The sequence below is a fragment of the Pseudomonas sp. O230 genome, from assembly GCF_045447035.1.
Classification (GTDB): Bacteria; Pseudomonadota; Gammaproteobacteria; order Pseudomonadales; family Pseudomonadaceae; genus Aquipseudomonas.
Genome location: NZ_JBJGXN010000016.1, coordinates 1 through 56,361 on the forward strand (window position 1 = coordinate 1; position 56,361 = coordinate 56,361).

The 56,361-nt window shown below is 60.1% G+C and carries 56 protein-coding genes and 2 pseudogenes (1 of these 58 only partly in view); 38 read left to right on the forward strand and 20 right to left on the reverse strand.

What is annotated here, in order from left to right:
• The 9 genes from ACI77H_RS28460 to ACI77H_RS28500 form a co-directional block, all read left to right on the forward strand.
• The coding region (locus ACI77H_RS28460) for a DUF1330 domain-containing protein (protein ID WP_407015125.1) at positions 1-247 on the forward strand (247 nt) is incomplete at its 5' end.
• Between the two features lie 88 nt (positions 248-335).
• On the forward strand, positions 336-881 hold the full coding sequence (locus ACI77H_RS28465; protein WP_407015127.1) for a DUF2867 domain-containing protein: 546 nt from the start codon (positions 336-338) through the stop codon (positions 879-881).
• A gap of 152 nt (positions 882-1,033) precedes the next feature.
• Entirely contained in the window at positions 1,034-1,396 is a 363-nt protein-coding gene (locus tag ACI77H_RS28470; protein WP_407015129.1) for a DUF6463 family protein, read from the forward strand.
• A 102-nt stretch (positions 1,397-1,498) separates the two neighbouring features.
• A complete protein-coding gene (locus tag ACI77H_RS28475; RefSeq protein ID WP_407015131.1) occupies positions 1,499-1,813 on the forward strand; it encodes a hypothetical protein in 315 nt (104 codons plus the stop codon).
• 80 nt (positions 1,814-1,893) lie between these two features.
• Positions 1,894-2,169 (forward strand): metal/formaldehyde-sensitive transcriptional repressor, encoded by a 276-nt coding sequence (locus tag ACI77H_RS28480; protein WP_407015133.1) that lies wholly within the window; start codon positions 1,894-1,896, stop codon positions 2,167-2,169.
• A 20-nt stretch (positions 2,170-2,189) separates the two neighbouring features.
• Positions 2,190-3,119, forward strand: coding sequence for a CDF family Co(II)/Ni(II) efflux transporter DmeF (gene dmeF / locus ACI77H_RS28485; protein ID WP_407015134.1), 930 nt, complete (start codon positions 2,190-2,192; stop codon positions 3,117-3,119).
• A gap of 39 nt (positions 3,120-3,158) precedes the next feature.
• Entirely contained in the window at positions 3,159-3,530 is a 372-nt protein-coding gene (locus ACI77H_RS28490) for a hypothetical protein (protein ID WP_407015135.1), read from the forward strand.
• Positions 3,531-3,532: 2 nt separating this feature from the next.
• The gene (locus ACI77H_RS28495) at positions 3,533-3,715 is read left to right on the forward strand and encodes a DUF1289 domain-containing protein (protein ID WP_150634677.1); all 183 of its coding nucleotides are present in this window, start codon (positions 3,533-3,535) and stop codon (positions 3,713-3,715) included.
• 505 nt (positions 3,716-4,220) lie between these two features.
• Entirely contained in the window at positions 4,221-5,273 is a 1,053-nt protein-coding gene (locus tag ACI77H_RS28500) for an alpha/beta hydrolase family protein (protein WP_407015242.1), read from the forward strand.
• Positions 5,274-5,339: 66 nt separating this feature from the next.
• Here ACI77H_RS28500 and ACI77H_RS28505 read toward each other — a convergent pair whose 3' ends face one another.
• The 4 genes and pseudogenes from ACI77H_RS28505 to ACI77H_RS28520 all read right to left on the reverse strand — a co-directional run bounded on the left by ACI77H_RS28505 (position 5,340) and on the right by ACI77H_RS28520 (position 8,390).
• The gene (locus ACI77H_RS28505; protein ID WP_407015137.1) at positions 5,340-5,819 is read right to left on the reverse strand and encodes a phage infection protein; all 480 of its coding nucleotides are present in this window, start codon (positions 5,817-5,819) and stop codon (positions 5,340-5,342) included.
• Positions 5,820-6,225: 406 nt separating this feature from the next.
• Positions 6,226-7,027, reverse strand: a pseudogene (locus tag ACI77H_RS28510) (LysR family transcriptional regulator); the annotation flags it as partial.
• A 26-nt stretch (positions 7,028-7,053) separates the two neighbouring features.
• Positions 7,054-7,803 carry a substrate-binding periplasmic protein gene (locus tag ACI77H_RS28515; RefSeq protein ID WP_407015139.1) on the reverse strand — a complete coding sequence of 250 codons (750 nt, stop codon included), beginning with the start codon at positions 7,801-7,803 and terminating at the stop codon, positions 7,054-7,056.
• A gap of 313 nt (positions 7,804-8,116) precedes the next feature.
• Positions 8,117-8,390, reverse strand: a pseudogene (locus ACI77H_RS28520) (hypothetical protein).
• Between the two features lie 299 nt (positions 8,391-8,689).
• On the opposite strand from ACI77H_RS28520, the gene ACI77H_RS28525 reads away from it, so the two are divergent.
• The 3 genes from ACI77H_RS28525 to ACI77H_RS28535 all read left to right on the forward strand — a co-directional run bounded on the left by ACI77H_RS28525 (position 8,690) and on the right by ACI77H_RS28535 (position 12,149).
• Complete coding sequence (locus tag ACI77H_RS28525; protein ID WP_407015141.1) at positions 8,690-10,048, forward strand: MATE family efflux transporter; 1,359 nt, start codon at positions 8,690-8,692, stop codon at positions 10,046-10,048.
• 550 nt (positions 10,049-10,598) lie between these two features.
• Positions 10,599-11,246: a hypothetical protein gene (locus ACI77H_RS28530; protein WP_407015143.1), complete on the forward strand. Its 648-nt coding sequence runs from the start codon at positions 10,599-10,601 to the stop codon at positions 11,244-11,246.
• Positions 11,247-11,453: 207 nt separating this feature from the next.
• Positions 11,454-12,149 (forward strand): phosphoribosyltransferase, encoded by a 696-nt coding sequence (locus tag ACI77H_RS28535; RefSeq protein WP_407015145.1) that lies wholly within the window; start codon positions 11,454-11,456, stop codon positions 12,147-12,149.
• 29 nt (positions 12,150-12,178) lie between these two features.
• Here the strand turns inward: ACI77H_RS28535 and phnE are convergent, their stop codons facing one another.
• Genes phnE through ACI77H_RS28555 form a run of 4 tightly spaced genes read right to left on the reverse strand, consistent with a single transcriptional unit; the run spans position 12,179 to position 15,409 of the window.
• Positions 12,179-12,946, reverse strand: coding sequence for a phosphonate ABC transporter, permease protein PhnE (gene phnE / locus ACI77H_RS28540; RefSeq protein WP_407015146.1), 768 nt, complete (start codon positions 12,944-12,946; stop codon positions 12,179-12,181).
• The gene (locus tag ACI77H_RS28545) at positions 12,943-13,770 is read right to left on the reverse strand and encodes a PhnE/PtxC family ABC transporter permease (protein ID WP_407015147.1); all 828 of its coding nucleotides are present in this window, start codon (positions 13,768-13,770) and stop codon (positions 12,943-12,945) included. Before ACI77H_RS28545 ends, phnE begins: the two co-directional genes overlap by 4 nt.
• Entirely contained in the window at positions 13,764-14,561 is a 798-nt protein-coding gene (locus ACI77H_RS28550; RefSeq protein ID WP_407015148.1) for a phosphonate ABC transporter ATP-binding protein, read from the reverse strand. Before ACI77H_RS28550 ends, ACI77H_RS28545 begins: the two co-directional genes overlap by 7 nt.
• Positions 14,558-15,409 carry a putative selenate ABC transporter substrate-binding protein gene (locus ACI77H_RS28555; RefSeq protein WP_407015149.1) on the reverse strand — a complete coding sequence of 284 codons (852 nt, stop codon included), beginning with the start codon at positions 15,407-15,409 and terminating at the stop codon, positions 14,558-14,560. Before ACI77H_RS28555 ends, ACI77H_RS28550 begins: the two co-directional genes overlap by 4 nt.
• A 295-nt stretch (positions 15,410-15,704) precedes the next feature.
• On the opposite strand from ACI77H_RS28555, the gene ACI77H_RS28560 reads away from it, so the two are divergent.
• From ACI77H_RS28560 to ACI77H_RS28605, 10 genes are all read left to right on the forward strand, one after another.
• A complete protein-coding gene (locus ACI77H_RS28560; RefSeq protein ID WP_407015150.1) occupies positions 15,705-16,145 on the forward strand; it encodes an Ohr family peroxiredoxin in 441 nt (146 codons plus the stop codon).
• 69 nt (positions 16,146-16,214) lie between these two features.
• Entirely contained in the window at positions 16,215-16,667 is a 453-nt protein-coding gene (locus ACI77H_RS28565) for an Ohr family peroxiredoxin (protein ID WP_407015152.1), read from the forward strand.
• 338 nt (positions 16,668-17,005) lie between these two features.
• Entirely contained in the window at positions 17,006-17,575 is a 570-nt protein-coding gene (locus tag ACI77H_RS28570; RefSeq protein ID WP_407015153.1) for a YceI family protein, read from the forward strand.
• Positions 17,576-17,695: 120 nt separating this feature from the next.
• Complete coding sequence (locus tag ACI77H_RS28575) at positions 17,696-18,241, forward strand: sigma-70 family RNA polymerase sigma factor (RefSeq protein WP_407015154.1); 546 nt, start codon at positions 17,696-17,698, stop codon at positions 18,239-18,241.
• 26 nt (positions 18,242-18,267) lie between these two features.
• Positions 18,268-19,197 (forward strand): FecR family protein, encoded by a 930-nt coding sequence (locus ACI77H_RS28580; protein WP_407015243.1) that lies wholly within the window; start codon positions 18,268-18,270, stop codon positions 19,195-19,197.
• 225 nt (positions 19,198-19,422) lie between these two features.
• Positions 19,423-21,918, forward strand: a complete 2,496-nt coding sequence (locus ACI77H_RS28585) for a TonB-dependent siderophore receptor (protein WP_407015156.1) — start codon at positions 19,423-19,425, stop codon at positions 21,916-21,918.
• A gap of 159 nt (positions 21,919-22,077) precedes the next feature.
• On the forward strand, positions 22,078-22,587 hold the full coding sequence (locus ACI77H_RS28590; RefSeq protein ID WP_407015157.1) for a sigma-70 family RNA polymerase sigma factor: 510 nt from the start codon (positions 22,078-22,080) through the stop codon (positions 22,585-22,587).
• A 6-nt stretch (positions 22,588-22,593) separates the two neighbouring features.
• Entirely contained in the window at positions 22,594-23,547 is a 954-nt protein-coding gene (locus ACI77H_RS28595; RefSeq protein WP_407015159.1) for a FecR domain-containing protein, read from the forward strand.
• Positions 23,548-23,661: 114 nt separating this feature from the next.
• Positions 23,662-26,148: a TonB-dependent siderophore receptor gene (locus tag ACI77H_RS28600; protein ID WP_407015161.1), complete on the forward strand. Its 2,487-nt coding sequence runs from the start codon at positions 23,662-23,664 to the stop codon at positions 26,146-26,148.
• Between the two features lie 247 nt (positions 26,149-26,395).
• A complete protein-coding gene (locus ACI77H_RS28605) occupies positions 26,396-27,088 on the forward strand; it encodes a GNAT family N-acetyltransferase (RefSeq protein WP_407015163.1) in 693 nt (230 codons plus the stop codon).
• Between the two features lie 128 nt (positions 27,089-27,216).
• Here ACI77H_RS28605 and ACI77H_RS28610 read toward each other — a convergent pair whose 3' ends face one another.
• Positions 27,217-28,152, reverse strand: coding sequence for a class I SAM-dependent methyltransferase (locus ACI77H_RS28610; RefSeq protein ID WP_407015165.1), 936 nt, complete (start codon positions 28,150-28,152; stop codon positions 27,217-27,219).
• Positions 28,153-28,394: 242 nt separating this feature from the next.
• Here ACI77H_RS28610 and ACI77H_RS28615 point away from each other — a divergent pair, with 242 nt between their 5' ends.
• The 6 genes from ACI77H_RS28615 (at position 28,395) to ACI77H_RS28640 (ending at position 33,435) form a co-directional block, all read left to right on the forward strand.
• On the forward strand, positions 28,395-29,003 hold the full coding sequence (locus ACI77H_RS28615; protein ID WP_407015167.1) for a cytochrome b/b6 domain-containing protein: 609 nt from the start codon (positions 28,395-28,397) through the stop codon (positions 29,001-29,003).
• On the forward strand, positions 29,000-29,779 hold the full coding sequence (locus ACI77H_RS28620) for a molybdopterin-dependent oxidoreductase (protein ID WP_407015169.1): 780 nt from the start codon (positions 29,000-29,002) through the stop codon (positions 29,777-29,779). Before ACI77H_RS28615 ends, ACI77H_RS28620 begins: the two co-directional genes overlap by 4 nt.
• A 63-nt stretch (positions 29,780-29,842) precedes the next feature.
• A complete protein-coding gene (locus ACI77H_RS28625; protein ID WP_407015171.1) occupies positions 29,843-30,154 on the forward strand; it encodes a pentapeptide MXKDX repeat protein in 312 nt (103 codons plus the stop codon).
• Between the two features lie 293 nt (positions 30,155-30,447).
• Complete coding sequence (gene fae, locus ACI77H_RS28630) at positions 30,448-30,960, forward strand: formaldehyde-activating enzyme (protein ID WP_054615233.1); 513 nt, start codon at positions 30,448-30,450, stop codon at positions 30,958-30,960.
• A 10-nt stretch (positions 30,961-30,970) separates the two neighbouring features.
• Positions 30,971-32,005: an aldo/keto reductase gene (locus tag ACI77H_RS28635; protein ID WP_407015173.1), complete on the forward strand. Its 1,035-nt coding sequence runs from the start codon at positions 30,971-30,973 to the stop codon at positions 32,003-32,005.
• Positions 32,002-33,435 carry an NAD-dependent succinate-semialdehyde dehydrogenase gene (locus ACI77H_RS28640; protein ID WP_407015174.1) on the forward strand — a complete coding sequence of 478 codons (1,434 nt, stop codon included), beginning with the start codon at positions 32,002-32,004 and terminating at the stop codon, positions 33,433-33,435. Before ACI77H_RS28635 ends, ACI77H_RS28640 begins: the two co-directional genes overlap by 4 nt.
• A gap of 121 nt (positions 33,436-33,556) precedes the next feature.
• Here ACI77H_RS28640 and ACI77H_RS28645 read toward each other — a convergent pair whose 3' ends face one another.
• The 6 genes from ACI77H_RS28645 to ACI77H_RS28670 all read right to left on the reverse strand — a co-directional run bounded on the left by ACI77H_RS28645 (position 33,557) and on the right by ACI77H_RS28670 (position 41,102).
• Positions 33,557-34,432: a LysR substrate-binding domain-containing protein gene (locus tag ACI77H_RS28645; RefSeq protein ID WP_407015176.1), complete on the reverse strand. Its 876-nt coding sequence runs from the start codon at positions 34,430-34,432 to the stop codon at positions 33,557-33,559.
• A 246-nt stretch (positions 34,433-34,678) separates the two neighbouring features.
• Positions 34,679-35,860, reverse strand: a complete 1,182-nt coding sequence (locus ACI77H_RS28650; protein WP_407015178.1) for a hypothetical protein — start codon at positions 35,858-35,860, stop codon at positions 34,679-34,681.
• Positions 35,861-35,955: 95 nt separating this feature from the next.
• Complete coding sequence (locus ACI77H_RS28655; protein WP_407015179.1) at positions 35,956-37,602, reverse strand: dipeptide ABC transporter ATP-binding protein; 1,647 nt, start codon at positions 37,600-37,602, stop codon at positions 35,956-35,958.
• Between the two features lie 2 nt (positions 37,603-37,604).
• Positions 37,605-38,441, reverse strand: coding sequence for an ABC transporter permease (locus ACI77H_RS28660; protein WP_407015181.1), 837 nt, complete (start codon positions 38,439-38,441; stop codon positions 37,605-37,607).
• A complete protein-coding gene (locus ACI77H_RS28665) occupies positions 38,438-39,391 on the reverse strand; it encodes an ABC transporter permease (RefSeq protein ID WP_407015182.1) in 954 nt (317 codons plus the stop codon). Before ACI77H_RS28665 ends, ACI77H_RS28660 begins: the two co-directional genes overlap by 4 nt.
• A gap of 76 nt (positions 39,392-39,467) precedes the next feature.
• Positions 39,468-41,102, reverse strand: a complete 1,635-nt coding sequence (locus tag ACI77H_RS28670) for an ABC transporter substrate-binding protein (RefSeq protein WP_407015183.1) — start codon at positions 41,100-41,102, stop codon at positions 39,468-39,470.
• Between the two features lie 537 nt (positions 41,103-41,639).
• Here ACI77H_RS28670 and ACI77H_RS28675 point away from each other — a divergent pair.
• From ACI77H_RS28675 to ACI77H_RS28705, 7 genes are all read left to right on the forward strand, one after another.
• Positions 41,640-42,572, forward strand: a complete 933-nt coding sequence (locus ACI77H_RS28675; RefSeq protein WP_407015185.1) for a LysR substrate-binding domain-containing protein — start codon at positions 41,640-41,642, stop codon at positions 42,570-42,572.
• Positions 42,573-42,795: 223 nt separating this feature from the next.
• Positions 42,796-44,220: an aldehyde dehydrogenase gene (gene aldA / locus ACI77H_RS28680; protein WP_407015245.1), complete on the forward strand. Its 1,425-nt coding sequence runs from the start codon at positions 42,796-42,798 to the stop codon at positions 44,218-44,220.
• 84 nt (positions 44,221-44,304) lie between these two features.
• On the forward strand, positions 44,305-45,624 hold the full coding sequence (locus tag ACI77H_RS28685) for a nitrate/nitrite transporter (protein WP_407015186.1): 1,320 nt from the start codon (positions 44,305-44,307) through the stop codon (positions 45,622-45,624).
• Position 45,625: 1 nt separating this feature from the next.
• Positions 45,626-46,843 (forward strand): mandelate racemase/muconate lactonizing enzyme family protein, encoded by a 1,218-nt coding sequence (locus ACI77H_RS28690; RefSeq protein WP_282482612.1) that lies wholly within the window; start codon positions 45,626-45,628, stop codon positions 46,841-46,843.
• A 189-nt stretch (positions 46,844-47,032) separates the two neighbouring features.
• Entirely contained in the window at positions 47,033-48,640 is a 1,608-nt protein-coding gene (locus ACI77H_RS28695; protein WP_407015187.1) for a GMC family oxidoreductase, read from the forward strand.
• Positions 48,641-48,751: 111 nt separating this feature from the next.
• Positions 48,752-49,159, forward strand: a complete 408-nt coding sequence (locus ACI77H_RS28700; RefSeq protein ID WP_407015189.1) for a response regulator — start codon at positions 48,752-48,754, stop codon at positions 49,157-49,159.
• Positions 49,160-49,248: 89 nt separating this feature from the next.
• Positions 49,249-49,917 carry an HAD-IA family hydrolase gene (locus tag ACI77H_RS28705; RefSeq protein ID WP_407015191.1) on the forward strand — a complete coding sequence of 223 codons (669 nt, stop codon included), beginning with the start codon at positions 49,249-49,251 and terminating at the stop codon, positions 49,915-49,917.
• A gap of 123 nt (positions 49,918-50,040) precedes the next feature.
• On the opposite strand, the gene ACI77H_RS28710 is transcribed toward ACI77H_RS28705, so the two are convergent.
• Positions 50,041-50,700 carry a methyltransferase family protein gene (locus tag ACI77H_RS28710; protein WP_407015192.1) on the reverse strand — a complete coding sequence of 220 codons (660 nt, stop codon included), beginning with the start codon at positions 50,698-50,700 and terminating at the stop codon, positions 50,041-50,043.
• Positions 50,701-50,991: 291 nt separating this feature from the next.
• Positions 50,992-51,936, reverse strand: coding sequence for a GlxA family transcriptional regulator (locus ACI77H_RS28715; RefSeq protein ID WP_407015193.1), 945 nt, complete (start codon positions 51,934-51,936; stop codon positions 50,992-50,994).
• Between the two features lie 124 nt (positions 51,937-52,060).
• Here ACI77H_RS28715 and ACI77H_RS28720 point away from each other — a divergent pair, with 124 nt between their 5' ends.
• A complete protein-coding gene (locus tag ACI77H_RS28720; protein ID WP_407015194.1) occupies positions 52,061-52,852 on the forward strand; it encodes an SDR family NAD(P)-dependent oxidoreductase in 792 nt (263 codons plus the stop codon).
• Between the two features lie 140 nt (positions 52,853-52,992).
• On the opposite strand, the gene ACI77H_RS28725 is transcribed toward ACI77H_RS28720, so the two are convergent.
• Complete coding sequence (locus ACI77H_RS28725; RefSeq protein WP_407015195.1) at positions 52,993-53,298, reverse strand: DUF2388 domain-containing protein; 306 nt, start codon at positions 53,296-53,298, stop codon at positions 52,993-52,995.
• 422 nt (positions 53,299-53,720) lie between these two features.
• On the opposite strand from ACI77H_RS28725, the gene ACI77H_RS28730 reads away from it, so the two are divergent.
• A complete protein-coding gene (locus tag ACI77H_RS28730; protein WP_407015197.1) occupies positions 53,721-54,314 on the forward strand; it encodes a DinB family protein in 594 nt (197 codons plus the stop codon).
• Here ACI77H_RS28730 and ACI77H_RS28735 read toward each other — a convergent pair.
• Entirely contained in the window at positions 54,235-55,155 is a 921-nt protein-coding gene (locus tag ACI77H_RS28735; protein ID WP_407015199.1) for a LysR substrate-binding domain-containing protein, read from the reverse strand. The genes ACI77H_RS28730 and ACI77H_RS28735 overlap by 80 nt on opposite strands.
• A gap of 163 nt (positions 55,156-55,318) precedes the next feature.
• On the reverse strand, positions 55,319-56,209 hold the full coding sequence (locus ACI77H_RS28740; protein ID WP_407015200.1) for a LysR substrate-binding domain-containing protein: 891 nt from the start codon (positions 56,207-56,209) through the stop codon (positions 55,319-55,321).
• 117 nt (positions 56,210-56,326) lie between these two features.
• On the opposite strand from ACI77H_RS28740, the gene ACI77H_RS28745 reads away from it, so the two are divergent.
• Positions 56,327-56,361: the beginning of an aldo/keto reductase gene (locus tag ACI77H_RS28745; protein ID WP_407015201.1), read on the forward strand. It continues 982 nt past the right edge of the window; 35 of the gene's 1,017 nt are visible here — the first part of the coding sequence; the start codon lies at positions 56,327-56,329; the stop codon falls past the right edge of the window.

The following is a 56,361-nucleotide window of genomic DNA, read 5'->3' on the forward strand; positions in this document are numbered from 1 at the left end:
TCATCGAATGACTACGAAATTAGGGGCGATTCACGTAGCCGATTATGAATCGCAACCGTTAGAGGGTGAGCCAGGCTCGATGACGGTCGTTATTCGATTCAAATCAAAGGAAGCGCTTAATAGTTGGTACCACTCACCCGAGTACCAAAAGATCATTCATCTGCGCACAGACAACTCAAAAGGAATTGCTGTTACGGTGGACGAATTGGACTTAGAGAAGAATCTCCGTCTGTTGGAAACAATGTGAATGACGCTTAACCAGCCGTTGGAGCGGACGCCTGCTGCGCCGCTCAACGGCGCGTTAGACCTCAGAACCCAACCACTGGATCGCACACATGCCAACACAACAGCATCGCGCAACGCCGGTATCGCTTCCTCCGGAGTCGGCAATTGCCAGAGCCTACGCATCTACGAATCTTGCTGATGCTTACTCAATCGAGCTTCCGCCCGGCGCGTCGACCAATCCCGAACTGTTGGCGAGGTTCATCTTCTCCCAACAAGCTCTGTGGGTCAGCAGCCTCATGGTAGTCCGAGATGCGGTGGTCGGCAGATTCGGCCTCAAAACTGCCAGGCAACTTGCGTCACTTGGTGCGGAGAGCGAGACAGGCCGCGTCGGCATCTTCAGGATCTACGGCACAAGTCCGACCGAAGTTATCCTTGGAGAAGACGACAAGCACCTGGACTTCAGGCTTTCCGTCCTCTGTTCCAATCAGCCGTCGGCGGGAGGCAAACGTCACCTGACTCTGTCAACCGTGGTCCATTGCCACAACCGCCTGGGTCGTCTCTATATTCTTGTCATCGCCCCGTTCCACCGCTTGGTCGTTCAATCCAATCTGCGTCGTGCCGCACGAATCGGCTGGCCAATGGCCGCGGAGGCGTGAGCAAAACGCCCAGTCGCCATGCGCAGCCCACTGAGGTCTAACCAATCGTTCGAGCGGGATGCGCCTTTTGCGGGCTTCGCCCGCTTCATGCGCGCCCCTCAACTCGGTCGTTAGGCTCACTCATTCCACCTTACCGTTACGGAGCATAAGACATGTCAAACATCGTCGCATGGACCCTGTTCGCCTTGGGCGTCTTTCATATTCCATTCGGTATTATCAAGTTCAAAACAGCATTTGCCGAAGCCGTGAGCGCCGGCTTCGTCGACCAGTTCAGAGCGCATGAAGTTCGGCGTACTGCACTGTGGTTTACCATTTTGGGGCCGCTTTTGATGCTCGCCGGGCACGCAGCCATTCATGCCGTAGCAGTTGGCGACCTCGCACTACTCAAAATCGTTGGCATCTACGTGCTCATCACCTCAATCATTTGCGTCATTGCCGTTCCAAAATCAGGGTTCTGGGCAACGCTCCTGGTCTCTCCGCTGCTCATCGCGGCGGGGTATGGCTTGCTTCCTTAAGCGCATCAATGCCCAACAAACGGTTCAAATCGCTCGCTCCGCTCACTGGGACCGCGTACCGCGGCCCATAACCTGAACGTTAGACGCTTGGCCCCCACATTCATGGCCGCCGTCGCTGATCACTACGAGACCCACCTCGCGCCTGTCTACCTGTGGATGGCCGGCGGCTTTGATGCCGCCGTATCTCGGGGCGAAGCCGAGATCGAAGCCGTTCTCCCAAATCTAGCCAGTGGAACCACCGCCATTGATCTCGGCGCGGGCTTCGGCATGCACACCATTCCATTGGCTCGCCGCGGCTGCTCAGTGGTCGCCGCGGACTATCCTGCTCGCCATCTGCGGTTCGAGCCTCGAGGATGCCTGATTCGTGCCGTCAGCTTGCCTGCCATTGAAGTCATTCTTTACCGCCAGGGGCTGTAGATGATCACTCGTCCGCCAATCTTGCATAGGTATAGGGGGTATGCCTATCATGCGTGCAGCATAGGTAGGGGGGGTATATCATGGGCCATATCGCAGCAAACAAAGACGATCTTCTCAAACGCGTAAAACGAATCGCCGGACAAATCCAAGCCGTTGAGCGGGCATTGGAATCCGATCTCGATTGCGCCAAAACACTGCACCTTGTTGCGGCCACTCGCGGAGCCATCAACGGCTTGATGGAGGAAATCATCGAAGACCACGCACGGGAGCATGTTGCGAACCCTGCTCTCAGCGATGAAGAGCGCAATAAAGGTGTCGAAGAGCTTCTTGAAGCCATTCGCCGTTACTCCAAGTGAACACATCCGGGTACACACAGATGAGCAGTAGCCACATCAACCACACACATGACCACGTGTTCCTTGGCTCAGCGCACGACGAAAATGCCAAGCGCACGCTTTGGGTGGTGGCACTGACCGTTGTGATGATGGTTGGCGAGATCACCGCCGGCTATATCACTGGTTCGATGGCGTTACTTGCCGATGGCTTTCACATGGCAACCCATGCCGGCGCGTTGGGCATCGCGGCGGCCGCTTACGGATACGCAAAACGTCACGCCACCAGCCAGCGCTACAGTTTCGGTACCGGAAAAGTAGGGGACTTGGGCGGGTTCGCCTCGGCGCTGATTCTCGGTATGGTCTCCCTGGGAATTGGCGTTGAGTCTGTCATGCGCCTGTTGCAACCAACGGAAGTTCAGTTCGGCACCGCTACGCTCATCGCGATTGCCGGTTTGATCGTCAACATCGTCAGTGCGCTGCTGCTGGGCCACGGCCACGGCCACGATCACAGTCATGAGCACGATCATGAGGATCATGGCCATGTCCATCACGGGAGCGACAACAACCTGAAATCCGCCTACGCCCACGTCATCGCGGACGCGCTCACTTCAGTTCTGGCCATTGCGGCACTGCTCGCCGGGCGTTATCTCGGTTGGGTGTGGCTGGACCCGGTCATGGGCATCGTCGGCGCCATCGTTATCGCGCGTTGGGCCTGGACCTTGATGGGGGGCACCGCAGGTGTGCTGCTGGATCAGACCGATGCGCACGTTGCTGAGGAAATCCGCGAACTGGTTGAGAAGCCGGGGGATGCCACCATCACAGACTTGCACGTCTGGCGGATTGGTCCGCAAGCCCATGCGGCCATCGTCAGCGTCGTTGGTAAGGGCACTGCGAACGCCGACAGCATTCGTGAACGTCTCAAGCCGGTTCACGAAGTCAGCCATCTGACGGTCGAATTTCGACTGGCCTGATTCAGAGCCTCCCCTCAATTGTCTCCAAAGGAACCCGCAATGCCTCCAGGGAAACGCGAACTGGCGCGGATCGAACGCCGGTTGATTAGCACGCTCACCGAAGCGTGTGAAACAGCAAAAGGTGAGATCAAAGGCTTTACCTGGCTGACCCATACCGCTGACCTGAACTCGCTGGCTGAAACCCTGAAGGTCATCTGGGTATTCGAAACCCTGGCGGACAGAAAGCGCGCCCTGGTTGACGCGAAGGCGCGTGTCTTTGAGCTGACGGCTATCGCATTGAATGAGGCCGACATCGACCTGACACCTTCAGACCACAGCGTCCGCTTCGACTCAGAGGAAGAGTGCCAACGCACGCATGGTGGCGACTGGAAAAAACGCCTGACTCAATCACGTGTGGCCAAAGGTGACTGACAATGGCTAAAGAAATCGAAAATCCGTGCATCTCGGTTTGCCAGCTCAGTGGTGATCTGTGTGTGAGTTGCGGGCGAAGCAAGGAAGACATCAGAAAGTGGAAGCGCATGAAGCGGCCTGAAAAAATGGCCGCTGTGCAAAGAGCGAATGTGCGCTTGAAAGGGCTGAAGAAAGCATCTGGATAGTCACTTGCTCTGGGTGACCTTTGGGACGGTTTCTGCCAGTTGTGACTGGCCTGCGAAAGATCAGCGATTGCGTGCGGCAGTGACGGCAGAAAAGGAGACGTCGAGTAATCGCGGCTGCGCGTTTGCGAGTAGGCTCGAATGCCTGCGTCCTCTGCATGAAAAATCGATCAACCTCAAACGTTCAAGACCCGTCAACGACCACCGCTTGTAAAATCGTTGGCATGGGGGCTGCCAGCGCCCTAAGAGGCTTGTGGCCTGAAAGCCAATAGCCGTTGTCGGAAACAGGTGTTCATGACCGGCAAATTTTGGCCAACAACAGACGCTCCGCCTCCCCACGAAACACCGCGAACAGCGTTAACGATGAAAGTTATGCGCGGCGGCGAATGTGGGCTTTAATGTCCGTGCTCATAGGCAGCCACATAAGCTTCGACTCCGACCGAAGATGGATGCGCCTGACGGCGGGTTCAGGTGGCCATGCACTTGTCCAATCAAGGAAGAATCGACATTGAAAATAGCTTTCTGCGCCCTGTTTTTGACCTGCCTGACGACTCTCGCACTCGCTGACGAGAACCCTGTCGGCTTCCAGTCTTCCACACTGCCGGACTCGCACAACGGCCGCGCACTGGAGATGGTCGTCTGGTACCCCAGCGCAACTACCGCCGCCACGCAATTGATCGGCGATGATGTGGTGTTCGTCGGGGCTTCTGCCGTTCGTGATGCGCCGCCCGCTGCTGGCAAGCATCCCTTGTTGGTGCTCTCCCATGGGTACAGGGGGAACTGGAGCAACCAGATCTGGCTTGCCAGTGCTCTGGCCCATAGGGGTTACATCGTCGCCGCAATCAATCACCCTGGCACCACCACTCATGACCGTAGCCCTCAAGCAGCAGCGCAGTTGTGGCAGCGGCCCGTTGATGTGCGCCGGGCCATTGATAGCGTCACGACTCAACCCGAAAAATTCGGCGTGGTCGCCAATGAGCGAATTGCAGTAGCGGGCCATTCACTCGGCGGCATGACTGCGCTGGAGATCGCCGGAGCTCGTTTCGATCCAGACCGCTTCGCGCAAAACTGCAAAGCCTACCCGCAGTTAGCCAGTTGCTCCGTCTATGAAAAGATAAACCCCGCAAGCACCGCAGAATCGAAGTCCGCGCTGGGCGCCGATTTGCGCGATAAACGTGTCACTGCCGTGGTGACATTGGACCTGGGCCTTTCACGGGGCCTGACCGATGAAAGCCTGGCCAAGCTGCCGATACCCACGCTGGTGATCGCTGCCGGCGTACCGTCGCACGATCTTCCCGCTGAGTTGGAGTCTGCCAACCTGGCCAAACGCCTGCCTGCGGCGTCAAGCCGTTACGTCGAAATCAGCGACGCAAGCCATTTCAGCTTCTTGTCGATGTGCAAACCGGGTGCGCAGGAAATGCTCGAAGAAGAAGTACCAGGCGATGGCATCATTTGCCTGGATGGCGACAACGGGCGTCCGCGTGAGGTGATTCAACAGCAGATTACATCGCTGATAGCAGAGTTTCTTCAGTCACCTATCGACAAAGAAGGCAGTTTGTAAACGCGAACACGAAAAAGCCCGGCTGATCAGGCCGGGCTTTTTGGGTATTGCGGTGACGCGATTTGTTTATGCAGCGCGGCTTTCGATCAAGCGATCGGAACCACCTTCAGCAACGCGGTTTTCGATCAGGCGGTCGGAACCACCTTCAGCGACGCGGTTTTCGATCAGACGGTCGGAGCCACCTTCAGCGACGCGGTTTTCGATCAGACGGTCGGAACCACCTTCAGCGACGCGGTTTTCGATCAGGCGGTCGGAGCCACCTTCAGCGACGCGGTTTTCGATCAGGCGGTCGGAACCACCTTCAGCGACGCGGTTTTCGATCAGGCGGTCGGAACCACCTTCAGCAACGCGGTTTTCGATCAGGCGATCCGAACCACCTTCAGCCACACGACTCTCGATCAAACGATCCGAACCACCTTCAGCGACACGACTTTCAATCAGACGATCCGAGCCGCCTTCAGCGACAACCGGGTGAGTCGAGGTAGCCGCGAAAGCGTTAACTGCAAAAACCGAGAAAGCGATGCTGAGAATGGTTTGGCGTTTCATGATCGTGTGCTCCGGGGTGTTGTTGGTTGGTATGGAGCAGATGTTACGCCGCAGAATTTTTAAGAGAACTTCATTGGCGTGATGGTGACCATCGACGGCATTGATAGGGCGAGTGGCCTAACTCTGATGCGCGTGATGATGGGGGGCAGCCCTGACAACCGGGATGTGAGGATTCGGCCAATGGTTCACGAAAGGACCCGTCCTCCGCGCTTATGCGCAGATGCAACTTCAGAAAAACGGGGGCGCATTGGCGGTCACATCGGTTAAGTGAACACACTGTAGGAACGAGCGGGTTTTGATGTGCCGTTCGGCGTTGTAACTCTGCGCTTTGTCCCAGGCGACACCTTTGCCCTCGGCAAACACCGTCCGGTTCCCCACCTCATCCGCCCCAAAACCAGATGAATGACTACGCCTGAAATCTTAGCGCGCTGATGATGAAAGCATGAAGGCTATTGACCGCTTTAGACCCGCGAGAGGCTCCGCTACGTAAAATCGAAACCTCCATAGGTTCAATGTTTCCTAAGTTGTGCTCGCTACTTAAGACGTGAAGCGATGCCTGCACGCTGCACTGAGTGATCGCGGCAATAGCGAGCCCACCCTCAACAGCGGCCACCTGACCAGCAAGGCTGGAGCTGTTGTATACCACCTTGAATTCGCGTCCCTGTTGGGTCAGTGAGTTCACTGCATAACGCCGGGCCAGGCTTTCACTTTCGTAGACCGCGATAGGCACCGGGTCTCGCCTCCACAGTTCGAACTGGGGTGAGCCAACCCAAACCATGGGTTCTTTGAAGAGAAATGTGCCGCTTTGAGGCGAGTCCCTGGACACCAGCGCAAGATCAAGATCGCCGCTTCGCACACGCGGGATCAGCGTGGTCGACTGTTCACAGGTCAGTTCTATTTCCACGCCTGCGTAGCGCGGCGAAAACCGCTTCAGAACCGGCATGAGATACTTTGCCGCGTAGTCCTCCGCGACGCCAAGGCGGATTCGTCCGGTTAACTCTTCACCGTGAAAAGCCGCTTGGGGTCTCAGCGTGCAGTGCGAGCATGCGACGGGCGTAGCTCAACAGTGTCTGGCCGTCAGCGGTCAGTTGAAGGTGCCTCGGGCCACGACTCAACAACTTCCGTCCAAGCGCGGCCTCCAGTTTTTTCATCTGCATGCTGACGGCGGATTGCGATCTGTTTACCTCGTGGGCGGCGCCAGATAGCGAAGCGGGCTTGCGTTGGCTCCTCGCTTTCATTGTCCGATGGGTTGATTGTACCGATCCTGGATGCGCTTCAGCTCGCCAGAGTGGCGCAACTGCTCCAGGGCTCTGGCCCAGGCGTCTACCAGTTCGTCGTCACAGTCGCGGCTGAAGGCGATGTACAGCGATGAGCGATAGAGCTCGATGGGGATCTGTCGCAGCGTGCCGGGGGCAATGTTCAATTGGCGGCTGTAATAAGCCACCCCCGCATCGGTGTCGCCTATGATGATGTCGGTGCGCCCGGCTAGCAGCATGCGATAGAGCTGCAGGCTCTCGGTTGCACTTTTTTCGAGGTTGTTGAAGCCCCGCGACTGCAGCATCTCGGGTATTAGGCCGGCATGTCGCGTGGTGATCCGTGGGGTGTGCATTAGCTGCTCTAATGAATTCACCGGCGGCTGCGCATTGGCTAACTGATAGGGGTGAATGGACTCTTCCACGATCGGTCCGACCCACTTGTATAACGATTCGCGCTCCGCGGTGCGGAATAGGGAATACATTATGGTCTTGGGCCGGGTCTTCAATGCGTGGGTGCTTCGCATACTGGGCAGCAGCATTACCTTAAAATCATCCCCGGTCAGCGCCATGATGCCCCGAACGATCTCCGTGGCCATGCCGGTGAGCTGATTGTTCTCCTGATAGTTGTACGGCGCCCACTCTTCAGTAACGACCTGATACTGCTCGGCCCTGACGGGAGTGCCGAGTAGTAAACAGAGCAGCGCGGCAGTAAGTGTCGAAAAATTCACGTGTTCTGCCTGGTGGGCTGTGAGGTGATCAAGGGGGAGATCTGATTAACAGGGTGAAACCAGTATAGACCCAGACACACGTCAAACGCCTGATGCAGTCCCGTAAACCGTCAACACGGCAATAAAGACACACGAACCGGCACGCGTGGTGCAGGACTAACAAGAGCGTTTAGCGGATTGCTTCTTATCGGTATTGGTTGGGACAAGCAGTGATCGTTCAGCCGAAAGCAGACAATAGTTATGCCGCAGAAAAAAGATGTCCGATCTTTTTATGGTCGAACAAAAAACGGGCGCCTTCAGCGCCCGTTTTCATTCACTCCTTCGTCTGCGACCGCAATCGCCGACCAATCACATCCATCAAGTCACAACCATCGCGCAACGGAATGGCCAGCAGTTTGGAGAAGTCCGACAGCACCACCGTGTCGCAACCAATCTCTGCGCGAAAGGCGATGTTTTCCAGCACCTGAGTAACTGCGCGAATTCGGGTAGTCAGCGGCGGCTTGCAGAACGTCGAGTGGAGCTTGGGTGTCGATGAGCAGGGAGGCCGGGATCAGGTCGATTCCGGTGAGGGGCATGTATCTTTCCATAGGTAAAACTCCGATCAAGGCAAAGTCAAAGCAAAAGCGCTCTAGAATCTCGATCGATCAGGTCGCCAAACCCGAATCGCCCTATTGGGCGACGGGACCAACTTTAGACTTCGTCGGATCAGCAGGGAAGGTGACGCATTCCGAGGTTTGTGTAGGAATTTTTATGCCGTCCTAGGACCAACAACCAGCGTTGCTCAGTGGATCGAAATCAGCACCAAAACATTCATTCAACTTCGTACATCCCAGCTAACGCTATCCTCTAGAATCCCAACTCCGCACCCGAGACGGACCTCCACCCAATGCAAACCCCAACCGCCCAACACCCCCTCTGGAAAACCTACCTCCTTTTCCTCGCCCCCATGGTCCTCTCCAATTTCCTCCAATCCATGTCGGGCACCATCAACAGCATCTACATCGGCCAAATGCTCGGCACCCAAGCCCTGGCCGCCGTCTCCGGTATGTTCCCCATCGTGTTCTTCTTCATCGCCCTGGTCATCGGCCTCGGCGCGGGGGCGGGTGTGCTCATTGGCCAAGCGTGGGGCGCGCGTGAACCGCATCTGGTGAAAACCATCGCCGGCACAACGTTGCTGTTGGGCGCAATCATCGGCCTGACGGCGGCGGTGCTGGGTAGCGTGTTCGCACGACCCGCCTTGCAAGGCTTGGGAACCCCGGCCGACGTACTCGACGATGCCGTGTCCTACGCCCACGTAATGATGTGGATCATGCCGTCGCTGCTGGTCTATGTGCTCTTCACCCAGTTGCTGCGCGGGGTGAGCGATACGCTGTCGCCGCTGATTGCGTTGGTGGTGTCGACTTGCATCGGCCTGGCGCTGACGCCGGCGTTGATTCGCGGTTGGTTCGGGTTGCCGATGTTGGGGATTCAGAGTGCGGCGTATGCGGGGTTGGTGGGTAACCTGTCGGCGATGGCGTGGCTGGCGTGGCGGTTGATCAGTAAGGGGCATCCGTTGGCGCCGGATCGGGAGATGTTTGCGGCGATGCGTCTGGATCGGGTGATTCTCGGCAAGGTGTTGCGCATCGGCTTGCCGACCGGGTTGCAGATGGTGGTGTTGTCGGTGTCGGAGTTGGTGATTCTGGCGCTGGTGAATCAACACGGTTCGCAGGCGACGGCGGCGTATGGGGCGGTGACGCAGATCGTCAATTACGTGCAGTTTCCGGCGTTGTCGATTGCGATCACGGCGTCGATTCTTGGCGCTCAGGCGATCGGGGCAGGGCGCATCGAGCGCATCGGGCCGATTCTGCGCACGGGCTTGTTGATCAATGTGTGCCTGACCGGTGGCTTGGTGCTGTTGGGCTACTTGTTGTCGCACTGGTTGCTGGGGTTGTTCCTCACCGAGGATGCCACGCAGGCGATGGCCGAGCACTTGCTGCACATCATGCTCTGGAGTCTGTTGGTGTTTGGCTTCCAGGCGATTATCGGCGGGATCATGCGCGCCAGCGGCACGGTGCTGGTGCCGATGGCGATTTCGATTGTGTGCGTGCTCGGGGTGCAGCTGCCGGTGGCGTATGTGCTGGACGGGCAGTTCGGGTTGCAGGGTGTGTGGATGGCGTTTCCGGTGGCGTATCTGGGGATGCTGGTGTTGCAGACGCTGTATTACAAATTGGTGTGGCAGCATCAGAAAATTGAGCGGTTGGTGTAGATTGGATCCCTGTGTTTCAACCATGAAACATAATAAGTATGACTGTATTGGTGCTGAATGCGAGTTGGTCTCTATCGCACTTTTTGTTAGTGACATAACAACTAATGGATCCAATAAAAGCTTCTCAAGCCTCATGTAATCTATCAGGCCAGTTGTTATGCGGTTTTCAGGGAAGTTGAAGATTCCTCATCGGGGCGAGTGGCGTCATCGTAACTAACCGTTTGTCGGTAGTCTGCTTAAAAAATGAACATTTGAGCTTCGATGCTCTCAGATACTTCAGCACGTCACCATGACTTGCTCGTGCAACCGCAGAAAAAGAAGTGGAACCCGAACCTCATATGCATTGACTGCAAATGAGGATTTTTTTACCTGAAATTCAGGAGCCAACACCTCGCCGGTTGCTTATTTGCCAGGCAAATCAATCGGTTCAGCCGTGCCAGGTCTATGATTTGGCTTGTCTTGTTTCAGTCGGATCGCACTGGGTTTTTAACTTGATTAATACCCCGTCAAACTAATGGTCTGGACTGTAGAAACAGTTGGAGATTTTACCGTGACAATAAATACAATTATGAGCCTGATCGAAAATAAAAAATGCATGGAGTTTGTGCGGTTGGGTGTTGTTTACGCGCACTTGGTCGCTTGTTGTGTTGCCATTGGTTTGGTGTTGACCAGTGATATTGCCATGGTTAAAAATTTATTGAAGGGCAACGTGTTCTCGGAACACGATAATGCTCATTTGGAAAGTCTTCAGACATCTGTAGTTGTTGCATTGATTGCGTTGTGGGTCACCGGTATTGCCATTGTTGGCATTGATTATCTGGACAAGGGAATCGAGTACTTCAAGAATCCAAAGCTGCAAGCCAAAGTGATCATTGTCATGTTGCTGACGTACAACGGTATCTTGTTGCATCGCCTGGTGTTGCCGGCCATGCAAAAGGCCGGTTCGCTGCTCAAGCTCGGGTTTAGCGCACGGCTGCTGGCGTTGTTTTGCGGTTCGCTGTCGGCAGTGTCCTGGATGTATGCCGCGCTGCTGGGGGGCGGACGCCCGCTGGCCTGGAAGTATTCACTCTCTGAACTGTTGATGGCATATCCGCTGTTGATTGCACTGGGTTTCCTGACCATGCTGGTATTGACTCAACGAGTGAAACAACAGCACCTCGCTGTGGTGCCGCAGCGGACGGTTGCGAGTGCTTGCTAGGCGTTAGCCTTGGCTGAACTTCCCGGATATCGCCGGTTTTAAAAAGAGGGCCACCCGTAATAGGGTGGCTCTTTTTATTTGCGTCAAAAGTTGCGGCAGTCTTCAGATTGCTTTCGCGATCGGGCGGACTTGCTGTCACCCATCTTCGGACTGACAATCGAGAGTGATGCAAACCGTCAGGCGTGATCGCCTGGGGAGGTTTTCAACATGAATCCTTCATCGTCCACCATTCTTCAAGACCGCGCCGCTGCCGGTCGGCGGCTGGTGGCGCCGTTGCTCAAGTACGCGCATCGCCCCGATGTCATTGTTCTCGCCTTGCCCCGTGGCGGTGTGCCGGTGGCTTATGAAGTGGCGTCGGCGCTGGACGTACGCCTCGACCTGATGCTGGTGCGCAAGCTGGGTGTTCCGACCCATCAGGAGCTGGCGATGGGGGCGATTGCCAGCGGCGATATTCAGATTCTCAACGAACACGCGCTGCGGGCGCACCCGATTGATCAGGCGACGTTTGATGCGGTGGTCGCTCGGGAAACCCGGGAGTTGTTACGGCGCGAGCAGGCTTACCGAGGGACGCGCGCGCAGGTAGCGCTCAAGGATCAGGTGGTGATTCTGATCGACGATGGCGTGGCGACGGGCGCGTCGATGACGGCGGCGATTCATGCGGTGCGGGTGCAGTCGCCGGCACGGATTGTCGTTGCGGTGCCGGTGGCGCCGGTCGAGACGGCGGAGGCGCTGCGCAGTGAGGTGGATGAATTGGTGTGCCCGATTACCGCCGAATGGTTCATGTCCATCGGGCATTGGTACTTGGATTTTTCCCAGACGTCAGATGCCGAGGTCATCAGGTTTTTGCAACGGGCCTGGCAAAAAGAGGCGAACGTCGCCGGACAGCGCTCCGGTCAAGAGTGACAACGTTCAACACGCTTCACTTTGGGCGCTCACACCTGGACCCAACGCTGCCGACTCCAACTGCTCAAGGTATCGACGGCGAACACCAGGATCAGCATCGCCAGAATCACCGTACTGGCTTGCGCTTCCTGAAACAGGCTGAGGCTGACATAGAGCATTTGCCCCAGGCCACCGGCGCCGACAAAGCCGAGCACACTGGCCATGCGGATGTTGTTTTCCCAACGGTACAGGATGTAGGCCAGCAGCTGCGGGAACAGGTTGGGCAGGGTGCCGTAACAGAATGCCCACACGGCGTTGCCGCCCTGCAAACGGATGGCGTCGGCCGGTTCGGACGGGGTGTTTTCCAGCGCTTCGGCGAACAGCCGGCCGAGCACGCCGGTGGTATGCAGGGCCAGCGCCAGCGTGCCGGCATTGGGACCTAGACCGGCGGCAAGCACCATCAGCGCGGCCCACACCAGTTCCGGCACCGCGCGCAAAGCGTTGAGTGCCAGCCGTGATGCACTCTGCAACGGCCAGCCGAAACGCCCGGCCGCAGGCAATGCCAAGAGCAAACCCAGCACCGCCGCGAGCAGGGTGCCAAGGGCGGACATGCCGATGGTTTCCAGGGCGCCATGGGCGATGGCTTGCAGATGATTGGGGCTCAGGTCCGGGCTGAGAAAGCGCTGCGCATAAGCGCCCATCTGGTTCAGGTTGCCGGTGCTGCCGAGTTCGCCGAGATCGATGCCAAGGTAAATGAACGAGGCGATAACCGCGCCGCCGATGCCGAGCAACAGGGCCAGGTTGAACAGGCGATTCATGCCAGCCTCCAGCGCAGCAGGCGGCTGAGTTGATCGGCGAGCAGCACCAGAACCAGGAACGTCAGCAGCAGACTGGCCACTTCACCGCCAGCGAACATGCGCAACGACAGGTCCATCTGCTGACCCAGGCCACCAGCGCCGACGAAACCCATCACCACCGAGGCGCGGATCGCGCATTCCCAGCGATACACCGTGTACGACAGCAGTTCCGCCGAGACATTGGGCAGGATCCCGTAGCAAAAGGCCGCCAGTCGACCACCGCCGGATTGCAGCAGCGCATGGGCCGGGCGTTGATCAACCGATTCGAAAATCTCCGCGTAGACCTTGCCCAGCATGCCGCTGTAGGTAATCGCGATCGCCAGCACCCCGGCGGTCGGACCAAGGCCGACGGCCCGCACGAACAGCAACGCCCAGACGATTTCCGGCACGCTGCGCAGGAAAATCAGCAGCCCGCGCACCGGCCAGCGCAGCAGTTGGCCCCAATAGCTCGGGCGACCCGCACGCGACGCCGCCGACAACGACAGTGCTCGGCTGGCCAACAGGCTGGCGGGAATCGCCAACAGCAACGCCAGGGCCATGCCCGCCGTGGCGATGGCCAGGGTTTGCAGGGTGGCCTGCAGCAACAGCTCGATGAACGGCTCATCATGGGCCGGGGGCCAGAAGGCGGACACGAACCGGCCCATTTCGTTCTGGCTGTCACTCGCGATCAGCACACTGAGGTCCAGCTCGCTGTAGTGGATGCCCGGCCACAGCAGGGCGATGGCCAACAGGCTGAGCAACAGGCGCGGCAGGGCGGCCGGGTCGCGGGTGGCGGACGTCAGCATCGGGGAATCTGCACACTCAAGTGAGCGGGAGGCACCGGCGAGCGTTCCAACTGCTCGTTGGCATAGAGCGTATCGAGCCGCTCGCGGTCGACGGCGCTGGCCGGCAGGTCGAACATAATCTGTCCGTCACGCAGGCCGATGATCCGTGAAAAATGCGCCAGGGCCAGCTCCACCGCGTGCAAGCTGGCGACCAGCGTAACGCTGTGCTCTCGGGCATGGCTGCACAGCACCGACAGGGTGTGCTCGGCCAGCACCGGGTCCATGGCCGAGACCGGCTCATCGGCCAGCAACACCTCGGGCGCCTGGTACAACACCCGCGCAATGCCCACGCGCTGCAACTGTCCCCCGGACAACTGCTGGCATTGCGTAAACAGCTTGTCGCTCAGGTCCAGCCTGGCCAGGGCCGCGCGTGCCCCCGGAATATCCTGCGGATACAGCAAATTCAGCAGGCTCTTGCCCAATCCCCATTGACCCAGTTTGCCGGCCAGAACCGCCGTGACCACACGCTGGCGCGGTGGCAACGGCGGCGATTGATGGATCAAACCGATGCGTGCGCGCAGGCGTTGACGCTGACCGGCCGACAGCTGCCAGGCGCGTTCGCCGAGCACTTGCAGCTCGCCGTCGCCCGGTCGCAGGGCGGTGGCGAGCAGGTTGAGCAGACTCGACTTGCCCGCCCCGGACGGGCCGATAATGGCGACCTGTTCGCAGGCCTGGATGTGCAGGTCTACGCCACGCAGCGCCTGAACGCCGTTGGCATGAGTAAGGCTGACCTGGGTCAGATGCAACGTCATTTGAGCAGTTCGGCAGCGCGTGCGGCTTCCTCGATACCCTTGTAGTTGTCCGGGCTGGTTTCGATGAATCGGCTGGCGGCCTGCAAATCCAGAATCTCTTTGTCCTTGGGATTCGCCGGATCAAGTGCGAGGAACGCGGCTTTGATCTTGGCCGCCAGCGCCGGGTCGAGGGTCCCGCGCACGGTCCAGTTGTAGTCGAAGTAAGCCGGGGTGGTCGCAAACACTTTGACCTTGTTGGTATCGACCTTGCCGGCCGCGACCAGTTTTTCCCACACGCTGGCGTTCAGCACTCCGGCGTCTACCTTGCCGGCCTGGACCCAGGCGACCGTGGCGTCATGGGCGCCGGAGTAGCCGACGCGGCTGAAGTAGGCTTCCGGCTTGATGCCATCCTTCAGCATGAAGTAACGCGGCATGAGACTGCCCGATGTCGAGGAGACCGAGCCGAAGGCAAAGGTCTTGCCCTTGAGGTCGGCGAGGGATTTGACGGCGGGGTCGGCGGTGATGAATTTGCTGGTGAACTGGGCATCCTGTTCGCGCTGTACCAGCGGAATCGCGTTGCCGGTTTTCAGGCGCGCCTGCACGAACGTGAAGCCGCCCAGCCAGGCCATGTCGATCCGGTCGGTGGCCAGCGCCTCGACCACGGCCGGGTAATCGCTGACGGGTACGAACTCGACCTTCATGCCCAGTTGCTGTTCCAGATAGGCGCCCAGCGGCTTGAATTTGCGCAACAGTTCAGTGGGGGCTTCATCGGGAATCGCGCTGACCTTCAGGGTGTCGGCGGCTTGCGACAACAGGGTGCAAAAAGACAGGGCCAAGCTGGCAGTCAATGCCAGGGTACGCTTGAGCATGGAAATTCTCCGGTGCATTGACGGGACACTATAGAGCCGCCGGGCACACGCAGGTGACGGCAAGGCGTTTTGTGAAGTTAGACGAAGCGTAGCGAGGCAGATTGTATGTGGCCTGGGTGCAAGTGTGACGTGGATGTCGGCGGGGGGGAAGCCGATGCAGCAAATACCGTTCGTCGACGAGGTGCGTTACCACCTATTGACACCAACGAGTGTCTGCGTGAATATTGATCTATCGCACACGACATAATCGAACGCGATATGAAATCAAACCCATTGCACCGTAGAGGATTCACCCATGAGCAAGATCGAAAAAGTCCTGGCCACCGGCAAAACCCACACCACCGCCAGCGCTGCCGGCGGCCACAACGGCAACCTCGACATCACCCTGTCGACACCCGGCAGTGCCAAGCCTGCTCATGTGTTCGCCGCCACCCAGCCGCACCCGGCTGCCGAGCAACTGTTCGCCGGTGCATGGTCGGCGTGCTACACCGCTGCTGTCGGTCTGGTAGCCAATGATCTGAACGTGGTGCTGCCCGCGGATTTTTCCGTCGACATCGAAGTCGATCTGGGGCAAACCGGCCCGGCCTACTTCCTTCAGGCGCGTTTGACCCTGCGAGTACCTGGCCTGCCACACGACATCGCCACTACGCTGGCGCACACCGCTGATCAGATCTGCCCGTACTCGAAAGCAACTCGCGGCAATATTGATGTGGCACTGAACGTCATCACGGTTTAATTTTTGTATAAGCATCGCGTGCGATAAAAGCGCACGCGAAAACAAATCCCGCCATCGAGAGCATTCATCATGAGCAAGATCGAAAAAGTCCTGGCCACCGGCAAAACCCACACCACCCCCAGCGCCGCCGGCAACACATCGCGTGGCCATAACGGCAACCTCGACATCGTGCTGTCCTCGCCAGGCAGTGCAAAACCGGCGCACCAGTTTTCGAACATTCTGCCGCACCCGACCGCCGAGCAATTGTTCGCCGGTGCCTGGTCGGCCTGCTACAGCGCCGCCGTCGGCCTGGTGGCCAAGGAGCTGAACGTGACCCTGCCGGCCGACACGGCGGTGGACATCGAAGTTGATTTGGGCCAGACCGGCCAGGCTTACTTCATCCAGGGGCGATTGACCCTGTGCGTACCGGGCCTGTCGAACGAGATCGCGACGAAACTGGCGCATGGCGCCCATGAGATCTGCCCGTACTCCAAAGCCACCCGCGGCAACATCGACGTAACGCTGAACGTCATCACCGAGTGAGGCCGCGCACGACCGGTTCGACTTCGCCAGGCGAGTCGAACCGGCCGCCGTCCCGGACGATATCGATGAGCGTCAAGCCAGCGCCCACGTGCTCTTCAGCCACGGCTCAAAACGTGTCGCGCCCATCGTCCGCGATTGAGCGTTGATGGGGGCACCGATGAACTCGAAGCATTGCGTGGCGCGCAGGATCGTGTAAGCAATGTCCGAGGCTGCGCGACTGGCGGTCGGGCCGTCAGCGTGTCCATGGCATAAACGGCGATTTTTTGCTTTAGTCCACCTGTGGCTGGCCTCCGTGTGCAGCACCCCCACTGCAATCGGGCGTCCCGCCGGAGCATCCCATGACCCTTCGTTTTACGCGTTCTGCTGCCGTGTTTGTCGCGCTCTCGTTCGGCGTGTTGTCGTGCGCCGATGCCGTTGAATACAAGCAGGTTAATGCGAGCGCCAGCACGCTTTCTTTCACGTACAACCAGTTCAGCTCACAGGTCTACGGCACATTCGGCAAGTTCGAAGGCACGCTGGATTTCGACACGGCGAACCCCTCGGCGGCCCGCGCCGGGCTCACCATTCAACTCGACAGCATCGATGCCGGAAACAGTGACGCCAACGAAGAACTGAAAAAGCCCGCGTGGTTTGACACGGCCACTTATCCGCAAGGGACATTTGAATCGACCCGTGTTAATGCCCTGGGTAACAACCGGTATTCGATCACCGGCAACCTCACGCTCAAAACCATCACCCGCGCGGTGGAAGTGCCGGTCCTGTTGAAGTCCGAGAGCGGCATCGGGATTTTCGATGGGCAGCTGACGCTCAAGCGCAGCGACTTCAAAATCGGCGCAGGCGAGTGGGCGGACACGGTGGTTTCCGACGACATCAACATCAGGTTCCGGATGGTTGCGCCGCAGCAGTAGCCGTTAAGCGTCCTGCGCAGGTTTCTGATTTACCGCGGCTTCTCTTCGCTTGCTCTGCCATGTATTTACTGTCATCGTTTGCGCTACTGGTAATCTTTCCTATTTGAGAAACTTTTGCGTATGCGCGATTTTTCCGTGGCTGATGACGACTTTTCCCGTCGTCAGCGGACATTCACCGACCTCTATAGCGATCACCATTCCTGGTTGCATGGCTGGCTACGGAAAAAACTCGGTTGCTCGCACCGTGCGGCCGATCTGGCCCATGACGCGTTCATTCGCGTGCTCACCCTCGCCGAGCCTCACACCATCAAAGAGCCGCGGGCGTTTCTGGCGACCATGGCCGGGCGTTTGTTGATCGATGGTGCCCGACGCCGGCGGATCGAGCAGGCGTACCTCGAGGCGCTGGCGATCCAGGCGCATGACGCCGGCATGCCCGACCCCGAAGCGATCCATGTGGCGCTGGAAGCGCTGGAAAAAATTGCCGTGATGCTCGCCGGGTTGCCAGAAAAGAACCGCGAGGCGTTCCTGCTCAGCCGGCTCGACGGCCTCACCTACAGCGAGATCGCGATTGAACTGAACGTGTCGGCCAGCACAGTCAAGAACTACGTCGCCGGTGCGCTCGTCCATTGCTACAACACCTTGTACGGTGCGGAACAACCGTCGTGACGAGTATTCATCCACCCTCCGAGCAGATGATCCTTGAGGCGGCTTACTGGCTGACGTTGTTGCACGACGATTTGGCTACCGAAGCCGACCGCGCGGCTTTCGATGTCTGGTGTGAAGCCGATCCGCGACACGCTCTCGCGCTGGAGCGCATGCGGGCTTTGTGGGGCGGTTTCGATGAGCTGCCCGCCGCGCCCGCACGCGTTGCCCTCAAGCAGGCCTTTGCCCGGCCCGGCCCGAGAATGTCGGGGCGTGGCGCCCAGGCGATTGCGCTGCTGGGGGTGTTGGTTTGTGGCTGGATCGGCCTGGACAACATGCCAATCTGGCTCGCCGATCAGCGCACCGGCGTGGGCGAGCGGCGCGAGGTGGCGCTGTCGGACGGCAGCCATATTCAGCTCAACAGTCATTCGGCGCTGGACGTGAAGTTCGACGGCCAGCAGCGCGTCATCGAGTTGTTGGAAGGGGAGATGTGGGTCGAGGTGGCCAAGGACGCCCGGCGTCCGTTTGTGGTGCGCACTGATCAAGGCACGGCGACGGCGCTCGGCACGCGCTATCTGGTGAAACGCGCGGCCGATGGTTCGACCGTGGTCAGCGTGCTGGAGTCCGTCGTTGCCGCCAAAGCCAAGGGCGCCGAGGCGGTGAACGTCGCGGCGGGCGAGCAAATCACCCTCAGAGAGGGCCGGGTGCAAGCACCGCAACCCATCGGCAACGCCCACCCGGATGCCTGGACCCGGGGCCTGCTCAAAGTCGATGACCGTCCCTTGAGCGAAGTGCTTCAGGCCCTCGCCGGTTACCGACGGGGCCTGGTGCGCTACGACGAGCAGGCGCTGCAAGGATTGCGCGTCTCCGGCGTGTTCCGCCTCGACGACACCGATGCTGCATTGGCGACATTGGCGGACAACCTGCCGATCCGGGTCGAACACTTCACTGATCTGTTGGTGGTGATCAAACCCCTCTGAAACCCCAACCTGTAGGAGCCGGCTTGCCGGCGATCCAGGCGACGCGGCGTGTCTGACGCGCCGCCATCGCTGGCAAGCCTGCTCCTGCAAGGTGGTGCGTGAAGGCATCAATATCGTTTCACCCCCAGTTCCAAAAAATATTAATGCAAATCGATCGCATTCGTTGTCTGTTTTTCCGACATGGCCGTCATGGTTAGTAACGCCTTCCATTTCGCAGGATTTCCCATGTCACGCTTTGCTCGTCCGTTGCACCCACTGGCGCTTTCAGTGGCGATGGCTTTTGTCGCGGCGCCGCTGCTGGCTGCCGAATCGCCGGTCGCTGGTGCGCACGCCAGTGCTGTGCGCAGTTTTTCGATTCCCGCCGGGGATTTGAGTCAGGCGCTGAACAGCCTGGCCGAGCAGGCGGATCTGGTGTTGGCCTTCGATCCAGCGTTGACGCGCGGTAAACGCAGCAACGGCCTGAACGGCCCCTTCAGCACTGACGACGCCATCACGCATTTGCTCCAGAGCAGCGGCCTCAACGCCATCGCGCTGTCGGCCACGCGCTATCGCATCGAGCCTGCGCCCGAGGCGGTCGAAGGTTCTCTGGAGTTGCAGGCCACCAACGTCAACGGTGCCTATGCGAGCGAAAGTCCGACCGGCCCGGTGGCGGGTTACGTCGCGACGCGCGCGTTGTCGGCGACCAAGACCGATACGGCGCTGAACGAAACGCCGCAGTCGATTTCCGTGGTCACCAAGGATCAGATGCGTGCCCAAGGCGCGGATAATCTCAACCAGATCTTGCGCTACACCGCCGGCGTGATTCCCGAAACCCGTGGCTCCACGGCCTCGCGACTGGATCAGATGACCATCCGTGGATTTTCCCCGGCGGTGTATCTGGACGGTTTGCGTATGCCCGGCAGTCGCGATGCGTCGCCGCAAAAAGACTCGTTTGACCTGGAACGCGTGGACGTTTTGCGCGGGCCGTCGTCGGTGCTGTACGGGCAGGCCAGCCCCAGCGGTGTGGTGAACATGGTCAGCAAGCGGCCGCTGGATACGCCGTTCCACGAAATCGGCGTCGAGTACGGCACCTTCGACAAGAAACGCACGACCTTCGATTTGAGCGGCCCGCTCGACGATCAAGGCGTTTACTCCTATCGCCTGGCCGGTCTGTATGACGAGGCCGATGGTCAACTCGAACACACCGAAACCCAGCGTCAGTCCATGTCATCCGCGTTCACCTGGCGTCCGAGCGATGACACGTCGCTGACGTTGCTGGGGCACTTGCAGAAAGACCCGAAAGCCGCTTCGTACGGCTCGACACCGGCGTGGGGCTCAGTGTTGCACAGCCCGACCGGGCGTGACATCGACGTCGATTACTATGACGGCGACAAGAGTTTCGAGAAGAGTGACCGCGAGTATTTCTCCCTCGGCTACTTGTTCGAACATCACCTCAACGACATCTGGACCGTGCGTCAGAACGCGCGTTATCTGCGCAGCGAAGGTGTTTATCGCAGCCTTTACAACAGCAACCTGCGCGCCGATTACCGCACCTCCAACCGGTCGACCATTGCTACAGACGTCGACCTGGATGCCTACACCCTCGATAACCAGGTGCAGGCCAAATTCGACACCGGCCCCGTGCAGCACACCGTGCTGTTCGGTGGCGATTATCAGAACACCAGCACCGATACCAAGTCCGGTTTCGGCACGGGGCCGACGCTGGATATCTTTGACCCGGTCTACGGTGTTCCGGTGGTCACGCCGGCGTTCACTAGTAACGCGACGCAGCGTAACCAGCAGAAAGGCCTGTACCTGCAAGACCAGATCAAATGGGACAAGTGGGTGTTGCTGATGGGCGGCCGCTACGACTGGGCGACCAACCACAACAGCTCGATGAATTTGCGCAACAACGTCAAGACCAAAACCTCGCTGGACAGCGAGGCGTTCACCGGCCGGGTGGGTCTGGTCTATCTGTTCGATAACGGCCTGTCGCCGTATATCAGCTATGCCGAATCTTTCGAACCGCAGTCGGGCAGCGGCTACGGCGGCTCGGTGTTCAAACCGACCGAGGGCCAGCAATACGAGGTGGGGATCAAGTACCAGCCACCGGGCAGCAACAGCTTTATCACCGCGTCGGTCTTCGACCTGCGCCAAAGCAACGTGCCGACGCTTGATCCGGACCCGACGCACCTGTGCGGCACCGGGCGTTGCCAGGAACAGAGCGGTGAAGTGCGCTCCCGTGGTTTCGAACTCGAAGGCAAGGCCAGCCTCAACGACAACCTGGACATCACCGCCGCGTACGCTTATCTGGACAACCGCATCACTAAATCCAACAGCACCGTCAACTACGCGCCGCTGACCGATATCGCCGTCGGCCCGGCCGTGTCCGCCAAAGGCACCACCAACTATGGCGTGCCGCGCCACACCGCGTCGGTCTGGGCGGATTACACCTTCCACGACGGCGTCGCCAAAGGCTTCGGCGTCGGCGGCGGGGCGCGTTACGTCGGCTCTTCCTGGGGGGACACCGCCAATACGTTGAAAGTCCCGGGCTACACGCTGCTGGATGCGGCGGTGCACTACGACATCCCGCACATCAACAGCCTCAAGGACAACCTGCGCCTGGCGGTGAACGCGAGCAACCTGGCCAACAAAGAGTACGTCGCGTCGTGCTATTCCTACTCGTGGTGCTGGTATGGCGCACAACGCACGGTGCAGGCGAGCGCGACGTACCAGTGGTGAAACGCTGACAGATCCCGCCGATCCATGCCCCGTCATCCATATGGATTCGGGGCATGCCCACGCCATCGCAAGAGGCGTTGCAGGATCAGTCTTGCAAACATGCAGTGCCTTGGAAGAAAATGAGATTCATTATCAAATAATTCTTGCCGGGCCTTCTCCATGTCCTCCGCCGATCTCTCACTGCAACACGCCGTGCATACGCTTTACGAGGACCATCACTCATGGCTCTGCGGCTGGCTACGCAAGCGGCTTGGCTGCATCGACAACGCGGCGGACCTGGCGCAAGACACCTTCATTCGGGTACTGACCCAGCGCAAGGCACCGGAATTGCGTGAGCCGCGTGCCTACCTGAGTACGGTGGCGCGCAGCTTGATGATCGATATGTTCCGGCGGCGGGCGCTGGAACAGGCCTATCTGGAAACCCTCGCGCTCAGCCCGGAACCGGTGGACCTTTCCCCTGAAGCTCGCTCGTTGATTATCGAAACCCTGATGGAAATCGACCGCTTGCTCGATGGCCTCGGCGGCCGGACCCGCGAGATTTTCCTCATGGCGCAACTCGATGGTTTGAGTTACGTGGAGATTGGCCGGCGTCTGGGCGTCTCGGTGACCACGGTGAAGAAGCATGCCGTGCGAGCCCTGACGCATTGCCTGTTGCTGGTCGAGGACTGAAGCGCCATGCGTGCCCAATCGCTGGATCATGCAACCCTCGAAGCTGCCGCGCGCTGGTACGTCGACTTGCGTAGTGAGGTGCCCGATGACGCCACCCGTGAAGCCCATCGGCGGTGGCTGGAGCGTGATCCGCTCCATGCGCAGGCGTGGGAACGCCTCGCACGCTTGCAGGACAAACTCGGGCAAGTCGCCCCAGGTATCGCCCGCCCGACGTTGACCAGCGCCCGTGCCAAACGGCGTGACGTGCTCAAGGTCCTGTCGATCCTGCTGGCGGCGGGCGGGGCGGGCACGCTGGCCTGGAACACCACGCCACTGCCGACGTTGATGGCCGACCAGCGCACCGGCACGGGCGAGCGTCGCCGCCTGCGCCTGGATGACGGCAGTCAGCTGCAACTCAACACCGCCACCGCGGTGGACATCCGCTACAGCGACACCTTGCGAGAAGTGCGTTTGCTCAGCGGGGAAATTCTGATTGAAACGGCGCGTGACGATCTGGCACGGCCCTTCATCGTGCACACGGCCGAAGGCAGCATCCGCGCGTTGGGCACACGGTTTATCGTGCGCTGCGAAGCGGGGCGCACGCAGGTCTGTGTGCAGGAGCATGCCGTCGAGGTGCGCACGGCCCGCCTGACTGGCCGGCCAGTGCGGGTGGACTCAGGTCAGCAACTGAGTTTTGCGCACGACAGCGTCGGCTCCGTGCATCAGGCTAATCCTCAGGCCGATGCCTGGACCCGCGACATGCTGGTGGTCAATGACTGGCGCCTGGGCGATTTCATCCTTGAGTTGCAGCGCTACCGTCCGGGCCATCTGGGGTGTGATCGCGCAGTGGCGGCGTTGCGTATTTCCGGTGCTTTTCACCTCGGCAGCACCGACACCATTCTGGACAACCTGACCTCGACATTGCCCGTACGCATCCGTCGTTTCAGTCGGTATTGGGCAAGTGTGGAAGCGATTGGATGAGGTATCCGAAAAGAATTTTCAGCGAAGGGTTGTTGATTCTGATTCTCGTTCGACTTTGTAGGTAGAGGCGCAACAGTCGCCGCCAATCACTGCCATCGGGCGAAAGGAAACTGCATGACCCCTCGCAATCCCTCTATCCGTTTTTCTGCGTTGAAACTGTCCGCCAAACCCTTGAACCGCGCCGTACATGCCGCATTGCTCGGCATGGCGCTGACGGTTCCTGTCGGTTTCGCGGTGGTGGCGCAACCCGCTTGGGCACAAGCCGACGTCGAAACGCAATTTGACATCCCGGCCGGTTCGCTGTCGTCAGCATTGACCCAATTCGCCTCCACGGCAGGCGTGACGGTTTCGTTCGAGCCAGCCTCTGCCGGTGGTCAGAAAACCGCAGGGCTGCGCGGTCGATACACGGTCGATGCCGGTTTGCGCCAACTGCTCGCCGGCAGCAAATTGCAGGCGGTGCGTCATGACAATGGCAGTTATTCGCTGTTACCGGTGGTGGAGGGCGCGGCGTTGCAACTGGGTGCGACGAGCATTTCCGCGCAGGTTGTCGAGTCGGCCTATGGCCCGGTAGAGGGTTACGTTGCCACCCGCAGCGCCACCGGCACCAAGACCGACACGCCGATTCTGGAAATTCCCCAGGCGATCAACGTGGTCACCGCCGCTCAGGTCGAAACCCAGGGCGCGCGCAACCTGACCCAGGCGCTGCGCTACACGCCGGGCCTGAACACCGGAGGCTTCACCGACCGCAACTCGATTGCCGACGAGATCACCAGCCGTGGCTTCGCACCGACCCCGTTGTACCTCGACGGTGCGTACATTCCTTACGCCGGCAGCCTCGGCGGTGCACCGCAAATCGACCCGTATACCCTGGAACGCATCGAAGTGCTCAAAGGCCCGTCCTCGGTTCTGTACGGGCAGAACCAGCCGGGCGGCCTGATCAACCTGGTCTCCAAGCGCCCGACCAGCGAACAGCGCAGCCAGGTCAAACTCGGCGCGGGCAGCTATAACCGGGTCAACGGTGCCTTTGATACCAGCGGCCCGATCGACGATCAAAAGGCATTCACCTATCGCCTCATCGGTGTCGCGAACAAAGGCAACGAACAGGTCGAGCACACTCACAGCGAACGCATGCTGCTGGCGCCGAGCCTGACCTGGACGCCGAATGACGACACGTCGCTGACCTTGCTGGCGCAGATCCAGCGCGATGACGGGCTCGAAGATTATCAGTCGCTGCCAAGGATCGGTTCGCTTGATCGCGGCCCCACCGGGCAGAAAATCGACCGGGATTTTTTCTCTGGCGACACGCGTTTCAACGACTACAAACGTGATCAGTACGTCTTCGGCTACGACTTCAGCCACAACCTCACCGATGACCTGAAATACCGCTCGACCGCGCGTTACACCGACGTGCGCGACCGCTACAAGGGCCTCTACCTGCGCGCCTTCGCCACCGACGCTGCGGGTGACACTGATTACTCCCGCGTCAGTCGCACCAAGGTCGACTGGCGCCAGCACAACATCGCCTACACCCTCGATAACAACCTGGAATATAAATTCAACACCGGCGCCCTCGAACACACCACGCTGGCGGGTGTGGACTACCGCCATTTCAACCGCAAATACGACGGCCTCAACGCTTACAACGTGACGCCGGTCAACCTCTACGGCAAGAACAACTTCGACACCAGCAGCGCGGTCCCGGTGCTGGATACGAAGTGGGACAACACCCTGCGCCAGACGGGCGTGTACGTGCAGGACCAGATCAAACTGGATCAGTGGATCCTGACCATCGGTGGTCGTGAAGACTGGGCGGAAATCGATAACAAGGACATCCTCGCCCGCACGGTCGCTTCACAGCGCGACCATAAATTCACCGGGCGCGTAGGCCTGACCTACGTCACCGAGTTCGGCCTGGCGCCGTACATCAGCTACTCCGAATCGTTCCTGCCGACCATCGGTACCGAGGCCCCGGAACGCGGCGGCAAGGCTTTCGCGCCGACCGAGGGCGAGCAATACGAAGTGGGTGTGAAATACCAGCCGTTCGACAAGACGCTGATCACCGCATCGGTCTTCCAGGTCAAACAGAAAAACGTGCTGACCGGCGACGACGACTATCCACAGTATCAATCCCAGGACGGCGAAGTGCGTTCACGCGGCGTCGAACTGGAAGTCAAATCCAGCCTCGACAATATCGACGTGCTGGCCGCGGCGACCTATATCGACTCGTTCTACACCAAGAGCACCTACGGCGATGAGGGCAACCGCAACGAAGCACAGTCACCGGTGTCGGCCTCGTTGTGGGCGGATTATCACTTCACCCAAGCGGCACTCAACGGCCTGACCTTTGGTGTGGGTGCACGGTACACCGGGCGCAAATCGGGCGATTCGTCCCACTCGTTCGAGGTGCCGTCGTATGTCGTCTACGACACCACGATCCGTTACGACCTGGGCAAACTGGACCCGAGCCTGCGCGGTTTACAGACCCGCCTGAATGTACAAAACGTGTTCGACCGTGAGTACGTCTCGGACTGCAACTACTCGTTCGGTTGCTACTACGGCCAGGAGCGCGTTGCGTCGGTGGAAATGTCTTACGACTGGTAATCCCTCATTCTGTAGGAGCCGGCTTGCCGGCGATGGCGCGCTCAAATTTTGCATCCGCCTCCCGGCCGCCATCGCTGGCAAGCCAGCTCTTACAGAGAATCTCCATGCGGCAAAGCTCCCTTGTAGGAGCCAGCTTGCTGGCGATAGGGCCGGAACATCCGGCATGGCTGCAAACTGACACGCCACCCCGGTCGCGTCGGCGCGTTATGATAGGCGCGTCCGCCGCCAGAGTCAGAGCAGAGCCACAATGCCCCAGATCACCCACTTCAAAACCCCGTGCCCCGAGCACCTCACCAGCCAGATTCTGCAGATGGTGGTCGACAACCTGACCGACATCAGCATGGTCGCCATCCCGCCGAGCAACCTGTTGTACAACGTGTATCAGTACGCGATCGGCTATGAGGTTCACCTCTATCTGGAGGCGCTGAACGGGGCGAAAGGGGTGGCAGTGGAGTTGCTGGTCGCGACCGATGTGGATGATCCGGAGCAGGTCATCGGCTTCTTGCTGTACCTGCCGATCAAGGACGATCCCGAGGCGTGCGGCGTCGCGTACATGGCGGTGCAGGCCGGTCATCGGCGTCAGGGCGTGGCACGGCGGATGCTGCGGGAAATGGTCGGCCGCTATCCGCATGCCGAGCTGACCTGCGCGGTGGCCAAGGTGCCGTGGTTTGAATCGATGGGCTTTCAGGTGCTGGGCGCGCGCGGTACGCAGGTGTTGATGAACACCCGCGACCATCGCTCTGACGGCTTGATGGGGCTGCTCGACGTGGCGTCGATCTACAGCTCGCTGGAGGTGCGGCAGATTCATACGTACCTGCTGCAAAAACACGGCAAGCGGGCGATGCTCGATGCGGAAAAGCAGCGTGACCGGCATCTGGATCAGTTGACGTACAAGGCCAGTGAGTTTGTTCGCGAGCGGTTGGGCGATGGCCCACGCTGACCGCGCCGCACCCGACCATTCAATCAACTGTCGGAGCGAGCTCGGTGAGGTTCAACAGTTTTGAGGTGTTCGATGAATTCGGGAACACCGCAATCCTGTAGAAGCGCCTTCGCGAGCAAGCCTCAGTGTTACTGCCGGAACACCAACGCCTTCAAGCCGCACTCGACATCCGCATCCGGAAACTCCGGCGGATTCTCCAGCCGTTGCTCGAACCGCAAGCTCGGCGCCTCGCGCATGACGCCATCAATCAGGAAATCCGCACCGAACGCCGGGTCGTTCATGCAGGCCAGCACCGTGCCCTGTGGCGTGAGTAATTCCGGTAACCGACGCAGCACGCGCTGGTAATCCTTGGTCAGCAGAAAACTGCCTTTCTGGAAGGACGGTGGATCGATGATCACCAGATCATAAGGGCCTTTACCGATCACTTTTCCCCAGGACTTGAACAGGTCGTGGCCGAGAAAACTCACCTTGCTCATGTCGTGGCCGTTCAAACGGTGATTATCGCGGCCACGGTTCAGGGCCGGGCTGGACATGTCCAGGTTGACCACATGCTCGGCGCCGCCCTCGATGGCCGCCACGGAAAAACCGCAGGTATAGGCAAACAGGTTCAACACGCGCTTGCCCTCGGCATTGGCGCGCACCCAGTCGCGGCCGTAGCGCATGTCGAGGAACAGCCCGGTGTTCTGCTTGCGGCCCAGGTCCACACGATAACGCAGGCCGCCCTCGGTGATGGTCATGTCATCAATGACTTCCCCGACCAGCCATTCGGTGGTGCTTTGCAGCAGGTAGCGATGTTGCAACGCCAACGTATGCGCGCCGGATGTCGCCCACGCTGGCGATTGGGAGACCTGCAGCAGCCGCTGTTTCAAATCTTCCAGCTGCGCCGCTTCGGGCTCCTTGAACAGCGACACCAACACCACGCCCTGCAGCCAGTCGATCGTCAATTGCTCGAGCCCCGGCCAGCAGCGACCTCGACCGTGGAACAGTCGGCGGGTTTCTGCGGGAGCCGCGGCCAGGGCGGTCAGCAGATGGTCGTGGAGGGTGGTGAGCGCTTCTGAATTCATCGGGTGCTGTCGGTCATTTGAGGGGGCGGCATTTTAACCACAATTACGCCAGCCCTGTGGGGGCAAGCCTGCTCGCGATGGGGGCGTTGAATGTGATGCCCTCATCGCCGGCAAGCCGGTCTCGCTCCTACAGGCTATTGGGGGGAGTTATCACAATTAATTTAACTTTACGTGAGGATTTGGCGATCTGTCGGCTCCCATACTCGGCTCCAACGAATAACAACAACCGCCGGGAGCCGATCATGTCGCCGATACCTGCTTCAGCCCATCCGCGCTGGCTGCGCCTGACCCATTGGCTGAACGCCCTGGCGGTGCTGGTCATGGTCACCAGCGGTTGGCGCATCTACAACGCATCGCCGCTTTACGATTTCAGTTTTCCCAAAGGCATCACGCTGGGTGGCTGGCTCGGCGGGGCGTTGCAATGGCATTTCGCGGCGATGTGGTTCCTCGCCATCAACGGCCTTGTCTACCTGATCATTAACCTCGCCAGCGGTCGTCTCTCTCGCCGCTTTTTCCCGCTGTCGCCCAAAGGTGTTCTGCAGGACCTGTGGGCCGCATTGCGCGGGCGGTTGGGGCATGCCGATCTGAGTCATTACAACCAGGTGCAACGGCTGGCATACCTGTTCGTGATGCTCGATATCACGCTGCTGGTGGTCTCCGGGCTGGTGTTGTGGAAGTCCGTCCAGTTTCCGTTGTTGCGCGAGTTGCTGGGTGGCTACGACGCGGCGCGGCATGTGCATTTCATCGCGATGGCGCTGTTGGTGGCATTTGTTGCGGTGCATCTGGTGATGGTCGCGCTCGTTCCCAAAACGCTGCTGGCCATGATTATCGGTCGCAAGGAGTCCGTATGAAAAAGCCCATGGAAGGTCTGGATGAGTCATCCATTCTGAAAGACGCCCGGAAAATCATTGCGCCGCAGATCGAAGACCGCTCGCGCCGCTCGTTCCTGATGCGTGGGCTGACCCTTGGTGGCGTGGCCATGTTGTCGGGCTGCAATATCACCGACAACGACAGCGTCGAAACCGCGTTGTCCTCCATGTCGCGGTTCAACGATCGGGTACAGGGCTGGCTGTTCAATCCCAATGCCATGGCGCCGACCTATCCGGCGTCGATGATCACCCGGCCGTTTCCGTTCAATGCCTTTTACGGCATCGACGAGGCACCCACCGTTGAGGAAGAAAGTTATCGTCTGGAGGTGACCGGACTGGTCGCCGACAAGCGCAGCTGGCGCCTCGAAGAGCTGCGCGCCATGGCGCAGAACGAACAGATCACCCGGCACATCTGCGTCGAAGGCTGGAGCGCGATCGGGCGTTGGGGCGGCGTGCGCTTCAGCGACTTCCTGAAACGAGTCGGGGCCGACACCGATGCCAAGTATGTCGGCTTCAAATGCGCCGACGATTACTACACCAGCATCGACATGGCCACTGCGCTGCACTCGCAGACCTTGCTGGCGCTGACCTATGACGGCGCGGTGCTGCCGCGCGAATACGGCTTCCCGATGAAGCTGCGCATGCCCACCAAGCTCGGGTACAAGAACCCCAAACACATTCAGGCTATTTTCGTCAGCAACACCTACAGCGGCGGCTACTGGGAAGACCAGGGCTACAACTGGTTCGGTGGCAGTTGACGGCAACTTTACCGCGCAGCTCACGCTGCGTTCATTCGCACCTGTGCTTCAAGGAGTTTCATCATGAAAAAGTTGACCACCGTCGTATTGTCCATGTGCCTCGCCGTAGGCGCCGCCAGCGTGTTTGCCGCCGATACGACAAGCAGTGATGGCATGAGCAAGGACAGCATGAGCAAGGACTCGATGTCCAAAGACGCCATGAAAAAAGACACGATGAAAAAGGATGCGATGTCCAAAGACGCCATGAGCAAGGACGCGATGAAGAAAGACGCTATGTCCAAGGACTCCATGAGCAAGGACACGATGAAAAAGGACGCAATGTCCAAGGATTCCATGAGTAAGGACGGAATGAAAAAAGACGCAATGTCGCAATAGCCCGAACAACCAGCGCCACTGTGGGAGCGAGCCGGTTCGCTCCCACAGGTCAATGCATTTCAGGGTATGACTTCAAGTCATGCCCTCATGACTTTTAATGGTTACAGCCCCAACAACCCCCAGTGTTAAAAAATCGCAAACACAGCTCATCAACAACAAAAAAGAGCGTTTGCACCCATGACTGATTCCCTCCGCCACGTCCTGCGCTCTTCAACCCCCGATCACTGCCACGCGACTTCCTCAGTCTGCGTGCACTTCTGATCATCCAGAAAGTCACTGAAGAGTAACCACCCATGAAAGAACTCGACCTGTACATCGGTGAAGGCTTCGAAGGCCCGGGCGTGAACGCCGCACACATCAACATTCTGATCGGCCCACGCAATGGCCCGGCGGGGCAGGCGTTTGCCAACAGCCTGGCATCGCCAAGCCAGGGCCATTGCCCGTTCATGGTGATCGCTCAGCCGAACATCCCGGTCAAGCCGATGACCCTTTATGTGAACAAGGCCGCGATCAGCAGTGACCTGCACGGCAACGCCACCTGGGGCGCGTCGCAGGCCGGGATCGCCAAAGCTGTGCTTGAAGCGCTGCTCGACGGCACCTTGCCGCCGGAAGCCGAAGACGAGTGGGCCATCGTCACAGCCAACTGGGTCAACCCGGCGTGCGATGACCTCGATGCGGTCTACCTGAACAACTACAACGCCTGCCGCACGGCGATCCGTGCTGCGCTGACCGGCAAACCGGAAACCGCACAACTGGCGGATGTGGTCGATCACATCAGCAACCCTTTCTACACGCCAAAAGCCTGAGGTCCGCGCCATGCAATACATTCGTTTGGGCAACTCCGGCCTTGAAGTCTCGCGCCTGTGCCTGGGGACCATGAACATGGGCACCCCGGATTGGAAGCCGTGGATCTTCGATGAGAAGAAAAGCGAGCCGATCGTCGCGCACGCGCTGAACAACGGCGTGAACTTCATCGACCTCGCGGACTTCTATTCCGCCGGTGTCGGCGAGGAAGTAGTGGGGCGCATCGTCAAGCGCCTGGCCCGCCGCGAAGACCTGGTGATTACCACCAAAGTCGGTTATGGCACCCGCACCGGGATCAACGCCAGCGGACATTCGCGCAAGCACATCATGGACAGCATCGATGCGTCGCTGCAGCGACTGAACATGGATTACGTCGATGTGTTCATGCTGCACTACTTCGACGTGAACACCCCGGTCGAAGAAACCATGAGCGCCATGAACGACATCGTGCGTTCCGGCAAGGCACGTTACATCGGCGTGTCGACCATGCTCACCGGGCAACTGGCGAAAATCCTCATGGCCTGCGAGCGCAACGGTTGGGTCAAGCCGATCAACATGCAGCTGCAACTGAACTGCGCCTACCGCGAAGAAGAGCGCGAGATGATTCCGTTCTGCCGCGACCAGGGTTTGGGCGTCTCCGTATTCAGCCCGTTGGCCCGTGGCTTGCTGACCGGTGATGCGCAGTCGACCCGCAACCAGACCGACTTCTTCACCCAGCAGATGTACAGCGATGAAGCCTCGTTCGAGATCGCGCATTCGGTGCAGCGCGTGGCCCGTGCCCGTGGTGTGTCCAACGCGCAGATCGCCCAGGCCTGGGTCGCCAACCATCCGGGTGTGGATTGCATGCTGGTCGGCGCCGACACCACCGAGCAGTTCGACAGCGCCCTGGCCGCGCTGGAAACCCGACTCGATGCCGACGAGTTGCATGAACTGGAACGCAATTACACCCCGTGCGACGTGATCAACGATTACACCGCCGGCAAACGTATCTTGCGTTCGGCCCGTCCGGGTCTTGAGCGCTTCAACCTGACCGAGGCTGTGGCATGAGCGCGCTGATCCGCAATGGCAATTTCATCGATGGCCAATGGTCCAGCGGCGGCTCGAGCTACCCGGTGTTCAACCCAGCCAACGGTGAGTTGATTACCGACGTGCAAAAGGCTGGCGCCGAAGAAACCAACCGCGCCATCGACGCCGCCAACCGTGCCTTGCCGACCTGGCGCAAGTTGACCGCCAAGGAGCGCAGCCAGAAGCTCAAGCGCTGGAGCGAGCTGATGCTGAGCAACCAGAAGGATCTGGCGACGTTGCTCAGCCGTGAACAGGGCAAGCCGCTGGCCGAAGCCATGGGCGAAGTGGTTTATGCCGCGAGTTTTCTGGAATGGTTCGCCGAAGAAGCCAAGCGCGCTTACGGCGACGTGATTCCGAGCCACAAGGCGGATGCGCGGATCATCGTGGTCAAGGAAGCCATTGGCGTAGTCGCCGCGATCACGCCGTGGAACTTCCCGCTGGCGATGGTCACCCGCAAGGTCGGCCCGGCGCTGGCGGCGGGTTGCACGATGATTCTCAAACCTTCGGAAGAGACGCCGTTGTCGGCGTTCGCCCTGGCGGTGCTGGCCGAGCAGGCGGGCATTCCGGCCGGTGTGTTCAACATCGTTTCCGGTGATGCCGTGGCGATTGGCGGGGCGCTACAAGCCTCGGGCATCGTGCGCAAACTGTCGTTCACCGGTTCCACGCGCACCGGCAAATTGCTGATGCGTCAGGCCGCCGACACCCTGAAAAAAGTCTCGCTGGAACTGGGTGGCAACGCGCCGTTCATTGTTTTCGACGATGCCGATCTGGACGCCGCCGTGAAAGGCGCGATGGCTTCGAAGTTTCGCAACACCGGGCAAACCTGCGTCTGCGTCAACCGCTTCTTCATTCAGGACGGTGTCTACGAGGCCTTCACCGGCAAGCTCGCTGAAGCCGTGGCGGCGATGCGCGTCGGCAGTGCGCTGGACGGAGAAACCGAGCAAGGTCCGCTGATCAACGCGGCGGCGCTGGCCAAGGTTGAACTGCATGTCGGCGATGCGCTGGAGAAGGGCGCCAAGCTGTTGTGCGGCGGTCGTCGCCACGCACTCGGCGGGACTTTTTACCAGCCGACTATCCTCGCCGAAGCCAACAGCGAGATGCTGATTGCCCAGGACGAAACCTTCGGCCCGGTGGCCGCTTGCTTCCGCTTCAAGGATGAAGCCGAGGTGCTGCAAAAGGCCAACGACACGCCATACGGTTTGTCGGCGTATTTCTACAGTCGCGACATTGGCCGCGTGTGGCGCATGGCCGAAGGCCTGGAAGCCGGCATGGTCGGGATCAATGAAGGGATCATTTCCACGGAAGTCGCACCGTTCGGCGGCATCAAGGAATCGGGCCTCGGTCGCGAGGGGTCGAAGTACGGTCTGGAGGACTACCTGGAAATCAAATACCTGTTGATGGGCGGCTTGTAAACGGCGCCACCTTCCATGTGGGAGCGGGCTTGCTCGCGAATACGGTGTGTCAGTTGACATTAATGTGTCTGACGCACCGCATTCGCGAGCAAGCCCGCTCCCACATTTGGATATCGGTGTTTCAGGGATTGCTGACCAGCCCCAACCAGTCCGTAAACAACCGCACTTTCGACAACCCTTGCTTGTCATTCGCCACATCCAGCCAATAGCCATACGGCCCGATCACTTCCACCGGGGTGATCGGCAACAAACTGCCATTGGCCAATTCCTTCTCGATCATCTGCCGGTCAATCACCGCCAGGCCTCCACCTGCCAGTGCGGTGTGAATCACCTGATCCAGCGTGCTGAATTCCAGCCCTTGCGCGGCATCGATATCGTCCCGGCCCATTGCCGCCAACCAGTTCTCCCAGACCTTCAAGCGTTTACCGTCGTGCAGGATGTGCAGCAACGGAAACTGCCGCAAGTCCGGCGGTTGGCCGTTGACAAACAACTCCGGACTGGCCACCGCCATGTGCCGCTCCATCACCAGTAACTGGCTGCTGCATTGGCTGGCCGCTTCAAGGCCGAAGCGGATGTGGCAGTCGATTTCCGCGAGACTGTCGTGGCCGCTTTGGTGGGTCACGCTCAGGCTGATGTCCGGGTAGCGTTGGCAAAAGGTGCGCAGGTGCGCCGACAACCAACGTGTGGCCCAGGTCGGCGGTGCAACGATGCGCAGGCGTTGGCGCAGGTTGGGCACGCGCACGGCTTGCAGGGCGCGTTCGACGTGGTCGAAGGCGTCGCTCAGTTGCGGGGAGAGGGCCAGACCGGTTTCGGTCAGGGACAGGCCTTGTGGAGTGCGGATGAACAGCGCCACGCCGAGGTAGTCTTCGAGCTGCTTGATCTGACGACTCACCGCGCCCTGGGTGACGTTCAATCCCAAGGCTGCCTGGCTGAAACTGCGATGCCGCGCGACCTCTTCGAAGACACGCAGCATGTTGAGCGAGGGCAGTTGACGCATGACAGGAGGGCTCCGCACCGGCCTCGGATGTTGCGTCGGGCCGGCCTGTTGTTTCTGGATGGTTTTGTGGTGCCTATCTGACTATTAGCAAGGGGTTGATGCAAGTGGTGCTTGGGCTGACGTCTTCGCGGGCAAGCCCGCTCCCACAATTGATCTTCAGTGAACACAAATCTGTGTATACCTACAATCCCCTGTGGGAGCGGGCTTGCCCGCGAAGGCGTCCTCACGGACACCAAAAATCCCGAATCAGAAGTAATACCCGATGTTCATGTACAGCTGATTTTCCCAATGATCCGTCCCCCCAGCGCCCAGGCTCTGGGTGTAGCTGCTGCCGCCGATGTACGGGTCATTCTTGCCGTACAGCCACTCAGTCGCGATCCACAGTTTGCTGAAGGAAAACGAGGTGCCGAGGATCATCCGCTGCGAGGTCTTGAACTCGTCGGCGGATTTGTCGAAGGCGCTGTAGTTGGCGTATAGCTTCACGCCGCTGACCAGGTCGAACAAGTATTTGCCGCTGACGTCGTAGCTCAGGTCGGCCACGTACAAATTGCCGCGACTGGCGACGTTGTAGGTGCCGTCGTAACCGCCCAGCGTCACCAGTTCATCGGTGCCGGCGTTGCGCGGCGACATCTGTTGCCGCGCCGCTTGCAGCTGCACGCCCCACGGACCGTTCTTGCCCAGGTAGTGCACGGCCACGGCGTTGCGGCGACCGTCGTTGTCGGTGTCCTTGTTCTCCAGGGTCGAGGTCAGGCCGGAGATCCCGACTTCGGATTTCCACGGCCCCAGGTCCAGGGCCTTGGCCACACGCAGCACCACGGTGTTGCGTTCCTGGTTGTCGCTGCCGTCGCCCACGTAGCTGTCCGCCCCGGACACCACGCTGGAGTAGGTCACGCCTTTGCTGGTGCCTTTGCCTTGCCACGCCGGGCGCAGGTAGTAGCCGGCCTGGACGTTCCAGTCGCCGCTTTGCTGGATGTACTTGGCGCCGACCTGTTGCACATCTTCCAGGCCGATGACGTTGCCCAGGGTTTCGTAGAAGGTGCTGCCGAAGTACGGCTGCAAACCGAACGGCACGGTGTTCAGACCCACCTGCACCTGCTGGTCGGGGTTGAATTTGTAGCCGGCCCACGCGTACTTGGCGAACTGGATATCGCCGTAATTCTTGGTGTACTGGTAAGGGTAGGAGCGTCCGTAGAAACGGTACTGAGCCTCACCGATCCAGGTGTCAGAGTTGTACTTGGCGCTGAGGAACACTGTGTCCAGGCCGAACTTCTGGATGTCGCGGTCCGGGTCATAGTCCCAACGGGCACGCACGGCGCCGCCGAGGTCGAGGTTGTCGGTCACCTGAACCGCCATGGCCGGGGCGGCGAAGGCGCCGAGCAGCGGAATCAAGGCAATGGAATGGATAGCACGAGGGGGGATTGCGCGCATTGTGATACTCCCGATTTTCTGATTATTGTTGGCAACAGCAACCCACACCGCAGCGAACGCTGCGGCTTGGGGAAAGGGTTATTGGCTTAGTTGGCTTAGTTGGCTTGGGGGCGGATCAGCCTCAACGCTGGCTCCGCGACAGGCACCACCGGTATTGCCGAAGCGCCGGGGGCCGCCGCCAGCAAGGTCTGGGTGTAGCTGTTTTGCGGACGCAGCAACACCTGTTCCGCCGTGCCGTATTCCACCACTTCGCCTTGGCGCATCACCGCGATGTAGTCGCTGATCTGCGCCGCCACCCGCAGGTCGTGGGTGATGAACAAAATGCTCAGGTTCAGTCGCTTTTGCAGCTCGGCGAGCAACTCCAGCACTTGTTTCTGCACCGAGACATCGAGCGCCGAGACGCTTTCGTCGGCGATCAGCACTTCAGGCCGCATCGCCAGTGCCCTGGCAATGCCAATGCGTTGGCGCTGACCTCCGGAAAACTGCCGAGGGCTGCGCTTGAGCGCGTCGCGTTTAAGCCCGACCTGCTCCAGAAGGTCGCCGGCCTCTGTCCAGGCATCCTTGGCGGACAGCCCGCGCAATTGCGCGGCGCGGGCGATGATGTCACCGACCCGGTGGCGCGGATTGAGTGAGCCGTAAGGGTCCTGGAAAATCATCTGGATGCGCCGCCGATTGGCCGCCAGTGCCGCGCCGCGCAAGGCGAGGAAATCCGTGTCACCCACCCACACGTGGCCGCTGTCGCTGTCCACCAGCCGAATCGCTGCTTTGACCAGAGTGCTTTTGCCCGAGCCGGACTCGCCGACGATGGCCAGGGTCTTGCCCCGTGGCAGTTGCAGGGAGACATCCCTGAGCGCCGCCACCGAGCGGCCGCCAACGTTGTAGGTTTTGTTCAGGTGTTCGATGCGCAACGCCAGTTCTCCGTCGGCGCTGGGCACATGCAGTTCCGGATGAAGGGCCGGCACGGCGGCGATCAGCTTGCGGGTGTAAGGATGTGCAGGGGCGTTGAGCACTTGGTCGCGCTCGCCAATTTCCACCAGACGCCCACCTTCCATCACCGCGATGCGGTCGGCGATTTCCGCGACGACGCCAAAGTCGTGGGTGATGAACAAGATCCCGTGCTGGCCGCGCCCGCGCAGTTCACGCACCAGTTTCAGGACTTGCGCCTGGGTGGTGACGTCGAGGGCCGTGGTCGGTTCGTCGGCGATCAACAGGTCGGGGTTCATCGCCAGGGCCATGGCAATCACCACCCGTTGGCATTGTCCGCCGGACAGCTGATGGGGAAAACTGTTGGCGATCCGTGGCGGGTCCGGCAAATGGGTTGAGTCGAGCAGCGCGAGCATGCGTTCACGGCGCTCGGCGGCGGGCATCTGCGGGGCATGGATGTCGAAGATTTCCTCGACCTGCTGGCCGATACGGATCGCCGGATTCAACGCGGCCATGGGCTCCTGGAAAATCATCGCGATGCGATTGCCACGCAACTGGCGCAGGGCGTTTTCCGGCAGTCGGCAAATGTCCTCACCGAGAAAATCGATCACGCCTTCGCTGTGGCGCAGGCCTCTGGCGTAGTCGCCCATGATCGCCGCCGAAAGCACTGATTTGCCGGAGCCGGACTCGCCGATCACGCAGAGGATTTCGCCCTTGCGCACGTCAAAGTTGATGCCCTTGACCGCGTGGCTACGATCGGCACCGGCGGGCAATTCAATGGAGAGATTCTCCACCTTCAATACTTGTTGTTGATTCATGCTCAGCTCCTTGCGCCTTTCTGGGCGTGTTCGTCCAGACCGTCCGCCAGCAGGCTCAGGCCCAGCATCAGGGTGGAGATGGCAATGCACGGGAAGATCACCAGGTGCGGGAACGCGATGGCCATGCTGCGGCCTTCGTTGATCATGCCGCCCCAGTCCGGGGTGGGGGGTGGCAGGCCGAGGCCGAGGAAGCCGAGGGCGCCGATCATGATCGCGGTGTAGCCGATGCGCAGGCAGAAATCGACAATCAGCGGCCCGCCGCAGTTGGGCAGGATTTCAACCAGCATGATGCGCAACGAACCTTCGCCCTGGGTGATCGCGCTGAGCACGTAGTCTCGGGAGCGGATGTCGATGGTCAGGGCACGCATGATGCGGAAGATCGCCGGGGCGCTGGTGAAGGTCACGGCGATCAGGATGTTCAGCGCCGAAGCGCCGAGGGCGATGATGATCACGATGTACAGCACCAGCACCGGGAACGACAGCACGGTGTCGGCGACGTACGACAGAAACGCATCGACCTTGCCGTTGAAGTAACCGGCGCACAGGCCCATGGCAATGCCCACACCAAACGCGGTCAGCGTCGCCAGGATCGACCAGAACAACACGGTGCGTGTGCCCCAGATCAGCCGCGAAAGAATGTCCCGGCCAATCATGTCGGTGCCCAGCAGAAAGCTTTGGCCGTTGCCGTCTGCGCTCATCGGCGTCAACAACGGGCTGAAACTTTCCAGCGGATCATGGGGGGCCAGCCAGGGCGCGAACGTGGCGATCAGCACCCAGCCGCCTACCAGCAGCAAACCGAGCAGGGCCAGGGGATGTTTTAACGATTGCAGGAAGCTCATTGGCCACCTCCGCCAAGACTGCGCAGGGTGATGCGCGGGTTGAGCCAGGTGTAGGCCAGGTCGGAAAAGATTTTCGTCGCGCCGACCACTGCGCCGCTGATCATCGCGCAAGCTTCGATCAGGTAAACGTCGTGGTTCAGCGAAGCGGTGTACAGCAACGAGCCGAAGCCTTTGTAGGCGAAGAACACCTCGACCACGATCACGTTCGACAGCAGCCACGGGATGTACAGCATGATCACCGTGATCGGGGCGATGAGTACGTTGCGCAAGGCATGGCGCAGGACAATCCGCGAGGTCGATGCACCTTTGAGGCGAGCGGTGCGGATGTACGGCGCCTGCATGACTTCAACCATCGACGCGCGAGTGATGCGTGCCAGGTAACCGATGCCGAACAGGCACAGCACCATCAGTGGCAGCGCCAGTTCGGCGGCGTTGAAGCCATCGCTCATGCTGCTCACGCCCGGCAGCCAGTTGAGCCAGAACACGAAGATCGCCGAGACGAACACCGCGCTGGCGAAGTCCGGAATCGAGGTGGTGACAATCGACAGGAACGACACCAGACGATCCACCATCGAACCCTGGCGAATGCCGGCCAGAATGCCCAGGGTCAGGGCCACCGGCACCATCACCAACAGGGCCAGCCCGGCGAGGATCAAGGTTTGCCCAAGGTTGGGCAGCAGCAAGTTGATGACCGGTTCGCGAAAGTGCACCGAGGTGCCCCAGTCGCCACTGACAAAATCCTTCAACCACACCAGGTAACGCCACAGGAACGGCTGGTTGTAGCCATGTTCCACCAGCCATGCGGCCCGCTGGTCGGCGGCGGAGTAGGGGCCGAGGACGTTGATGGCGACGTCTTCGATGTTCAGTTCAAGGGCGACAAACACAATCAGCGACACCGACAACAGGGTCGCGATCAGCGCCAGTAATTTGCGTAACAGGAATTCAGCCATGCTTGCAGGCTCCGACTAATCAAGGGATGCCGGCCCGCCGCACCGGTCGGTGGGCGGGCACGTTTGGGGCTGCGCGTCAGGCGCTCAACCAGACTTCATCCATTGGGTAGAAGTCCGAAGGGTGCACCTTGAACCCTTGGACCTTCTTGCTGGTGGCGGTGAATTTGTCACCCCAGAACGGCTGCACCATTACTGCTGCGTCCTGCAGAATGCGCTCGACATCCTGCATCGCCAGGGCCCGTTGTTTCGGATCAATGATGCCCATAGCCTTGTCCAGCGCGGCATCGAAGGCCGGGTCGCTGTAGTGGCTTTCGTTCCAGGCCGCGCCGCTGCGGTAGGCCAGTTCCAGGGACATCACCCCCAGCGGACGGTGCGCCCAATAGGTCAGGCTGAACGCCGCTTTGTCCCAGATTGGCCAGTATTGGGTGGCTGGAATGACTTTGAGGTTGATGCGAATGCCCGCCTCCAGGCAGTTCTGTTGCAGGATTTGCGCGCAGTCCTGTTCGTAGCGGCCCTGGGTGTTGCCGACAATCAGGTCGATGTCGATGCCATTCGGATAACCGGCGTCGGCCAGCAGTTTTTTCGCCCCGGCGACATCTCGCTCGCGCTTGGGCAGCGGCGAGTATTCCGGGTGGGATGGCGCGACGTGGTGGTCTTCGCCCAGGGTGCCCATGCCGCGATAGGCGATTTTCAGCATCTGCGCATTGTCGGCGCAGAGCACCACGGCTTTGCGAATCCGCACGTCATCGAACGGTTTCTGGTCGCTGGCCATGCGCATGACCACGGTTTGCGCCGACTTGCAACTGAGCAACTGCGCGCCCGGCAAGCGCTTGGCCAGGTCCAGTTCGGCCACAGTCACGCGATACAGCACGTCCACTTGCCCGGCCTGCAACGCCGCGAGATGGGTGGAAATGTCGGTGCCCATGTCAACGTAGCGCAGTTCATCGAGGTTGGCCGGTTTGCGCCAGTAATCAGCACGTTTGGCGAAGGTTGCTTGCTTGTTCACGGCAAACGACACCAGCTTGAACGGCCCGGTGCCAATCGGGTTTTTCGCCCAGTCGTCACCGTTTTTGAAACTGCGGTGAACCAGGGTGCAGGTGAAGGCGCTGAGCATTTCCGGGATGGCCAGAATCGGCCGTTTGAGCACCAGGCGGAACTGGTACGGGCTGACCTTTTCGAAAGCTGCGATGTCCTGGAACGCGGTGCGATTGACCGACTTGGAATCGGCGGCGATCCAGCGCTGGATGTTGTGCTCGACATCGTCGCTGGTGAACTCGTCGCCGTTGCTCCACTTGACGCCCTGGCGCAGGTTGAAGGTCCAGACCTTGAGGTCTTCGGACGGGCTCCAGCTCTCGGCCAGGTAAGGGTGGGTGATGTTGTCGGCGTCCACCCAGGTCAAAAATTCCAGGGAGTTGCGCAGCAGGTTCGAGGCTTCGATCCAGGTGATCAGCATCGGGTCCTGGATTTCCTGGATGGCGCAGGCAAAGCGCAGGCTGCCACCCTGACGCGGCGGTTGTTGTTCGGCGGCGAACGCCGAATCGCCGAGCAGCGCCGAGCCCATGAAGGTGCTGGCGCTGGCCACGGTGACGCCCAACAGGGCGGCGGTGCGCAGAAATTGTCGACGGTTGATCTGACCATTCTTGACCTGTGAGCACAGGTCGTCGACGGCAGGGTGCGGCGCGGTGCCGTCCAGTGTCATCAGCTCGTTCATAAAGCCTCTCCGATACGTAGCAAAGTGCGTTTTTCGACTGGCCGCGGGCGTGGCTGGCGGCCTGGAATTCAGCGGATCAAGTCAGCGAAATGCTCAGCGGCAAGCACCGTGCAGGCGCAGGCGAGGTGGCCGGGAAGCCGGCGGCACAGGCGATTGGGAGGTGTTCGGGAGGGCGCAGGTGGGGAAGGGCATGGGGCAGCTCTCATGTTGTTTTTATTAGAGATGGCTGCAGTTTTGTCATCCGGGCAAAGATCGACAAACGATAAAATCACTGGCGAAACGTTCGATAAACGCATGTTACTGACGGCCCTCGCGGCGGGCCGTTGAAATAGACCGCTCGGCCTGCGTGGCGTGGGTGACAATCGAGCGACAAAATTCCCGAATGGAGCCCTTGTTTTTTCAGCACAAGGTAAAGAGCGAGGCTCCGGCGGATAGGCGTGGATTGTCCTACACAACACAAAAATGCATGTTACTCGGGAAATTTCCGACAAGGCGTGGGATGCTTAATGCCTCGTCAGCCTTCCACGAGTGCCTTTCATGAAACGCAAAATGCCTGGTCTGAATGCCCTCAAAGCCTTCGAAGTGGCCGGCAGCACCGGCAGCTTCACCCGGGCCGCCGAGTTGCTCAATGTCACCCAGAGCGCCGTGAGCCGGCAGGTGCGTCAACTCGAAGAGCAGTTGGGCGAAAATCTGCTGGAGCGGCGCCATCATCACCTCGACCTGACCAGCGCCGGGCGGGTGCTGTTGCGGGCGTTGCACCAGTCGTTCGACAAGATCGAGTTGACGGTGCGCAGCATCCAGCAGAAAACCCATTCCAATCGCCTGCACATCAACGCACCGCCGACCTTCACCAACCGCTGGTTGATGCCGCGCCTGGGACGGCTGCGCGAGAAGCATCCGGAACTGGAATTGAGCATCACCACACGCTTGCAGGACAGTCTCGCGGAAACCAGCACCCTGGATTGCGCGATCCGCTTTGGCGACGGTGAATGGGATGGGCTGGACAGTTCGCTGTTGATCCAGGAACGGCACATCGCGGTGTGCGCGCCAACCTTGTATGCGCGGGAGTGGAGCGAGCAGGGCATCGACCTCAATCGCCTGACCTTGCTGCACGTACTGGCCCGGGAAGACCAGCGTTACCTGACCTGGAAACACTGGCTGGACGCTGCGCGCATCACCGGCGTCGATACCCAGGGCGGCTACGAATTCGACCTGCTGGACCTGGCGATCCGCGCGGCCGTCGACGGCTTGGGCATCACCATCGCCGATTGGCACATGGTCGCCCCGGAGCTGGCCAGCGGGCAGTTGACCCAGGTGCTCAACGTGCATGTCGAAGGGCATCAATCCTATTGGCTGGTGACCCGGCCGGAGCAGACACTGATGCCCCAGTTGCAGGTGTTCAGTCAGTGGTTGCAGGAAGAAATCTGGTTGGCGCAACGGCAGCTCGAGCCCTCAACCGCCGCCATCTAATTAACGCCGCGCCCCGTTAGGAGCCGGCTTGCCGGCGATGCGGACGGTGCGGTGTGTCAGACACTACGCCTTCGCTGGCAAGCCAGCTCCTACAAGGGGCGGCAGTGATTTTACGGTTAACCTGCATTTTTCGAATGTTACATCGCTCAATAAATCGTTTGTTCAACGCGGTTCAGATGCCAAGACTGCAAGCACTGGATAAAAACAACGATGGGCGATGCACATGCGACTCGAGCGAAATTTTGTTAACGGCCACTTCATTGAACCTGCCAGCGAAGCGCTGATCGCGGTGTACAACCCTGCGACCGAGGCACTGCTCGGCCATGTCTCGGCGGCCACTGCCGATGAGGCCACGGTCGCCGTCGAAGCGGCCGCCGCCGCCCAGAAAGTCTGGGGCAAACTCACCAGCATCGAACGCGCTGAACACCTGCGTTCGTTTGCCGATGCGCTCGATGCCTGTGCCGAGCACATTGGTAAAGCGTTGGCCGCCGAATCCGGCAAGAGCGTCGCCGACGCCAGTAACGAAGCCCGTTACGCGGCGCAGATCACCCGCTATCACGCCGAATGGGCGCGCCGCATCGAAGGCGAGATCATCCCCAGCGACTCCCCCAACGAAAACCTCTTTCTGCACCGTGAGCCAATCGGCGTGGTCGCCTGCCTGATTCCGTTCAACTACCCCGTCTACACCTTATTGCGCAAAATCGCCCCGGCGCTGATTGCCGGCAATACCGTGGTGGTGCGTCCGAGCAACAACACCCCGACCTCGGCGTTCGAAATCGCCAAAGCCGTGCAGCAATCCGGTTTGCCGGCCGGCGTGGTCAACATCCTGACCATGGATCACGCCACCGCTGCCGCTGTTTGCACGCACAAGGCCGTCGGTTTGATCACCCTGACCGGCAGCGTCAATGCCGGGCGTATCGTGCTCGACTACTGCAAGAGCAACATCGCCAAGCCGTCGCTGGAACTGGGTGGCAAGACCCCGGCAATCATCGAGGCCGATGCCGATCTTGAAGCCGCCGCCACCGCGATAGTTGCCTCCAAGACCACGCACTGCGGCCAGTTGTGCACGGCGGTGGAGCGGGTCTATGTTCAGGAAAGCGTTTACGAAAAATTCCTCGCCCTGCTCAAAGCCAAACTCAGCGCTGTGAAGTTCGGCGACCGGGCCACCGATGGCGGCCTGATGGGGCCGTTGGTCAACGCCAGTTCGCAGCAGAACATCCATGCCATGGTCGAGCGCGCCGTCGCCGACGGTGCTGTACTGGAAACAGGCGGTTTTATCCCGCAGGGCAGCGGTCATTTCTACCCGCCAACCCTGCTCAGTGGCTGCCGCCAGGACATGGAAATCATCCAGGAAGAGATCTTTGGCCCGGTGCTGCCGGTGCTCAAATACCGCGACATCGACGAAGCGCTGGCCATGGCCAACGACCATCAGTTCGGTCTGTCCTCGGTGCTGTACACCGAGAATTACCGCACCACGATGAAAGTCGCCAACGCCATCGAGGCCGGCGAGTTGTACGTCAATCGCACCCCGGCGGACCCGTATCAGGGCTTCCACGCCGGCTGGAAACGCTCGGGCCTGGGCGGCGATGACGGCAAGCACGGCATGCTCGAATTCACCCAGACCCGTCTGGTGGTCATGAAATATTGATCCACCCGCAACACGCTTCATGCTCCACCTATAAAAACAATTATCAGGGGTGCCCGTACCATCGGGTTGCCCGAGGTCTCTTAGATGTCCAAGCATGCATCCACTGCTGCCGCTGTTCAGGGTTCGAACGCGGGTTCAAAAAGCCACAGTGACAAGGGAAGTCGCTACGTCCAACTGATGCTTCTGGTGCTGGCCGCCGGTGCGATCTACCCCATCCTGTACCTGCGTCAGGTCTACCAGACCACCATGCTCGAAGTGTTCCAGATCAACCACAGCGAGCTGGGTTATCTGTACTCGATGCTCGGTACGATTTTCCTTCTGAGTTATTTGCCGAGCGGCTGGCTGGCCGACCGTATCGCCCCGCGTTTTCTGATTTTCTTCTCGCTGGTCGCCACCGGGGCGTTGGGCCTGTGGTATTCCACCGCGCCGTCGATGACCGGGCTGATGATCATCTTCGGTTGCTGGGGCCTGACCACCGGCCTGACGTTCTGGGCCTCGGTGCTCAAACGCGTGAAGATGATTGCCCATCACACTGAGCAAGGCCGCTTCTTCGGCGTCCTCGATGGCGGACGCGGACTGGTCGAAGCGTTGCTGGCGACCGTGGCGCTGGGGCTGTTTGCCTTCGCCACCGAAACCCACGGCGAGTCGGCGGCGCAAGGTTTCAAGCACGTGGTTTACCTGTATGCCTTCACCTGTATCGCCATCGGTTGTGTGCTGGTGTTGATCAAGGACCCGAAGTCGATGGATGACACGGCGTCGGTGGAGAAGGGCAAGTACAACCTGCTCAGCGACCTGGCCACGCTGGTGAAAATCCCTGAGCTGTGGCTGGTGACGGCCATCGTGTTCTGCGGTTATCACATCTTCTGGGCCACCTACAGCTTCTCCGATTACCTGCAGGGCGGCGGCATGACGGCGGTCATGGCCGGCACCATCACCACCATCAAATTGTGGATGCGCCCGATTGGCGGGATTGGCGGTGGTTGGCTCGGTGACAAGTTCTCGAACATTTCGGTGCTGATCGTGGCGCTGTTCCTCGCGACGTTGGCGATGGTCGGCCTGATCGTGTTCCCGGCGCTCAACAGCATGGGCCTGCTGATCGGCACGGTGATCTTTATCGGCCTGATGACCTACGCCATTCGCGGTTTGTACTGGGCGATCCTCGACACCTGCAACATTCCGCTGCGCATTACCGGCCTGGCGATTGGGATTGTCTCGGTGGTCGGTTACTTGCCCGATGCCTTTATTCCCTTGATCAACGGCTACCTCACCGAGCATTTCCCCGGTGCCTTTGGTTACAAGCTGTATTTCGGCTACATCGCCTTCGTCGGCCTGCTTGGAACCCTCGCGGCCCTGACCCTGCGCGCGCGTATCAATCGTCAATCTTTGAACAAGACAGGTGCCTGAGATGAAAATCGTCGCCCTTGAAACCCACATCGTTGCTGTACCGCCACCGCACATCGGCGGCATGTACTGGCTGTTCGTCAAGCTCAAGACCGATTGCGGCATCGAAGGCGTGGGCGAGATCTACGCCGCGACCTTCGGCCCGAAAGCCATGCTGCCGATCATCGAAGACGTGTTCGAACGCTACCTGCTCAACCACGACCCGCACCACATCGAACGCTTCTTCCGTCAGGCCTATTCGAGTGGTTTCACCCAGCGTCCGGACCTGACCATGATGGGCGTGGTCAGCGGCCTGGAGATGGCCTGCTGGGACATCATCGGCAAAGCGGCGAACAAGCCGGTTTACGAATTGCTCGGCGGCAAGGTCAACGAACGCCTGCGTTCCTACACCTATTTGTACCCGGTCAACAGCAAGGGCGAGTACGACTACGATGACCCGGACCTGGCGGCCGAGTGCGCCATCGAGAACATGAACAAAGGCTTCACCGCCGTGAAGTTCGACCCGGCCGGACCGTACACAGCGTATTCCGGGCACCAGATTTCCCTGGAAGTGCTGGAACGTTGCGAAACCTTCTGCCGCAAGATCCGCGAAGCGGTGGGCGACAAGTGTGATTTGCTGTTTGGCACGCACGGGCAGATGGTGCCGTCGTCGGCGATTCGCCTGGCCAAACGCCTGGAGAAATACGATCCGTTGTGGTTCGAAGAACCAGTGCCGCCGGGTCAGGAAGAGGCCATGGCGCAAGTCGCGGCCAAGACCAGCATCCCGATTGCTACCGGCGAACGGCTGACCACCAAGTACGAATTTTTCAAATTACTGCAGGCTGGCGGCGCGTCGATTCTGCAAATGAACGTCGCCCGTTGCGGTGGTCTGCTGGAGGCGAAAAAAATCGCCAGCATGGCCGAGGCTTATTACGCGCAGATCGCGCCGCATCTCTACAACGGGCCGATTGGCGCGGCGGCGAGTTTCCAATTGGCCACCTGCACGCCGAATTTCCTGATCCAGGAAAGCATCATGACCTGGGGCGGTTTCCATGCCGAAGTCCTGACCAAGCCGCTGCAATGGGAGGACGGCTACATCATTCCGTCCACCGAACCGGGTCTGGGCGTGGAGCTGAACATGGACGTGGTGCGCCGGCATTCGCCGTACACCGGCGAGCGGCTGCACCTGCAAATGGCGCCGACGCCGGTAGATGTCAAAGACACATCGCCAGCCCGAGGCTGACAGGATTGACCGCCGATGCCTGATATGGCGCAAATCCCCTGTGGGAGCGGGCTTGCTCGCGAAGGCGTAGTGTCAGTCGACACTGATGTTGCCTGACCCGCCGCCTTCGCGAGCAAGCCCGCTCCCACAGGTTTTGCGCCACACCTGCCGGGCGGTTTTTTTGTACAACGACTTACGCGGTATCCGTGCATGACTTACGACTACATCATCGCTGGCGCTGGCGCCGCAGGCTGCATCCTTGCCAATCGGCTCTCGGCCTCGGGGAAATACTCGGTGTTGCTGCTGGAAGCGGGCGGCAAGGACAGTTCCCTGTGGTTCAAGATCCCGGTCGGCTTCGCCAAAATGTATTACAACCCGACTTTCAACTGGATGTACTACAGCCAGCCGCAGAAGCAGCTGGGCAACCGCGAAATCTATGCCCCGCGTGGCAAGGTCCAGGGCGGTTCGGGTTCGATCAACGCGATGATCTACGTACGCGGCCAGGCCCATGACTTTGACGATTGGGCGGCCAACGGTAACGAAGGGTGGGGCTTCAAGGATGTGCTGCCGTACTTCCGCAAACTGGAAAACCATCCGCTGGGTGACAGCGAATACCACGGTGGCAGCGGCCCGATCAGCATCACGCCGATGAAAGGCCAGACCCATCCGATCTGCGACGTGTTCCTCAAGGGTTGCGACGAGCTCGGCTACCCGCACAGTGACGACTTCAACGGGCCGAAATTCGAAGGCTCGGGAATCTACGACGTCAACACGCGCAACGGCCAGCGTTGTTCCAGTAGCTTCGCGCATTTGCACCCGGCATTGAGCCGGCCGAACCTGACGGTCGAGCATTACGCGCTGGTGGATCGGGTGCTGTTCGATAACGACCGCGCGACCGGCATTTCCATTACCCAGCACGGCGTGGCGCGAACCTTCATCGCCAACAAGGAAGTGATCCTGTGTGCCGGTGCCGTGGACACGCCGAAGATCCTGCAACTGTCCGGTGTCGCGGATCAGGCGCTGTTGGCCAGGCACAATATCCCGTTGGTCAAACACCTGCCGGCGGTGGGGCAGAACCTGCAAGACCACTTGTGCGCCAGTTACTACTACAAGGCCAACATCGAGACGCTCAATGATCAACTGAGCTCGCTGTTCGGTCAGTTCAAGCTGGGCCTCAAATACTTGTTCACCCGCAAGGGCGCACTGGCCATGAGCGTCAATCAGGCCGGCGGATTCTTCCGGGGCAACGAGCAGCAGGCCAACCCGAATCTGCAGTTGTACTTCAATCCGCTGTCGTACCAGATCCCGAAAAACAACAAGGCCAGCCTCAAGCCCGAGCCGTATTCGGGTTTCCTGCTGTGCTTCAATCCGTGCCGGCCGACCAGTCGCGGACACATTGAGATCGCTTCGAAAAATCCGCGTGACGCGGCATTGATCGATCCGAATTACCTGAGCACGCAAAAGGACATCGACGAGGTCATTCAGGGCAGCCGCCTGATGCGCAAGATCATGCAGGCGCCCGCGCTGAAAAATATCACCGTGGAAGAAGTGCTGCCGGGACCGGTCGTCGAGACCGACGAACAGATGCTGCAGTATTTCCGCGAAAACAGCGGTTCGATTTATCACCTGTGCGGTTCCTGCGCGATGGGCGCGGACGACCAGCAGACGGTGGTGGACAAGCGGTTGAAGGTGCATGGTCTTGAGGGATTGCGCATTGTCGATGCGTCCATCTTCCCTAACGTGACGTCGGGCAATACCCACGCCGCGGTGTTGATGGTGGCGGAGAAGGGCGCCGATCTGATTCTGCAGGACGCCTGACTTTTCACTGGCCTGTATCAAAAATGAATTTCCACGGAGTCCGTTGCTCATACCTGTAAGCAGCGGAGTTCAGCCCGCGAAATCATTAGGCATTCAGGGAGTGGCGAAGTCATGTGTCCAGTATCGACGGCGGGCGAGCAACTTACTGGCGGGTTGATTCTTGTGGTTGAAGACGACCCGCTGATCCTGGAGTTTCTTTGCGAGATCCTCCAGGAGGAGGGTTTTGTCGTTGAACCGCAGATCAGCGCGGATGCTGCCGCGGGTTACCTGGAGCAGCACGCAGATAAAGTCGCGTTGCTGCTGACGGACATCACCATGCCCGGCAAACTCAATGGCGCCGACTTGGCCAATCAGTTCGGCGACCGCTGGCCGGACAAGCCGATCATGATCATGTCCGGCTTCGAAACGCCGGAAACGTCCGGGGTGAGGCATGAGGTTTCGTTCATCAAGAAACCGTGGGCGCTGGGGCAGTTGCTCGATTGCGTGGAAGGTGCGTTGAAGTCGAAGTCAGTTGGCTGAAACACTACGCGGTGCTTGAGCTTCGCCAACTCGCAAGTGCTACATTGCTCGGCAAAACCCGCCCGGCTCTTGCAAAAGGACACTCATCCTTGTCAGCTCAACCATCGGTTTTCAACAAGCCTTATCGCGCTTTTCTGTTTGATATGGACGGTACCGTCCTCAATTCCATCGCCGCCGCCGAGCGCATCTGGACTACCTGGGCCTTGCGCCACGGCGTGGATGTCGAGTCTTTTCTGCCGACCATTCACGGCGCCCGAGCCATCGACACCGTCAACCGCCAGGCATTGCCGGGTGTCGATGCCGAGGCTGAAGCCGCGTGGATTACCCAAGCGGAAATCGATGATGTCGAGGGGATTGTCGAAGTGGGCAGGGCGGCGGATTTCCTGACGTCGCTGCCGGCCAACCAATGGGCGATCGTGACCTCTGCGCCCAAGGCGCTGGCGCTGCGCCGGATGGCAGCGGCGGGAATTCCCGAGCCTGCGGTGATGGTCACGGCGGAAGACGTCAGCGCCGGCAAACCCGATCCTGCGGGGTATCGATTGGCGGCCCGACGGTTAGGTGTTGAGGTGACCGATTGCCTGATCTTCGAAGACGCCACCGTCGGCATTCTCGCAGCGCAAGCGGCGGGGGCAGACCTTTTGATCATTACCTCGACTCACGATCATCCGATCGAGACGCCGCATGCGACGATGGCCGATTATGACTCGGTCACCGTCCAGCTCGACCCCGACGGCCAGCTTCGCCTGCTTGCTTCGTAACAACACATCCCCCTGTAGGAGCCGGCTTGCCGGCGATGGTGGGTCAGCCATATCGATGTCGACTGATACACCATCGCTGGCAAGCCGGAACGCCGCACCGCAGCTCCTACACGGGCCGAGGCGTTAATAAACACCGGGAATCAACCGCCAGCTACGGCTGCAATACGCCTCATATTCACTGCCGAACTGCGCCCGCAACAGCGCTTCTTCAGCGTCGATGCGGGCGATCAACGGGATCACCGTCAGCGCGGCCAGCAACAGGCCAACGCCGGAACGGAACGCCAGCGCCCAACCCACGGCAATGACCAACATCCCCAAATAGCTGGGGTTGCGCAAACGGCGGTAAATCCCCTCCGTCACGAGGCGATGCCCCGGCTGAATCGCCACCAGCCCGCTGAAGCGCTTGCCCAGCACAAACACCGGCCACAGGCGCAACGCGCCGCCGACGACGAACACCCATGCCCCGAACCAACGCACGCCTTCGCCGCCGAAGGTCCAGAAGCCGACCCGATCGGTGTAGGGCGGTAGAAATCCGCTCACTATTCCGATCACCCCGAAGGCCGGCAGCACCCAACGATTGTTCCGGTCCTCACGTTCGCCGGAGCTGAGGTTGACCTCGGTGAACAGCGCAGCGACCGTCATCAGCAGCGTCGCCAACACAACGACCACCAGCGCCCCATGAGCGAAAAACGCCGACCACCCGCCCAACCCCCACACGGCGAGCCCGAGGTAGGCGAGGGTGCCGACGATGGCGAAAAACGCCAATTTGGCCGAGATTTTCATAAACACCCCACCGACTCAGTGCACCTACACATCAGTGTAGGCGCTGCGGTGCGACGTTCCGATTTGCCAGTGATGGCGTCGGCAAAATCGCCATCGCCAGCAAGCTGACTCCTACAAATGCCGGGTGTTGCCTGCGACCTTGTAGGAGCTGGCTTGCCGGCGATAGCGTCGGTGAGATCGCGATCGCCAGCAAGCTGACTCCTACAAATGCCGGGTGTTGCCTGCGACCTTGTAGGAGCTGGCTTGCCGGCGATAGCGTCGGTGAGATCGCCATCGCCAGCAAGCTGACTCCTACAGGATCTCGGCTCGGGCACTGCGGCGAATCACTTGTGGCGGTTGGCCGAAGGCTCTGAGGAAGGCTTCACGCATGCGCCGGCGATCAGTGAAGCCGGTCTCGGTGGCGATCTGATCGAGGGTCAACCGCCCGCGTTCGAGCATTTGCCGAGCCGCTTCCAGGCGCAGGTTTTCGATGGCTTTGGCGGGAGACTGCCCGGTTTCGGCGCGAAACGCGCGGCTGAACTGGCGCGGGCTGAGGCTCGCCACGTTCGCCAGGTGTTCCACCGACAACGTTTCGGCAAGGTGTTCTCGGGCGTAGCCGAGCACGGTCTGGATGCGGTCGGATTTCGGTTCCAGTTCCAGCAGCGCCGAATGCTGGGACTGGCCCCCCGCGCGCCGGTGGTACATCACCAGTTTCTGCGCCACGGCGCGGGCAAGTTCGGCGCCGTGATCCTTTTCGACCATGGCCAGCGCGAGGTCGATGCCGGCAGTCATCCCGGCAGACGTCCAGATCGAACCGTCGACCACGTAGATGCGATCCTCTTCCACTTTGATCGACGGAAACCGCGCCTGCAGCTCCCGTGCGTAGGCCCAATGCGTGGTCGCCCGCCGTCCTTCAAGCAAACCTGCCTGAGCCAACACGAAGGCGCCGGAACAGATCGACGCCGTACGTCGCGCGGTCTTGATGCTGGCCCGCAGGTAATTCAACACGCCTTCGGGCGCCTGCTCGAGAATGGCATCGCCGCCGACCACGATCACCGTGTCGAACACCCGCTCATCGAAGGCCTCGGTGCCCACGCTCAAACCACCGGAGGCGCGCAAGGCACGGCCGGCTTCGGACACCACGCTTACCTCGTACAGCGTCTCGCCCGCGCTGAAGTTGGCGTACTCGAACACCGGCATCGCCGCCAGCGCCATGGACTGGAAGCCTTCAAACACCACAAACGCCACGGAAGTCATTGCCAGACCCTCAAAAGAACGTGTCCTGAAAACGTACTTTAAACGTCATTTGAGACAAGCGTCAGTCAACTTATAACTGTTCACACCCGGCGAACACCTCGCCTCATTGTGAAGGAAATTGAACATGGCTCTCTCGTCCAAAGGCACCGCCCTGATCACGGGCGCTTCTTCCGGTATCGGCGCGGTCTACGCCGACCGTCTCGCCCGTCAGGGCTATGACTTGATTCTGGTCGCCCGCAGCCAGGCCAAACTGAACGCGCTGGCCAATCACCTGAGCAACGAAACCGGCCGCGCCGTGGAAGTGGTCGCCGCCGACCTTAAAGACCAGGCCGATCTGCGCCGGGTTGAAGGCATTCTGCGAACTGACGCCAGCATTACCTTGTTGGTCAACAACGCCGGGGTCGGCGCTGTCATGCCGCTGTTGGGCAGCCCGGTGGATGACATGGAAGACATGATCACCCTCAACATCACCGCGCTGATGCGCCTGGCCTACGCGGTGGCACCCGGATTTGTCGCCCGTGGCACCGGAACCGTGATCAACATTTCCTCGATCGTCGCGATTGCACCGGAAATACTTAACGGCGTGTACGGTGGGACCAAGGCATTTGTGTTGGGCCTGAGCCAATCGCTGCACCACGAATTGGCGGATAAAGGCATTCGTATTCAGGCCGTACTGCCCGGTGCCACCGCGACTGACTTCTGGAGCGAGGCGGGCAACCCGGTGGAAAACCTGCCAAAGGAAATCGTGATGTCCGCTGAAGACATGGTCGATGCCGCGCTGGTGGGGCTTGCGAGTGGTGAAGTGGTGACCATTCCGGGTTTGCACGATGGCGAGCAGTGGGATCGTTACGAAGCTCAGCGCAAAACCCTTTCTGGATTGTTCGGCAACTCCATGGCGGCGCCGCGTTATCGTTGAGGCCGAAAAAAGATCGCCACCTCGCTGCGCTCGACAGTGCCTACAGTTGGACGTAAATCCTTGTAGGAGCTGTCGAGCGTAGCGAGGTGGCGATTTTTGATCTTCCAGCCGCTGCGCTTGCCGGTGCCAATCGGCCGCCGTTATTGCCCGGACTGAACCAGAATGGCTCTGGCCAGGTCTTCATCGCTGGCATCTAGCCCGGGATTGTCCTGACGAATCTGCTTGATGACCGATTCCAGATACACGCCACGAATCGCACCGCCACTGGCCACGAAGCTGGAGGCGTCATCCCGGGCGGGGATCATGAGTTTATGGTCCTTGAACGTCGAGTACAGCGAAGCGGAAACCCCGGCCGAGGTGGCCACATCGCCCGCATCCACTTTCGCGAAAGCCGAGCCGAAGGGTAAGCACAACACAAGGGATGAGATGATGATCAGACGGCGCATGACGGTGTCCTCCGAAAGCGTGAAGCGTAAAGGAAGTACCACATAAATTAGGATGCGCGGTGACCGTCAGGAGTTCCTTGCCGCACACACAATCACTTCAACCAGTAATCCTGGATCTGCCAGTTTCGCCTCGCCGCACGCACGCACGGGCCGGTGCGTGGCCGGCCTGCTGCCTGAAAACAGAGCGGCAGGGTTCCTCCTCCAGTTGGGCAGAACTAAGCGCTCGTGTTGATCGCTCATTTTTTGTCTGCGCGGCGCCTCGTTTGCACGCGTGATAATCGGGTGTCCTGACAGGGCCAACTCTGCTGCTGGATGGCGGTGTTGCACCGGTACGTTTTGAGCGACCGATGATCAGCGTTTGCGCTGCCTCGCGTTATGAGGACTATGCTTGGCAGTGCGCCCATTGCAATGGGAGACCTCTGATGATCAACGTACGCACTGCCCGCCTGCTCGCCGATTACAAACGCTGGGCCGATCAGCGCCTCTTCGACAGCCTCGCTGATTTGCCGCCGGGTGAGGTCAACAAAGAGCGGGTCTCGGTGTTCAAGAACATGATTGGCACGCTGAACCACATCTACGTGGTGGACTGCATCTGGCAGGCCCACCTCGAAGGTCGGGGACACGGCTTCAAGACTTCACACGATCTGCTGCATCCTGGCCTCGCCGATCTGCGCCTGGCGCAAAAAGACATCGATCACTGGTACTGCCACTGGAGTGAGCGGCAGACCGAGGCCTCGCTGGATAAACCCGTCGAGTTCACGTTTGTCTCAGGCGAAAGCGGGACCATGAGCGCCGGCGCGATGCTGCTGCACGTGGTCAACCACGCCAGTTATCACCGTGGCTGGGTGATTCAGATGTATTTCGACATTCCGGCCATGCCGCCGATGACGGACCTGCCGATCTTCCTGCGCGAGACCGATCCGAATTTCAACGCGCTCAACCCCCCGGAAGTGGCGCCGACATGTGTTGGGCAATTCGCGCGCGCAACCAACGTTCTGCCGGATCGTTATCGTTGACTCCGTTCCAGACCATCGACAGTTCGGACAGGTTGATGTCAAACGGTGGGTCGTCGGCGCGCAACTGGCTGCTGCCTTCGATCAGCGCGCACGCGGCGTAATCCGGCACCGTGGCGAGCATGTCGGTGCCGGCCAACAAGACCCGCAGCCCGGCGAACTGCGGCACCGCGAGCACCACGCGGCGGGAACGGCCGATGCGCGCCAGGTCATTGTCGATGGCCCCGGTCAGGTCACCGGAAAACGACACCAGCGCGTGCGGCCGCTCGCAGTAATCATCCAGCGTCAGGGCGCCGGGGCGATTGTCGCCGCGCAGGATCTTCACGCTGAGGTCGCGCAGCTTTTTGCGCTTGGCGTTGGCCGGCAATTCGGTGGTGTAGCTGATCCCGACGGAAATCTCACCGCTGGCAAGCATCGACGACATCAGCAGGAAATTCACCCGCCGCACCACCACCACGACGTTCTGCGCCTCTTCGCGGATCTGCTTGAGCAGCGGCGGAAACAGGCCGAATTCGGCGTCGTCGGAAAGACCGATGCGAAACACGTCGCGACTGGTGGCCGGGTCGAAATCCTTGGCCCGGCTGACCGCGCCGGAAATGGTGTCCATCGCGGGCTGCAATTCCTTGAGAATCACCAGGGCACGCTGGGTCGGCTCCAGCACACGACCGTTGCGCACCAGCAGCGGGTCGTCGAACAGGTCGCGCAACTTGGCCAGTGAAGCGCTGACGGCGGGCTGGCCGAGGAACAGCTTTTCCCCGGCCCGGGTCAGGTTCTTTTCGAACATCAGGGTTTCGAAAATCACCAGCAGGTTCATGTCCACGCGGCGCAGGTCGTTGCGGTTCATGGCGGGGCTACTCGCAGGGCGTTGGCGGTTTGTTCAGTAAAGCAGCAAACCCCAACCTTGAGATGACCCCTGTAGGCGCTGGCTTGCCAGCGATGGCGTCTGTGAAATCGCCATCGCCGGCAAGCCGGCTCCTACAGGATGTGTGTTGTGCCGATTCTTCGGATCAATCCTGCTCGGTCAACACCTTGCGGAACGTCTCCACCAACGGCCGCAAATTAACCCGGTGCCAAGCCGCCCATAGCGGCGTGGTAAAGGAAATCCACGGCACCTCCCGCAGCACCACGCCCGGCGGTGCATTGCGGCTCAAACCTTTCTGGATCATCGCGATCCCCAGCCCCGACGCCACCAGCCCCAACGCGGTGAATGGCTCAGTGGCTTCCATGCGGATGTCCGGGGTGAAACCGGCGCGGATGCAAGCGCTGACGAAGTCTTCGCGGCTCGCACAGTTCTGGCGGTGTTGCACGCCGATCCACTCCTGATCGGCCAGATCTGCCGGCGTCAGTTCTGCTTGCACCGCCAGTGGATGATGCTCGGGCAAGGCCAGCAGCATCGGGTCGTCCAGTACCTGAAAACCCAGCAGGTCCGGATCGTCGGCGACGGGCGGTTCGCTGACCAGTGCGATATCGAGACTACGCTGACGCAGGCCTTCGAGTTGTTCGGCGGAGCTGAGGTTGTATAGCGCGACATGCACGTTCGGCCGGTCGACCCGCAGCACCCGCAAGGCATTTGGCAGGACGCCGGCATGCATGGCGTTCTCGATGTAGCCGATGCACAACCCGCCTTCTTCGCCACGACCGAGGCGTTTGCCGAGGGATTCCAGGCGATTGGCGTGGGTCAGCAGGGCGCGGGTTTCGGCGAGGAACGTCTGGCCGTCGCGGGTCAGGCGGATGCGTTGCTGGCTGCGCTCGAACAAGGTCAGGCCCAGGCGCTCTTCGAGCTGAGCGATCTGCCGGCTCAGGGGCGATTGGGAAATGTGCAGGCGTTCGGCGGCGCGACCGACGTGTTCTTCTTCGGCGACGGCGACGAAGTAGCGCAATTGGCGGAGGTCGATCATGTAAGACCTATAGGGACTCAAGTGCTGCGTATTATGTCTTGGACGGTCCGAACGCCGCAATCTACGATCTGCTCAACGGTCACTCAACTGACCTCTGAAACTGACGAGGATTGAATCATGAGCTTGAAAGACAAACTGCCCGGCGCGCTGGG

What these genes read in the sequence shown, in the direction of transcription:
- dmeF (WP_407015134.1), top strand. Translation starts at nt 2,190, where the DNA reads ATGAGCAGTAGCCACATCAACCACACACATGACCACGTGTTCCTTGGC.
- ACI77H_RS28685 (WP_407015186.1), top strand. Translation starts at nt 44,305, where the DNA reads ATGTCCAAGCATGCATCCACTGCTGCCGCTGTTCAGGGTTCGAACGCG.
- ACI77H_RS28660 (WP_407015181.1), bottom strand. Translation starts at nt 38,441, where the DNA reads ATGAGCTTCCTGCAATCGTTAAAACATCCCCTGGCCCTGCTCGGTTTG.
- ACI77H_RS28555 (WP_407015149.1), bottom strand. Translation starts at nt 15,409, where the DNA reads ATGCTCAAGCGTACCCTGGCATTGACTGCCAGCTTGGCCCTGTCTTTT.
- ACI77H_RS28565 (WP_407015152.1), top strand. Translation starts at nt 16,215, where the DNA reads ATGAGCAAGATCGAAAAAGTCCTGGCCACCGGCAAAACCCACACCACC.
- ACI77H_RS28650 (WP_407015178.1), bottom strand. Translation starts at nt 35,860, where the DNA reads ATGCGCGCAATCCCCCCTCGTGCTATCCATTCCATTGCCTTGATTCCG.
- ACI77H_RS28620 (WP_407015169.1), top strand. Translation starts at nt 29,000, where the DNA reads ATGAAAAAGCCCATGGAAGGTCTGGATGAGTCATCCATTCTGAAAGAC.
- ACI77H_RS28605 (WP_407015163.1), top strand. Translation starts at nt 26,396, where the DNA reads ATGCCCCAGATCACCCACTTCAAAACCCCGTGCCCCGAGCACCTCACC.
- ACI77H_RS28720 (WP_407015194.1), top strand. Translation starts at nt 52,061, where the DNA reads ATGGCTCTCTCGTCCAAAGGCACCGCCCTGATCACGGGCGCTTCTTCC.
- ACI77H_RS28725 (WP_407015195.1), bottom strand. Translation starts at nt 53,298, where the DNA reads ATGCGCCGTCTGATCATCATCTCATCCCTTGTGTTGTGCTTACCCTTC.
- ACI77H_RS28580 (WP_407015243.1), top strand. Translation starts at nt 18,268, where the DNA reads ATGATCCTTGAGGCGGCTTACTGGCTGACGTTGTTGCACGACGATTTG.
- ACI77H_RS28490 (WP_407015135.1), top strand. Translation starts at nt 3,159, where the DNA reads ATGCCTCCAGGGAAACGCGAACTGGCGCGGATCGAACGCCGGTTGATT.
- ACI77H_RS28550 (WP_407015148.1), bottom strand. Translation starts at nt 14,561, where the DNA reads ATGACGTTGCATCTGACCCAGGTCAGCCTTACTCATGCCAACGGCGTT.
- ACI77H_RS28525 (WP_407015141.1), top strand. Translation starts at nt 8,690, where the DNA reads ATGCAAACCCCAACCGCCCAACACCCCCTCTGGAAAACCTACCTCCTT.
- ACI77H_RS28700 (WP_407015189.1), top strand. Translation starts at nt 48,752, where the DNA reads ATGTGTCCAGTATCGACGGCGGGCGAGCAACTTACTGGCGGGTTGATT.
- ACI77H_RS28740 (WP_407015200.1), bottom strand. Translation starts at nt 56,209, where the DNA reads ATGATCGACCTCCGCCAATTGCGCTACTTCGTCGCCGTCGCCGAAGAA.
- ACI77H_RS28505 (WP_407015137.1), bottom strand. Translation starts at nt 5,819, where the DNA reads ATGAAACGCCAAACCATTCTCAGCATCGCTTTCTCGGTTTTTGCAGTT.
- ACI77H_RS28575 (WP_407015154.1), top strand. Translation starts at nt 17,696, where the DNA reads ATGCGCGATTTTTCCGTGGCTGATGACGACTTTTCCCGTCGTCAGCGG.
- fae (WP_054615233.1), top strand. Translation starts at nt 30,448, where the DNA reads ATGAAAGAACTCGACCTGTACATCGGTGAAGGCTTCGAAGGCCCGGGC.
- ACI77H_RS28475 (WP_407015131.1), top strand. Translation starts at nt 1,499, where the DNA reads ATGGCCGCCGTCGCTGATCACTACGAGACCCACCTCGCGCCTGTCTAC.
- ACI77H_RS28465 (WP_407015127.1), top strand. Translation starts at nt 336, where the DNA reads ATGCCAACACAACAGCATCGCGCAACGCCGGTATCGCTTCCTCCGGAG.
- ACI77H_RS28480 (WP_407015133.1), top strand. Translation starts at nt 1,894, where the DNA reads ATGGGCCATATCGCAGCAAACAAAGACGATCTTCTCAAACGCGTAAAA.
- ACI77H_RS28470 (WP_407015129.1), top strand. Translation starts at nt 1,034, where the DNA reads ATGTCAAACATCGTCGCATGGACCCTGTTCGCCTTGGGCGTCTTTCAT.
- ACI77H_RS28610 (WP_407015165.1), bottom strand. Translation starts at nt 28,152, where the DNA reads ATGAATTCAGAAGCGCTCACCACCCTCCACGACCATCTGCTGACCGCC.
- ACI77H_RS28640 (WP_407015174.1), top strand. Translation starts at nt 32,002, where the DNA reads ATGAGCGCGCTGATCCGCAATGGCAATTTCATCGATGGCCAATGGTCC.
- ACI77H_RS28710 (WP_407015192.1), bottom strand. Translation starts at nt 50,700, where the DNA reads ATGAAAATCTCGGCCAAATTGGCGTTTTTCGCCATCGTCGGCACCCTC.
- ACI77H_RS28560 (WP_407015150.1), top strand. Translation starts at nt 15,705, where the DNA reads ATGAGCAAGATCGAAAAAGTCCTGGCCACCGGCAAAACCCACACCACC.
- ACI77H_RS28535 (WP_407015145.1), top strand. Translation starts at nt 11,454, where the DNA reads ATGAATCCTTCATCGTCCACCATTCTTCAAGACCGCGCCGCTGCCGGT.
- ACI77H_RS28585 (WP_407015156.1), top strand. Translation starts at nt 19,423, where the DNA reads ATGTCACGCTTTGCTCGTCCGTTGCACCCACTGGCGCTTTCAGTGGCG.
- ACI77H_RS28615 (WP_407015167.1), top strand. Translation starts at nt 28,395, where the DNA reads ATGTCGCCGATACCTGCTTCAGCCCATCCGCGCTGGCTGCGCCTGACC.
- ACI77H_RS28595 (WP_407015159.1), top strand. Translation starts at nt 22,594, where the DNA reads ATGCGTGCCCAATCGCTGGATCATGCAACCCTCGAAGCTGCCGCGCGC.
- ACI77H_RS28695 (WP_407015187.1), top strand. Translation starts at nt 47,033, where the DNA reads ATGACTTACGACTACATCATCGCTGGCGCTGGCGCCGCAGGCTGCATC.
- ACI77H_RS28645 (WP_407015176.1), bottom strand. Translation starts at nt 34,432, where the DNA reads ATGCGTCAACTGCCCTCGCTCAACATGCTGCGTGTCTTCGAAGAGGTC.
- ACI77H_RS28625 (WP_407015171.1), top strand. Translation starts at nt 29,843, where the DNA reads ATGAAAAAGTTGACCACCGTCGTATTGTCCATGTGCCTCGCCGTAGGC.
- ACI77H_RS28735 (WP_407015199.1), bottom strand. Translation starts at nt 55,155, where the DNA reads ATGAACCGCAACGACCTGCGCCGCGTGGACATGAACCTGCTGGTGATT.
- ACI77H_RS28665 (WP_407015182.1), bottom strand. Translation starts at nt 39,391, where the DNA reads ATGGCTGAATTCCTGTTACGCAAATTACTGGCGCTGATCGCGACCCTG.
- ACI77H_RS28495 (WP_150634677.1), top strand. Translation starts at nt 3,533, where the DNA reads ATGGCTAAAGAAATCGAAAATCCGTGCATCTCGGTTTGCCAGCTCAGT.
- ACI77H_RS28670 (WP_407015183.1), bottom strand. Translation starts at nt 41,102, where the DNA reads ATGAACGAGCTGATGACACTGGACGGCACCGCGCCGCACCCTGCCGTC.
- ACI77H_RS28590 (WP_407015157.1), top strand. Translation starts at nt 22,078, where the DNA reads ATGTCCTCCGCCGATCTCTCACTGCAACACGCCGTGCATACGCTTTAC.
- ACI77H_RS28690 (WP_282482612.1), top strand. Translation starts at nt 45,626, where the DNA reads ATGAAAATCGTCGCCCTTGAAACCCACATCGTTGCTGTACCGCCACCG.
- ACI77H_RS28635 (WP_407015173.1), top strand. Translation starts at nt 30,971, where the DNA reads ATGCAATACATTCGTTTGGGCAACTCCGGCCTTGAAGTCTCGCGCCTG.
- aldA (WP_407015245.1), top strand. Translation starts at nt 42,796, where the DNA reads ATGCGACTCGAGCGAAATTTTGTTAACGGCCACTTCATTGAACCTGCC.
- ACI77H_RS28730 (WP_407015197.1), top strand. Translation starts at nt 53,721, where the DNA reads ATGATCAACGTACGCACTGCCCGCCTGCTCGCCGATTACAAACGCTGG.
- ACI77H_RS28675 (WP_407015185.1), top strand. Translation starts at nt 41,640, where the DNA reads ATGAAACGCAAAATGCCTGGTCTGAATGCCCTCAAAGCCTTCGAAGTG.
- ACI77H_RS28545 (WP_407015147.1), bottom strand. Translation starts at nt 13,770, where the DNA reads ATGCTGACGTCCGCCACCCGCGACCCGGCCGCCCTGCCGCGCCTGTTG.
- ACI77H_RS28570 (WP_407015153.1), top strand. Translation starts at nt 17,006, where the DNA reads ATGACCCTTCGTTTTACGCGTTCTGCTGCCGTGTTTGTCGCGCTCTCG.
- phnE (WP_407015146.1), bottom strand. Translation starts at nt 12,946, where the DNA reads ATGAATCGCCTGTTCAACCTGGCCCTGTTGCTCGGCATCGGCGGCGCG.
- ACI77H_RS28655 (WP_407015179.1), bottom strand. Translation starts at nt 37,602, where the DNA reads ATGAATCAACAACAAGTATTGAAGGTGGAGAATCTCTCCATTGAATTG.
- ACI77H_RS28715 (WP_407015193.1), bottom strand. Translation starts at nt 51,936, where the DNA reads ATGACTTCCGTGGCGTTTGTGGTGTTTGAAGGCTTCCAGTCCATGGCG.
- ACI77H_RS28600 (WP_407015161.1), top strand. Translation starts at nt 23,662, where the DNA reads ATGACCCCTCGCAATCCCTCTATCCGTTTTTCTGCGTTGAAACTGTCC.